Origin of the sequence: Carnobacterium sp. FSL W8-0810, from assembly GCF_038007125.1 — a bacterium.
Lineage (GTDB): Bacteria > Bacillota > Bacilli > Lactobacillales > Carnobacteriaceae > Carnobacterium_B > Carnobacterium_B inhibens.
Window position 1 is genome coordinate 1 of the sequence record NZ_JBBOWO010000005.1, and the last position, 47,181, is coordinate 47,181.

General features: G+C 34.0%; 41 protein-coding genes and 1 pseudogene. 5 read left to right on the forward strand and 37 right to left on the reverse strand.

Going from position 1 to position 47,181, the window contains the following annotated elements; translation table 11 throughout:
• The 5 genes and pseudogenes from NST49_RS12320 to pepA form a co-directional block, all read right to left on the reverse strand.
• Positions 1 to 1,405, reverse strand: a pseudogene (locus tag NST49_RS12320) (DNA translocase FtsK); the annotation flags it as partial.
• A 204-nt stretch (positions 1,406 to 1,609) separates the two neighbouring features.
• The gene (ytpR, locus tag NST49_RS12325; RefSeq protein WP_341049055.1) at positions 1,610 to 2,221 is read right to left on the reverse strand and encodes a YtpR family tRNA-binding protein; all 612 of its coding nucleotides are present in this window, start codon (positions 2,219 to 2,221) and stop codon (positions 1,610 to 1,612) included.
• A complete protein-coding gene (locus NST49_RS12330; protein WP_023177273.1) occupies positions 2,214 to 2,708 on the reverse strand; it encodes a universal stress protein in 495 nt (164 codons plus the stop codon). The genes ytpR and NST49_RS12330 overlap by 8 nt, the downstream gene beginning before the upstream one ends.
• Before the next feature lie 33 nt (positions 2,709 to 2,741).
• A complete protein-coding gene (locus tag NST49_RS12335; RefSeq protein ID WP_023177272.1) occupies positions 2,742 to 3,059 on the reverse strand; it encodes a thioredoxin family protein in 318 nt (105 codons plus the stop codon).
• A 23-nt stretch (positions 3,060 to 3,082) separates the two neighbouring features.
• Positions 3,083 to 4,162 carry a glutamyl aminopeptidase gene (pepA, locus tag NST49_RS12340; protein WP_341049064.1) on the reverse strand — a complete coding sequence of 360 codons (1,080 nt, stop codon included), beginning with the start codon at positions 4,160 to 4,162 and terminating at the stop codon, positions 3,083 to 3,085.
• Positions 4,163 to 4,334: 172 nt separating this feature from the next.
• Between pepA and NST49_RS12345 the strand changes: the two genes are divergently transcribed.
• Entirely contained in the window at positions 4,335 to 4,679 is a 345-nt protein-coding gene (locus NST49_RS12345; RefSeq protein ID WP_023177269.1) for a PepSY domain-containing protein, read from the forward strand.
• Between the two features lie 67 nt (positions 4,680 to 4,746).
• Here NST49_RS12345 and trmB read toward each other — a convergent pair whose 3' ends face one another.
• From trmB to NST49_RS12370, 5 genes are all read right to left on the reverse strand, one after another.
• Positions 4,747 to 5,397, reverse strand: coding sequence for a tRNA (guanosine(46)-N7)-methyltransferase TrmB (gene trmB / locus NST49_RS12350; protein ID WP_034538488.1), 651 nt, complete (start codon positions 5,395 to 5,397; stop codon positions 4,747 to 4,749).
• A 119-nt stretch (positions 5,398 to 5,516) separates the two neighbouring features.
• Positions 5,517 to 6,317, reverse strand: a complete 801-nt coding sequence (locus NST49_RS12355) for a phosphotransferase family protein (protein WP_023177265.1) — start codon at positions 6,315 to 6,317, stop codon at positions 5,517 to 5,519.
• Positions 6,318 to 6,769: 452 nt separating this feature from the next.
• Positions 6,770 to 7,630: a D-amino-acid transaminase gene (gene dat / locus NST49_RS12360; protein ID WP_023177264.1), complete on the reverse strand. Its 861-nt coding sequence runs from the start codon at positions 7,628 to 7,630 to the stop codon at positions 6,770 to 6,772.
• Between the two features lie 105 nt (positions 7,631 to 7,735).
• Positions 7,736 to 8,962 carry an ABC transporter permease gene (locus NST49_RS12365; RefSeq protein ID WP_341049069.1) on the reverse strand — a complete coding sequence of 409 codons (1,227 nt, stop codon included), beginning with the start codon at positions 8,960 to 8,962 and terminating at the stop codon, positions 7,736 to 7,738.
• Positions 8,959 to 9,696 carry an ABC transporter ATP-binding protein gene (locus NST49_RS12370; protein ID WP_023177260.1) on the reverse strand — a complete coding sequence of 246 codons (738 nt, stop codon included), beginning with the start codon at positions 9,694 to 9,696 and terminating at the stop codon, positions 8,959 to 8,961. Before NST49_RS12370 ends, NST49_RS12365 begins: the two co-directional genes overlap by 4 nt.
• A 200-nt stretch (positions 9,697 to 9,896) precedes the next feature.
• Here NST49_RS12370 and NST49_RS12375 point away from each other — a divergent pair, with 200 nt between their 5' ends.
• The 3 genes from NST49_RS12375 (at position 9,897) to NST49_RS12385 (ending at position 11,981) form a co-directional block, all read left to right on the forward strand.
• Positions 9,897 to 10,328 (forward strand): HIT family protein, encoded by a 432-nt coding sequence (locus NST49_RS12375; RefSeq protein WP_023177259.1) that lies wholly within the window; start codon positions 9,897 to 9,899, stop codon positions 10,326 to 10,328.
• Complete coding sequence (locus NST49_RS12380) at positions 10,328 to 10,675, forward strand: YtxH domain-containing protein (protein WP_023177257.1); 348 nt, start codon at positions 10,328 to 10,330, stop codon at positions 10,673 to 10,675. Before NST49_RS12375 ends, NST49_RS12380 begins: the two co-directional genes overlap by 1 nt.
• Before the next feature lie 292 nt (positions 10,676 to 10,967).
• On the forward strand, positions 10,968 to 11,981 hold the full coding sequence (locus NST49_RS12385) for a peptidylprolyl isomerase (RefSeq protein ID WP_341049073.1): 1,014 nt from the start codon (positions 10,968 to 10,970) through the stop codon (positions 11,979 to 11,981).
• Between the two features lie 55 nt (positions 11,982 to 12,036).
• On the opposite strand, the gene NST49_RS12390 is transcribed toward NST49_RS12385, so the two are convergent.
• From NST49_RS12390 to NST49_RS12410, 5 genes are all read right to left on the reverse strand, one after another.
• Positions 12,037 to 13,008 (reverse strand): 3'-5' exoribonuclease YhaM family protein, encoded by a 972-nt coding sequence (locus tag NST49_RS12390; RefSeq protein ID WP_023177254.1) that lies wholly within the window; start codon positions 13,006 to 13,008, stop codon positions 12,037 to 12,039.
• 34 nt (positions 13,009 to 13,042) lie between these two features.
• Positions 13,043 to 15,889 (reverse strand): ATP-binding protein, encoded by a 2,847-nt coding sequence (locus NST49_RS12395; RefSeq protein WP_236620735.1) that lies wholly within the window; start codon positions 15,887 to 15,889, stop codon positions 13,043 to 13,045.
• Positions 15,870 to 17,114: a metallophosphoesterase family protein gene (locus NST49_RS12400; protein WP_023177250.1), complete on the reverse strand. Its 1,245-nt coding sequence runs from the start codon at positions 17,112 to 17,114 to the stop codon at positions 15,870 to 15,872. The genes NST49_RS12395 and NST49_RS12400 overlap by 20 nt, the downstream gene beginning before the upstream one ends.
• Before the next feature lie 118 nt (positions 17,115 to 17,232).
• On the reverse strand, positions 17,233 to 17,577 hold the full coding sequence (locus NST49_RS12405) for a YlbF family regulator (protein WP_023177249.1): 345 nt from the start codon (positions 17,575 to 17,577) through the stop codon (positions 17,233 to 17,235).
• A gap of 113 nt (positions 17,578 to 17,690) precedes the next feature.
• Positions 17,691 to 19,823, reverse strand: a complete 2,133-nt coding sequence (locus NST49_RS12410; RefSeq protein WP_023177247.1) for a PBP1A family penicillin-binding protein — start codon at positions 19,821 to 19,823, stop codon at positions 17,691 to 17,693.
• Positions 19,824 to 20,308: 485 nt separating this feature from the next.
• Here NST49_RS12410 and NST49_RS12415 point away from each other — a divergent pair, with 485 nt between their 5' ends.
• Positions 20,309 to 21,646, forward strand: a complete 1,338-nt coding sequence (locus NST49_RS12415) for a hemolysin family protein (RefSeq protein WP_023177245.1) — start codon at positions 20,309 to 20,311, stop codon at positions 21,644 to 21,646.
• 58 nt (positions 21,647 to 21,704) lie between these two features.
• Here the strand turns inward: NST49_RS12415 and NST49_RS12420 are convergent, their stop codons facing one another.
• The 22 genes from NST49_RS12420 to rny form a co-directional block, all read right to left on the reverse strand.
• Positions 21,705 to 22,649: a DHH family phosphoesterase gene (locus tag NST49_RS12420; RefSeq protein ID WP_187948705.1), complete on the reverse strand. Its 945-nt coding sequence runs from the start codon at positions 22,647 to 22,649 to the stop codon at positions 21,705 to 21,707.
• A gap of 18 nt (positions 22,650 to 22,667) precedes the next feature.
• The gene (locus tag NST49_RS12425; RefSeq protein ID WP_341049081.1) at positions 22,668 to 24,002 is read right to left on the reverse strand and encodes a DRTGG domain-containing protein; all 1,335 of its coding nucleotides are present in this window, start codon (positions 24,000 to 24,002) and stop codon (positions 22,668 to 22,670) included.
• Between the two features lie 15 nt (positions 24,003 to 24,017).
• Positions 24,018 to 24,707: a metal-dependent hydrolase gene (locus NST49_RS12430; RefSeq protein WP_023177239.1), complete on the reverse strand. Its 690-nt coding sequence runs from the start codon at positions 24,705 to 24,707 to the stop codon at positions 24,018 to 24,020.
• Between the two features lie 103 nt (positions 24,708 to 24,810).
• Positions 24,811 to 25,944: a DNA polymerase IV gene (gene dinB / locus NST49_RS12435; RefSeq protein ID WP_341049084.1), complete on the reverse strand. Its 1,134-nt coding sequence runs from the start codon at positions 25,942 to 25,944 to the stop codon at positions 24,811 to 24,813.
• A 106-nt stretch (positions 25,945 to 26,050) separates the two neighbouring features.
• Entirely contained in the window at positions 26,051 to 26,962 is a 912-nt protein-coding gene (locus NST49_RS12440) for a metal ABC transporter permease (protein WP_023177236.1), read from the reverse strand.
• Between the two features lie 2 nt (positions 26,963 to 26,964).
• Entirely contained in the window at positions 26,965 to 27,876 is a 912-nt protein-coding gene (locus NST49_RS12445; RefSeq protein WP_023177234.1) for a metal ABC transporter permease, read from the reverse strand.
• Positions 27,877 to 28,647 carry a metal ABC transporter ATP-binding protein gene (locus tag NST49_RS12450; protein WP_023177232.1) on the reverse strand — a complete coding sequence of 257 codons (771 nt, stop codon included), beginning with the start codon at positions 28,645 to 28,647 and terminating at the stop codon, positions 27,877 to 27,879. It lies immediately after the preceding gene.
• A 26-nt stretch (positions 28,648 to 28,673) separates the two neighbouring features.
• A complete protein-coding gene (locus NST49_RS12455; RefSeq protein WP_034538479.1) occupies positions 28,674 to 29,606 on the reverse strand; it encodes a metal ABC transporter solute-binding protein, Zn/Mn family in 933 nt (310 codons plus the stop codon).
• 20 nt (positions 29,607 to 29,626) lie between these two features.
• Positions 29,627 to 30,268, reverse strand: a complete 642-nt coding sequence (locus NST49_RS12460) for a metal-dependent transcriptional regulator (protein WP_023177229.1) — start codon at positions 30,266 to 30,268, stop codon at positions 29,627 to 29,629.
• Positions 30,269 to 30,398: 130 nt separating this feature from the next.
• Positions 30,399 to 33,026, reverse strand: a complete 2,628-nt coding sequence (adhE, locus tag NST49_RS12465) for a bifunctional acetaldehyde-CoA/alcohol dehydrogenase (RefSeq protein WP_043945576.1) — start codon at positions 33,024 to 33,026, stop codon at positions 30,399 to 30,401.
• A 247-nt stretch (positions 33,027 to 33,273) separates the two neighbouring features.
• Positions 33,274 to 33,555: a post-transcriptional regulator gene (locus tag NST49_RS12470; RefSeq protein ID WP_023177225.1), complete on the reverse strand. Its 282-nt coding sequence runs from the start codon at positions 33,553 to 33,555 to the stop codon at positions 33,274 to 33,276.
• Between the two features lie 169 nt (positions 33,556 to 33,724).
• The gene (gene yajC / locus NST49_RS12475) at positions 33,725 to 34,066 is read right to left on the reverse strand and encodes a preprotein translocase subunit YajC (protein ID WP_023177224.1); all 342 of its coding nucleotides are present in this window, start codon (positions 34,064 to 34,066) and stop codon (positions 33,725 to 33,727) included.
• 101 nt (positions 34,067 to 34,167) lie between these two features.
• Positions 34,168 to 35,313, reverse strand: a complete 1,146-nt coding sequence (tgt, locus tag NST49_RS12480) for a tRNA guanosine(34) transglycosylase Tgt (RefSeq protein ID WP_023177222.1) — start codon at positions 35,311 to 35,313, stop codon at positions 34,168 to 34,170.
• Positions 35,314 to 35,382: 69 nt separating this feature from the next.
• The gene (locus tag NST49_RS12485; protein WP_023177220.1) at positions 35,383 to 35,979 is read right to left on the reverse strand and encodes a TetR/AcrR family transcriptional regulator; all 597 of its coding nucleotides are present in this window, start codon (positions 35,977 to 35,979) and stop codon (positions 35,383 to 35,385) included.
• A gap of 458 nt (positions 35,980 to 36,437) precedes the next feature.
• Entirely contained in the window at positions 36,438 to 37,469 is a 1,032-nt protein-coding gene (gene queA / locus NST49_RS12490) for a tRNA preQ1(34) S-adenosylmethionine ribosyltransferase-isomerase QueA (RefSeq protein ID WP_034538474.1), read from the reverse strand.
• A gap of 10 nt (positions 37,470 to 37,479) precedes the next feature.
• Positions 37,480 to 38,493: a Holliday junction branch migration DNA helicase RuvB gene (gene ruvB, locus NST49_RS12495; protein WP_023177218.1), complete on the reverse strand. Its 1,014-nt coding sequence runs from the start codon at positions 38,491 to 38,493 to the stop codon at positions 37,480 to 37,482.
• 33 nt (positions 38,494 to 38,526) lie between these two features.
• Positions 38,527 to 39,141, reverse strand: coding sequence for a Holliday junction branch migration protein RuvA (gene ruvA, locus NST49_RS12500; RefSeq protein ID WP_023177217.1), 615 nt, complete (start codon positions 39,139 to 39,141; stop codon positions 38,527 to 38,529).
• 188 nt (positions 39,142 to 39,329) lie between these two features.
• Entirely contained in the window at positions 39,330 to 39,767 is a 438-nt protein-coding gene (gene msrB, locus NST49_RS12505; RefSeq protein ID WP_023177215.1) for a peptide-methionine (R)-S-oxide reductase MsrB, read from the reverse strand.
• Positions 39,768 to 39,847: 80 nt separating this feature from the next.
• Positions 39,848 to 41,821, reverse strand: a complete 1,974-nt coding sequence (gene mutL / locus NST49_RS12510) for a DNA mismatch repair endonuclease MutL (RefSeq protein WP_341049092.1) — start codon at positions 41,819 to 41,821, stop codon at positions 39,848 to 39,850.
• 28 nt (positions 41,822 to 41,849) lie between these two features.
• Entirely contained in the window at positions 41,850 to 44,447 is a 2,598-nt protein-coding gene (gene mutS, locus NST49_RS12515; RefSeq protein ID WP_341049093.1) for a DNA mismatch repair protein MutS, read from the reverse strand.
• Between the two features lie 44 nt (positions 44,448 to 44,491).
• Positions 44,492 to 45,298: a TIGR00282 family metallophosphoesterase gene (locus tag NST49_RS12520; RefSeq protein ID WP_023177210.1), complete on the reverse strand. Its 807-nt coding sequence runs from the start codon at positions 45,296 to 45,298 to the stop codon at positions 44,492 to 44,494.
• A gap of 183 nt (positions 45,299 to 45,481) precedes the next feature.
• Positions 45,482 to 47,041 carry a ribonuclease Y gene (rny, locus tag NST49_RS12525; RefSeq protein WP_023177208.1) on the reverse strand — a complete coding sequence of 520 codons (1,560 nt, stop codon included), beginning with the start codon at positions 47,039 to 47,041 and terminating at the stop codon, positions 45,482 to 45,484.
• Positions 47,042 to 47,181: the final 140 nt, after the last annotated feature.

Consider the following 47,181-nt stretch of genomic DNA (forward strand, 5'->3'; position numbering starts at 1 on the left):
TTTCTGGTGTTTCTGGTGTTTCTGGTGTTTCTGGTGGAAATGCTTGTTTATCTAAGTAATTCATTCTACTTAGCGCAGCAAGCATTTCCATATTTTCTATTTCTTCTGAAGTTTGTATGTTAGGCTTATTAGTCACTCTTGATTGATGAATAGGATGGCTAGTTTTTTTAGGTGCTATTTTTCCTTCGCCAAAATATCTCGCGACATCCTTCCCACGATTAAGTCGAACGTTTTGTTCATCTTCAATCATACCTACTAAGGAACGAGAAAGGCTACGTCTTTTTTTATTTATATGTCTCGAATCATTTATTTTTTTCTCTTTTAAATTAGGGTCTATAACTGGTTCTTCTTTAGCTTTTTGTACTATTTCTGGTTCTTGTATAAACTCTTCTTCAGATTCTTGTACTATTTCTAATTCTTCTACTGCTTCTAACTCTTCTACTGCTTCTAACTCTTCTACTGATTCTATTTCTTCTACTGATTCTATTTCTTCTACTGATTCTAACTCTTTTATTGATTCCAATTCTTCTACTGATTCTAATTCTTTTACTGATTCCAATTCTTCTACTGCTTCTATTTCTTTTACTGCTTCTAATTCTTTTACTGCTTCTAATTCTTTTATTGATTCCAATTCTTCTACTGATTCTAATTCTTCTACTGATTCTATTTCTTTTACTGCTTCTAATTCTTTTACTGCTTCTAATTCTTTTACTGATTCTAATTCTTTTACTGATTCTAATTCTTTTACTGATTCCAATTTTTCTACTGCTTCTAATTCTTTTACTGATTCTAATTCTTCAACTGATTCCAATTCTTCTACTGCTTCTATTTCTTTTATCTTATCTTCAAGAGGCAACTCTATTTTATTTAATAAATATTCCTCAAATAATAAAAATTGTTCTGGTTTCTTTTCTAAGGCTAAAGTGATTTTTAAATAGTCAATAGCATTGTTTTTACCCTTTGAAGTTGCTCTATCTTGGAATCCATAATAGGGAGATGGGATTTTTTGAACTTTAAATGGTGTCGAACTTCTTCCTTCTTGGAATGGCGTGGCCGCATGTTTTAAAGATTCTTTTGAATAATTCGTTTGTTTGATTCTTTTTTCAACTTGTTTCTTTTGCTTTTTTATTTCACTTTGTTTCATTTGTTCTTCTTTACCAATGGTTGAAAGATAATTTCTAACAGAAGTATTATCTTTTTGAAACGCTGTAAAATCAAATCCATGTTTTTTTTCGTTCGTTTTTATGTTTTGATTAACTGATTGACTGTCTTCATTTTCTAAAGCTGAAGTTTTTAAAGAACCTTCCTTATTCGTCACGTTTTGTGCATCGCGATAGAAAGGGAATTTAAATTTCTTTTGACGATCTTGATCCTTTTGATAACTAGGTCCATCATATTTTGGCATGATGACCCTCCTTTCCTACCTTACTACGAATCTTAGTTTACCATAAAAATTGGCTGGACTATAGGTGAATTCTTTAAGAAACACGCGATATTCTTTCAAAAAAAGCCCGCAAAAAAAGGCTTTACCAAAAACTGCCTTTCAAAAAATAGATTACTTATCTTTGAAAGGTACCTTTTGAAGCCTTTTTATACAATCTAACTTAAATCAATTGATTGGAAAACGTTCACCTGTAACAGCAGAATCTGGTAAAACTAAGATACCTTTTTTTTCTGGAGCATTAGGTACATTCAATTCTCGAGCCGAACAAATCATTCCATGACTTGGTTCACCTCTTAATTCACCATCCCATATTGCCATACCATTTGGCATCAAGGCACCAACTTTTGCGACAACAACCTTTTGGCCCTGAGCGATGTTAGGTGCTCCACAAACAATTTGAATAACTTCTCCATTATCTACTTCGGTTTGTGTGATGGATAAATGATCTGAATCAGGGTGAGCAGCACATTCTTTGACTTCCCCTACAACAAATTTTGGCGAAGCATCTGCTACTAATGTATCAGAAAATCCTGCTGACGTAATTTTTTCATTTAAAGCGTTTATTTGCTCTTCATTCAAATAAACTTGCCCAGTTTCTTCAATGTCTATAAGACTAGAAGCATTGAAAAAATTGTATCCAACAGTTTGTTTCGTCTTCTCTTTAAAAATTCTAATAACTTCATTGCTTTTTTCAAAATTTTGTTCTGTAGATTCACTGGCGCCAAGCATGACGATAAGTGTATCTCCTATACCTACTTTATTATATATGCTAATCATTTTCAACTTCCTTATCTTGTTTTTTATTTCGTACAACTAGAACATCACAAGGAGCATTGCGAATAATATACTCACTCACACTCCCCATCATCCATCGTTCAACAGCATTCATACCCGTTTGTCCCACCACGATTAAATCAACCTGATAGTCTTTAGGGATACCTTCTGCTAAAGTTATTTTTGGTGTTCCTTGTGCCATGATTGCTTGGACTTTTTCAATACCATGTTCTTTAGCTTTTAATTTATATTCTTCTAAAAGTTTTTTCATTCTTTCCTTATCAACATCAATTCCAGTAGCATCCAAAGTGTTTATTCCCGCAGTATCAATCATTCCTAAAGCATAAGAGTTTACATCAAAGACATGAGCAATAATCAATTCAGCGTGATTTCTTTCTGCAATTTTAATAGCCTTATTAAGCGCATTTTCTGAAGATTCACTTCCATCTATTGCAATAAGTATACCTTGATATTGTTGTGTATCTAGCATTATAACATCTCCTCTTACTCATTTAGTTTTGATTTAAATGGTTGATATAAACTGTTCTATTTCTTCTTTTGTTTTACGGTCTTTGCTTACAAACCGTCCAGTTTCTTCTCCGTTTTCGAATGCCACAAAACTAGGGATTCCAAAAATAGATAATTCACCGCATAGATCAATGTATTTATCTCGATCTACTTCCACAAAATCAATTTCAGGATGATTTTCAATAATTTCAGGCATAACTGGTTTGATAAATTGACAATCTCCACACCAATCAGCTGTAAAGAAAAAGACCGTTTTTCGTTTACTTTCTTTCACCATTATATAAAATTCTTCTACTGTATTTAATAACTCCATTTTCTTTCTCCTCCCTATTTCAACTAATTATTTTTCATAATGGTTTCAAAAGTACTGCGGTCTAACGTACGCGCAATTTGTAAAACCATTTCTTTTGCTGCAGCATAGTCGTCAATATGAAATACGGTTTGATGTGTATGGATATAACGAGCACAAACGCCAATAACCGCACTTGGTACACCATTATTCATTTGATGAGCTGCACCAGCATCTGTTCCACCTTTAGAAACAAAGTATTGATATGGGATATTATGAGTTTCAGCTGTATCTAATAAAAACTCACGCATTCCTTTTAATGTAATCATACCCGGATCTTGGATTCTCAATAAGAATCCTTCGCCCAAGTGACCAAACTTACTTTTATCACCAGTTAAATCATCAGCCGGTGAACAATCTACTGCAAAAAATAAATCTGGTTTGAATTGATGAACAGCACCTTTTGCTCCACGTAAACCAACTTCTTCTTGAACGTTAGCTCCAGCAATCAGTGTATTTGGCAATTCTTCGCCTTGTAATTCTTTTAAAGCTTCAAGAACAACTGTCGTACCATAACGATTATCCCAAGCTTTGCTTAAGATTTTCTTGCCATTTGCCATTTTTATTGTTTCCACTAATGGAACAATGGCGTCTCCTGGACGAACACCAAATGCTTCAGCTTCTTCTTTAGAATCAAAACCAGCATCAAATAAAATATCTGCAATATCTAATTTACTGCCATTACCGTCTTTGCCTCTTAATAAATGAGGTGGAACCGATGAAGACACACACGGATAGTCTCCTTTAGCTGTTTGAAGCGTAAAGCGTTGTGCAGATACAACATATGGATTCCATCCGCCTAAGGGAACTACTCTAAATAACCCTTGTTTCGAAATGCTTGCTACCATAAAACCAACTTCATCCATGTGAGCTGCAACCATAATTTTTGGTGCATTTTCAGCTTTGCTTTTTCGAATCCCAAAAATTCCGCCAAGACCGTCTTGTTGAACTTCATCTACTAAAGGTGTCATTTCTTTACGCATAATTTCACGTATACGATGCTCAAATCCACTTGTTCCTTGAGCTTCAGTTAATTTTTTTATTAATTCAAATGTTTTTTCTTCCATCACTGTTTTCACATAAGTTTTTCTTTACAACTATGTGATCTATCCCCCTTATTAACTTTATTAATCTATTATACCTTAAATTAAGCTGATTTTAAGAAGAATGCTTTAATTTCATTTATTTTTAAAAATGGTATACTAGAAAAAAACAATATTAGAATGGGGCGTTTATTACATGGTAGGTAAAGGTAAAACTAAAGATACAACACCATATATCTTAGCTGGTGGCTTACTTCTCGGTGCTGGATTAACTTGCGGCTATTTTCTACACAAACTGATAGCTGAAAAAAAAGCTATTCAAGGAGACACCATTTTAAAACACGTCAAAAAAGTATTTTTAAAAGAAGGTTCTATAGAAGGCTCTTGGATTGAATTACAAAAAGTTCCTTTACAAAAATTTGCTCTTAAAACAGATGTCTATTACGGAGGAATTTCAAGAATCGAAGAAAATCAATTGGTTCAGTATGAATTTATAGCAGATGCTTATACTGGAAGTATCTTAGATTTGTATCGTCTCTAATTCTCCAACAAGTTTTTCAGATGAAAAAAGCTTTAAAACAAGACAACATCTTGTTTTAAAGCTTTTTTTATTTTTTTCGTTTTGGAAATTTAGCAACTACTCGATAAATGCGACTACCACGTGAAGAAAATTTCTCTTCATACTCTGTCATTACATTCCCTTCAAAATCACTTTCATGTAAATTTAGCCAAACTTGTTCAAGTGTCATTCCGTATTTTGAAAAACTTGATAATGAATATTCGAACAATCCTTGGTTATCTGTTTTAAAATGAATTTCTCCTTCAGGGACAAGCACTTTCTCATAACTTTCTAAAAAGCTCTTATAAGTCAATCGTCTTTTTTCGTGACGTTTTTTTGGCCATGGATCAGAGAAATTCAAGTATACTTGATCAACTTCTCCTTCTGCAAAATATTGCGTAATTGATCCTCCATTAACATGAAGTAATTGTAGATTAGGTAAATTTTCTTCTATCAACCTATCTAAAGCTACAACAATAACGCTCATTTGAAGTTCAATGCCAATATAATTGATTTCCGGATGTAATTTTGCCATTTCAGTAATAAAACGACCTTTACCTGTACCCACCTCAATCTGAATTGGATGATCATTGCCAAATCTTTCTTGCCATTTCCCAACCCAGTTATCAGGTTGTTCTGGTATATAATGAGGATATTCAGCAATTTTTTGTGGTGCATTTGGTTTATTTCTTAAACGCATATTATGATTCTCCATTCTATTTGTTTGTCTAATATCTTTCATGGGTTTACATAGAAAAATCCTCTTCAAAAACAGGAAGAGGATTTTTCTATTTGTTAACACTTAATAACTAAATTTAATCATTTATTAGAAAAATAATTTTGACCTTGGTAAAGACTTTGTAATATAAGTATGTCTTTATTCATTTCATGGAAGCGAGTTTCTTTATGGTGTTGCTTTGTTTGAATTAAATAATTCATTAAAGCATACCACATGATCCGACTTTTTAATTCTTCCGTTAGTTCTGCATCATAATGTTCTAACCAATCCACCCAGTTTTCTTTCGAAACATATTGGCATAACAACATGCTCAGATCCATCGCTGGATCACATAGCATTGCAGAATCCCAATCCACTAGATAAAGACGGTTTTCGTCTGATAAAAGCCAATTTTTTCGATAAATATCTCCATGGCAAACTTTTGTATCAACTTTGCTCATTACTGCTGATTCAGTTTTTAGTGTTTTTATTATAAGTGATAGTAAAGGATGATTTTGTAAATCCAAAGACAACTTTTCTTCGTATTTTTGAATCAACTGATCCGGTGTAACAACTTCACCGCCAACACGAGCAAGCATGCTTCTTAAGGTTGCTGAATTGTGTATACGACTAATGAGTTTTGCTACTTTAGGCGAGGACATTTCTTCTTTCGTTAGTACTCTTCCATTTAACCACTCTTGAGCAGTCAGTACATCTCCATTACCAATACGCTTTGTCCACATCAGTCTTGGAGTGATTCCTTCAACAGATAGTGCAGCTAAAAAAGGTGAAGAATTTCGCTTCAAAAAAAGCTTTTCTTCTGCCCTTGTACCCATATACGCTTGACCAGTGTCACCACCAACGGGATGCAATTTCCATCCAGAATCTATTTCAAAATCCATACCCAATCATTCCTTGCTTTATATTCTGAAACATTTCCACACAGATACGAAAAGCAAAACGGGATCGTAAAGTCTTATTCGAAAAGCGACAAAGTTTAAACCCGTTAAACCAATAGCACTAAAACCTTTTTTTAGCTTACCCGCAAAGCCAGACAAAAAAAGGACAGATATCACAAAAGACATCTATCTTTCTGTTCCTTTTCTATTTTAGATAGAATTTCTTTCTACGTCAAGCGTATATACGTTCTTTTTCTACAAATCCGCTTACTTTATTTCTTCTCTCAAGTACTTCATTCATCTACAATTAATTAACTATCCTATATACATTGAAAATTTCTTTAAAAGTTATCCAACTAACCTCACTCGTACCACAACTATTTGCGAACAAGGCTTTATTGATCGTATAAAAAAAGATTAGCCACATAAAAAACGGACTAATCTTCTGAATTTTCTTATCTAACTTTTCCACACTCGTTTTCTACAGCATCTACATATAATTGTTGAAGTTTTTTAACTACTGGGCCCCGCTGACCTGTTCCTACAGGATTTCCATCTATAGATGTTATCGGCATAGCTTCCATAGTTGTACTTGATGCGAATACTTCATCTGATTTTTTTAAATCTTCTAATGTAAAAGCTTCTTCTTTAACTGATAATCCTGCATTTTGAGCAACTCTTAATAAAACTAATTTAGTAATACCCGGTAAAACAAGATTGCCATCTGGATGAGTATAGATCGTATCGTTTTTTATCATCCATACGTTTGAAGATGAGCATTCCGTAACTATACCCTCTCGATGAAGAATTGCTTCATCTGCACCTTTTTTATGAGCCTCATGCTTAGCCATAATGTTACCAAGCAAACTAATAGATTTGATGTCGCATCTTAGCCAACGTAAATCAGGAACAATTAAAGCTGACATTCCTCGGTCCATTTTTTCCTGATCACGCGCAACAATAGTAGTGGTAGCTGTAAAAACTGGTGATACTTCTTCTGGATCAGGATATGGGTGATTTCTTGGTATCCCAATGCCTCTTGTTACTTGCATATAGACATTTCCAGTATCAATATTATTTATTTTAATCAATTCACTTAACATTTCTTTTAGTTTCTCTTTAGTAAAAGGTAAACGCAATTCAATTTTTTCAGCACTAGAAAATAAACGATCTACGTGTTCATTTAAAGTAAAAAACTTACCATTATAAGCCCGGACAACATCATAAATCCCATCTGCAAACTGGTATCCTCTATCTTCCATATCAATTTTAACTTCACTGCGTTCAACGATTTCATCATTCCAAATTACTTTCATTTTCCCAACCTCTTTCTTGTAACGATAAGAATCAAATTTTTTCTATCATATCAAAAAAATACAACTTCTGCATTCTTAAATGACAACTATCTAAATTTTTTTCAATTATCGACGTATTTTAAGCATTTTATTTATTCGACTAGGCAAATACAATGAACAAAAACTTAAATCAAATACCCCAACAATCATGATCAACATACCAATCTCCATTAAAGACAAGTGTCTAATAGACACTAAAATAATCAATAAACCTTCAATAGCCATTAGTTTAAATAGAAGTCTCTTTAATGCCTGAACCTTATTTATCTGTTTTACAGGATACAATAGATTTAATGATAAATTATCAAAATGAAAATATAGCGGCAATAATTGAAAACCCGTTAAATACAAAAACACTATTATTAGGAAGATACTTAAAATAAAGGAATTTCCTAGACCACTAAGCAGCATGGCTATAATCGTTAAACGTACATATAATCCACTGTACTCTGTTCCTCTTAAAAATGCTCGGGCAAATAGGTAATAAAATACATTGTTCGTCTCTTTCTTAATGCTTTTCAAGAAAATATCTAAGTAAGCTCTTCTTTTGACTGCACCTTTTAAAGCTGGTATATCTGTAAATAAGTTAATAAATTTATATATAGTCTTCATTCGATTTGTCTCGTTATCAATCATTTTTTCCCATTGATAAGTTAACGAATCGTCTTTTCGACTCAACCAATTTTTATGGCAAATAGTTAGAATGACAGCTCCTAATAGTCCAATTATTGGGTTAACAAAAAGAGCAAGACTATTAATTAGTAGAAAAAAAATGAAGGAAAAAGCCTTTATTTTTCTCCATTCCTTTGCTTCTTTTATTTTCAAATTTGATACCTGATTAGTAAGTTCTAGTTCTTTTAGAATGACTAACGTAATAATAAAATAAAGGGTATCAGAAAAAGCAAAACCAGCTGAAGCAACGAGCAACGGCATCAATACTCCCACTGTTAATACAATAATAAAGACTGGCAATCCTAAACTGCGTCGTTTTGCTTGTTTAAAATAACCTTCCATTGCTTTTTCTTTTGGCAGCATAAATACAGCGTCAGCAGGTTGGATAAGCGTAGCTAGTTTTCCTATATTTAATACAACTGTAAAAACCACTACCCCTATCAACTTACTTTTCAAGTCATATCCAGCTATTGTTTTAAGATAATTTGAATATGCATACCCCATTGCTCCAACTAAAAACAAACAAACAATGACAAAATGATCATTAAAAATATACTTTAGGTACTTCATCATTCTTTTTTGATGGTGTCTAACTCGCTGCTTCCAAATTTCTGTCATCATTTACTATCCTCTTCTTTTGTTAGTTGAATATACATCTCATCTAAAGTTGCATTCGGCATATTGAATGTTGTACGTAAATCTTCCAATGTTCCTTCAGCTTTTACTGTACCTTCATGCAATAAAATAAATCCATCACATTGTCTTTCAGCAGTAGCTAATATATGAGTAGACATTAAAATAGAAGCACCTTGTTTTTTCATTTCTCCCATTAATTCTAATAAAGCATTAATGGCTAATGGATCTAAACCTAAAAAAGGTTCATCTATTATATATAAACTTGGCTCTACTAAGAATGCACAAAGAATCATAACTTTTTGTTTCATTCCTTTTGAAAAATTAGCTGGAAACCATTCTAATTTATTTTCAAGTCTGAACCTTTTTAATAATTTATCTGCACGTTCAAAAGCAATGTCTATGGGTATATCGTAAGCCATTGCTGTAATTTCAATATGTTCTTTTAAAGTAAGTTCTTCATATAAAACAGGCGTTTCAGGGATAAAGCCAAATTTTTTACGATACTGTTCTTTATCTTTCTTTAAAGTCAGACCATCTATACTGATTTCACCTTTTTGAGATTGCAACAGGCCGATGATATGCTTTATTGTGGTACTCTTTCCGGCACCATTTAAGCCGATCAAACCAATTAATTTTCCATCTCCTACTTCAAAGGATACATCTTTTAACACAGGGATTTGGCTATAGCCTCCTGTTACATGTGATACCGTTAAACTCATAATTATTTAGTCCCTTCTATACAAGCTAATGTAGTTATTGTACCATAAGAAAGCAAGAGAATCTTTTCCTTTTACATGTGTTACCGTTTCACTTTCTCGGTCTTTTATGATACATTTAGTAAATAAGAGAACCTATTTCTATATTCATTGCAACTTATATAGATATATAAAAATTTTGTTGTAGAAAGAAGGATACTAAAATGACAGACTGTATTTTTTGCAAAATAATCAATGATGAAATACCAAGTAGAAAAGTCTATGAAGATGATGATGTAGTGGCTTTTTTAGATCTTACTCAAGTCACACCTGGACATACTTTAGTCGTTCCTAAAACACATGTGGCAGATATTTTTGAATTAGATGAAACTTTAGCAGCTACTATTGGCAGTAAAATCCCAAAAATTGCACATGCCATCAAAAAATCAAATCCTGCAATCAAAGGAATGAACATTATAAATAATAACGGGACAATTGCTTATCAGTCTGTTTTTCATTCTCATATACATATCTTGCCACGTTATGATGAGCAAGATGATTTTTCTATTTATTTCGGCGATCATTCTGAAAGTTTTACGCCCGAAGAATTGGATAGCATAGCTTTAACAATAAAAAGTAAAATGGAGGAATACTAATGTCTAAACACTTTATGAATGGCCTAGCTTTAGGTGCTGTTGCTGGAGGAATCTATGGTTTACTTAAATCTCCACGTACGGGTAAAGAAAATAGAACTGTATTAAAAACTTATGTTGATGACACAACAGTTCTTGTTAATGATGTTTCAAAAAGTGTCAATGACTTAAAAGCTGCAATTTCACAGTTGACTAATGAGGGGAAAACATTAGCTGAAGAATTCACACAAGATGTGAAAGAATCGGTAGATGATTTTTCATATGAAGCTGAACCTCGCATGCGCCGTATTCAAGAACATACTGAAAAATTAACGACGGATATCGAAGGTGTAACAAAAAGTATGAAATAAATTAATTCGGTTGGATAATCAAAAAATAGGATTGGAACTTTAGGGTTTCAATCCTATTTTATTTGCCTAATAGAAAAATTGTAATGTTTAAAGAAATTGAAAAATGAACGATCTTACCTTTATACTTTTTTCGCAAATAGTTTAGTTTATGTTTTTTCTGTGATTTTTAATTGACTTTAACCTAAATATTGGGATTTTAGTTTTTTTTATCTAAATGAGTATGGTATATTTATATCTGTGATTACGAACTACTTATTTACAGCAAAATACAAGAAATGGATGTGTTAATGAAATGAAAAAATTATTACTAGCGACAGCGACTATCTTAGCAGGATTAACAATTGCGGGTTGCTCTGACAGTACTGTAGCCTCTTCAACCGCAGGAAAGATTACGGAAGATGAGTTTTATGAAGCAATGAAAGAAACTGTAGGAACAAGTATGCTTCAACAGTTGATCATTGAAGATGTTTTAACTGATTTGTATGGCGATAAAGTTACAGATGAAGTAGTAGACAAACAATATTCTACTGAAGAAGAAAACTACGGCGGAGCTGAAGCTTTTGAATACATCATGCTACAACAAGGTTATACAGCTGATAGCTATAAAGATACTATCCGTTTAAATCTTTTAATTGAAGCAGCTGTAAAAGATAAAACTGATTTTACTGATGAAGAAATTCAAGCAGCTTATGACGAATATGTTCCTGAAGTTACAGCAGCTCATATTCTTGTAGAAGATGAAGAAACGGCTAAAGATATTATTAATCAATTAAATGATGGTGCTGATTTTGCAGAACTTGCTAAAGAGTACTCAACAGACACTGCTACTGCTGAAAATGGCGGAGAAGTGACTTTCTCATCTGGTGAAATGGTCCCTGAATTTGAAGAAGCAGCATATGCTTTGAAAGACGGCGAAACGACTACTGAACCAGTTGCTACAGATTATGGTTTCCATGTTATTAAAATGATTGAAAAACCTGAAAAAGGTACTTTAGAAGAAGAAACTGATACAATTAAAGATCAATTAATCACAACTAAGTTAGCTGATAGTGCTTCTATTCAAGCAGTTATCTCAGGTATTATGAAAGATGCTAATATCATTATTGATGATAAAGACTTATCTACTGCAATGGATGCTTACCTAGGTACTGAAGAATCTACTACCGAAGAATCTACTACCGAAGAATCTGCTGTTGAAGAGTCTGCTGTTGATGAATCTGCTACTGACGAATCTGCTGTTGACGAATCTGCTGTTGACGAATCAGCTGTTGACGAATCAGCTGTTGAAGAATCTGCTGCTGAATAATTTCTTTAAACAAAAAAAAGGGTTGAGACGTTAATTTGTCTCAACTCTTTTTTTTCTACTTAATTTCATTTATTTTTTCTGAGGATTCACTAGGTTTGTAGAATGTTCGATTATCTAATCCAAAAATCCTTTCAGAGAACGTCCCAGGTTCAGTTCTGCTTAATGTAGTGTTTAGCATGTTGATTGTAGCATCAAAATTATCGATCATATACAATATTTCAGCTTCTCTTAGTTTTGGTCTAACAGGAGATCCATACTCAAGCTGCCCGTGGTGGGCCAACACCATATGTTTCAAAAGTAGAACGTCTTCACTTTTTTCATCTATTTTAAGAGAGATACAGGCTTTTGTAATTTCCTCATCTACTAAAACAATATGCCCCAAAAGATTTCCTTCTAAAGTATACTCTGTAGAGATCGAACCAGAAAGCTCAATAACTTTGCCTAAGTCATGCAAAATAACTCCAGAATAAAGTAAGGGCTTATTGATATCATCGTATTGATTTGCGATCGTTTTTGCAATTCTCAACATAGATATCGTATGAAAAGCTAGACCACCAGTAAAGGCATGATGAAATCGTTTTGCTGCTGGGTGTTGGAAAAATGGTTTTTGATAATGATTCAATAAATATCGTACAATACGGTTCATATTAGCATTTGTTATTTCAAATAGTGTATCGTTTATTTCTTCCATCATATCTTCTTTTTTTAGGGGCGCTCTTTCAACATATAAATCCGGATTATCTGGATCACCTAATTTTGTGACAGCAATTTTAAATAATTTGATTTGAGGATTTCCTTGATAAAGTTCTCTTTTCCCAGAAACTTTAACTACTTTCCCAGCAGTAAAAGCAGCAATATCTTCCTCTGAAGCATCCCAATACTTACCATCCATTTGACCACTTGTATCTTGAAATGTAAAAGCAATGAATTTTTTCCCATTCTTAGCCACACGAATATCTGCAGATTTAATCAGTAAATAAATTTCGAAGGTATCATCGTTACTGTACTCAAATAATTTCTTTTCCATTTGACTCCCTCTTTCTATTCAAAACTTTTCTTTATTATAACATTTCTATCTGCTCTTTTCTAAAAACCTCTGTTACAGATTCATCAAAAGTAAAATAGAATATTTGGATATCTTCACTAATTTGCTTCAATAGATGATACATCTCTTTTTTTCGCTGTTGATCAAAATTAACAAACCCATCATCTATTAGTAATGGTAGTTGAATTAGATCGTTAGCATTTTTTACAAATGAAAAACGTAAAGCTACATATAATTGTTCAGCAGTCGCTTGGGAAAGCTCTGAAGCTTCAAATAAAGTACCATCTTTGCGTTGAACAGTTATCGTCCCCTCTTTCAAAAAGACTTTTTGATAATTTTCTTTTGTTAAGATGCTAAAATAATGTGTTGTGTCTCGAATGGTAGCTGGGAATCGATCTTTTCGAGCTTCAGTCAATGTACGCTCAATAAGCTCAGCAGCGAGCTTATAAGTGGCCCACTCATCTACTAAAGTCTGCGTTTCACTTTTTAAGTTGGCATACTCTTGTAGTAATTCTGAGTACTCACCACCAACTTCTAGATTTTTCAAAGCTACTTCAATTTTTATTTTTTTATTTAACAAACTTTCAATTGTTTCTTTTAATTTTTGTAGTTTCGTCTTTATTCCTTGAATACTTTCTAGTAAAGCTGTTTTATCACGATACGTTTCAAGCATCTCACTGTATTCTCCAACTTGTTGTTCTAATAAGTTCAAACGAGCTTTTTTCGTAGATAATTCTTCGTCTAAAATATATTTTTTACGAAAATCTTCTTCCGATTTAACTTTAATCGAATGTAGTAGACGAATACGCTTTTGTTCAAATTCTTTTTGTTGCATAATCAATTGTTCAATGACTTGATGTGCTTCTTCTTGTTGTTTTATCAAGTCTTTTAATTTATCTTCATCAGCTGTGGCTTCCTTGTAGAACTGTTTGATCCCTTCAACTAGTTGTTCATTGTTACTCCAATCAACAAAAATAACCGGCTGTAAATATTTAGTGTCATTTTTCCATACTAAAATCTCGTTTTCTTTAATACTTAACGCTTCTTGCTTTTTATACATAGTAATTTCTTTTTCTCTTATTCCTTCAAAAATATCAGTCTCTTTTAACAAATCTTCTATCATATAATGTGATGGGTATCCATATTCTTGTTTTATTAACTGAAATTCTTGTTCAATATGGGCTTGTTGTAAATTAGCTTGTTCACTTTGATCATGTTTTTCGTTTAATTCAAAAATAACTTGATCAATTTCAGCAAGTTTCTCTCTCCACTGTTTTCGAATTTCAGTTTGTTGAATATACTCCTCAAATGAATAAGCTGGCTCTTCATATTCCTCTATTCTTCTCTTAGAGTCGCTTTTTTTAACCATTCTCCAACCACTATAAGCAATAAATCCTAAACCAGCAATAATAAAAAATAGACCTATTGTATTAGATAAGGAGAAACCGAGGATGAGTAGAATGAGAGAAACGATTATCTTAAAGACCATTCCTATTTTTGTTGAATTTGCCGTTTTATTTTCTACTTTAGTATACGCACGTTGACTTTCTTTGCTTTTTTCTAATTGATCTTCTACTTCTTGAAAAGTTTGATTATCCCACAGTCTTTTTTCTAACTTATCAAGTTGTTCACCTAAAGATTCTTGTTGAAAGTTTAAAAACGCTAAACGTTCATTTAGTTGTTGTACTTGTTGATCATTTTGTTTTTTCTGATCTTGCAGATCACTTAATTTTTTAAGAAGTTCCTCAGTCATAACTGATGGGATAGCTTGCTCATCATTAAGCCCTATTTTTTGTTTTTCACGTAAAAATTGATCGTGTATCGTTGAAAGTGCTTCTTTAATAAATACTGTCTCTTGGATTATAGCTTGGATATCGTCTAGATTTTCCATCAATTGATTGATTTCAGATCTATACTCAACAAAAACTTTTAATATTCTTGTTTCTTCTGATTTGTCGCTAAGGTAATTCAATTTTTCTTTTTGTTGTGTGATCGTTAATTTTAGTTGATTGATTTCTTGATTGTAATGATTTAGTTGGTACAATCCATCTTTTGGCAATTCAACTAGCTGCTCTTTTTTTAGCTGGTTTTGAATATCTTGCATTTCACTAAATAGTGCCCAATTAGCTTCTAATTGATTTAACTTGATCAGCTTATCTTCGTGATGCGTTCTTTGTTCTCGTAAACTCACTAATTCTTTTTCTAACTTTTCTTTCTCAATCTGCCAATCCATATACTGAGTGTTTTTTTCTTTTGCTAATTTCACTTGTTTTCTTTTATTTTCAACTTCAGCTATTTTTTTATTGATGACAGTCACTCGTCCATTTGGCTTAAACATTTTACTTGCTTCTGCTTGAAACTTGTCAGCAACTTTTAGTAACTGTTCATTTCCAATTGTTCCAACACTTAAAAAGTAACGATTTAACTTTTCGCGATTTAATTGTTGCACTTTTTGGAGACCTTCCAGGTCAAATGAAAATAAAGCTTGATAAGTGGCTTTATCAAGCCCTGATAAGATATTTTCAAGCCATTCTTCGCCGCCAGTATCTCCATTTTCTAATGTAACGGTTACTTTTCCATTCGCTTTTCCTCTTACACGTTCAATTTGAATATCTCCATACTGAGTTCCAGTTAAAAATAATCTTCCACCATATTGACTGCTACTTTTAGGTTCATATCTTAACTCTGAACTTATTTTAGAAGGAAATCCAAAGAGGATACTATGAATAAAAGACATAAGAGTTGTTTTTCCAGCTTCATTTTTACCATAAAATAACTGTAAATTAGTTATTTTATCTATTTTATGATCTATCCATTTGCCATAACCATATATTTCTATAGATTCAATTTTCAAATTTATCACTTCTTTCAAATCCAAGTTGGTTACGAACTAATTCTTTCGCATTTGTCATTATTTTTTTCCGATATCTTTCTTCGCGTGTTTCAATAATCTCTTCCATTCCAGGAAAATCAAAAAGAGGATTTGTTGTTTCATTAAATAAGAACTCTTTTTCTAATTCATTTTTTACTTTGATCCATTCATCCGGGAAAAGTTTTTGAATAGCTGGAACATGATTCTCAACAACTGATTCTAATTCTATTTTATGAACCCAAACAAAAGGATCTGCTTTTGGGATTTGTTGTAAGGCTTCTACTAACTCACCTTGTTTAATTTTTTTTATGACACCTTCAAGTAAACTTTCACTATCCGTTAAGCGAATAGAAAGAAACAGACTATAAGAATCATTTTTTTGTTCTGCAACGCTCTCTTTCACTGCTTTGTAAACCTCATCCAAATTCTTTTTATCTTTAACAGATAATTCAATTGTTTTCCATTGAATCGTCGCAGAAGGACAAAATTCAGAGACTATCCCAGATTCTGACATTTTTACCAATTCAAATCCTTTTTCTCCACTTTCTTTACTACTTCTTCCCTGAGTATTTCCAGGATAAACAATGGGAGGATTTGTCGCTAATTGCTGTCTTTTATGAATATGACCTAATGCCCAATAATCATATTTCTTACTTTTTAATTCTACTAATGAGAAAGGAGCATACTTTCCATGTTCTGAATCGATTCCCTCTGAAAATCCGTGTAATAAACCTAACTGATAGGTTGCGCGAGGATTTTTTTCAGGATAATCTACAATTTTTCTTTCCAATACCCATCTTTTATCATAACTAAATCCCGTAATTGCGATTTGTTCTCCTTCTTTTGTTGTAAGCCATTTTGTTTCTACCGTTTCATTAAACAAAAAAACATTTTGGGGCATATCAAGATGCAAGCCAGTATTCTCTATGTAGTCATGATTACCATGTAGTAGATAAACTGGTATATTCATACTATTTAAGCGCTCCATTTCATTTCGCAAATAAGCTTGAGCTTTGACACTACGTTCATCAGTATCATAGATATCGCCAACCAAACAAATAAAATCTACTTGATTAGTTATAGCACTATCGACAATCTTTGTTAAAGCGGAAAACGTCGATAAATAAATGGCATTCCAAATAAATTCTGGCAAAGATTTTAAGCCTATAAATGGGCTATCTAAATGTAAATCAGCTGCATGTATAAATTTAACCATTATAGTTCATTTGTCTCCTTCCTTCATATCTTTTAAGGGCACATACGTTCCTATAGTCTCAGAAAAAAAGAACTCACTACTCTTTTGCAATAGTGAGTTCTTTTTAGTACTCTATCTTTTATGCTTGATAAACATCTTGAACAGGTTTCATGATAATACGGTTTAAATCCTCAATCAATGTGCTTAAACGTTGTTCAGCTTCCATTAATCCTTTAATAACGTCATTTTCACCTGAAGTTTGAGCTAAGTTTTGAGCTTCAGCAATTTCTTCTTCAGTAATTTGTTCCCCAGACATTTGTTTTTGTTGTAATTTAATTTGAACTTCTTGGAAGTCATAGTACATTTTGCTAGCTGCTTCATCTTTTTTCACTTCATTAAAAGCTGCTACTAATGTAGTGTATTCTTCACTGTCTCTTAATTCTTTTTCTAAAGTATTAGCTGTATCATAGATATTCGTACTCATAATAAACTTCACTCTCCAATTTGAATTATGTTTTCATCCTAATAACTATACCATTTCACATTTTTATTTTCCATTATTCTCATCTAAATCACTTAAAAAATTTATTGGATTACTCAATTGGTAAATTTATCAAGGAGATTTCCAAATTTATCTTTCAAAATATCTGATCCTTCTTTTACTTTTCCACCTATCGAATCAATTGTATCCTTGACATCTTGCTTCCAGTCATTCGATCCATCTTCGTTTTCTGCTTCTTCAGCTACGATTTTTTCAGCACTTTGTGTATTAAAAGCTGTAAGTTCAGTATAAGGTAAAATATTTTCCATTTGTTGTTTAAATAATGGTCCGACACCAGTAGAACTTCCCGTCGTCATATAGTGATTTTCATCAGTAGGGTCAAATCCCATCCAAGTTGCAATAACAATATCCGGCGTGTATCCGACTGTCCATTGGTCTGTAGTACCGCCCGAATCATTAAACGTTACTTCAGTACTCCCTGTCTTACCAGCTATTGTATACCCTGATGGATTATTATTCTGTGCTGTTCCATTAGTAAATACTCCCATCAGCATACTGGTCATCTGGTCCGCTACTTCTGGAGTTGTAATTTTAGTTTTTTTAGAATTAGTATTGTCAACAATAACCGCACCTGTAGCATCAACGATTTTAGTAATAAAGTGTCCTTCACTCATGACTCCTTCATTCGCAAAAGTTGTATAAGCACTTGCCATTTGGAGAGGAGAAACGCCTTTACTTAAGCCTCCTAATGCCAGTCCTAGATATTCGTCTCCTTCAGTACCCTCCACTAACGGAATACCAAATTCTTCAACTTTTTTAAATCCTTTATTTAAGCCAATTTCGTTTAACAACCATACTGCAGGAGCATTTTTACTTTCTGCTAATGCTTGGTACATAGGAACTTCACCTTCATATTGGTCGTCAACATTTTCAGGTGTGTATTTATCTTTACCATATGGCAAGGGTTCATCAACGAGCATGGAATCAATAGAGTAACCTTGTTCAAGAGCTGCTGTGTAGACAGCTAGGGGTTTTATAATAGAACCTGGTTGTCTAACCATTTGCGTCGCATAATTAAATCCTCTAAATGTATGTTCTTTTCGACCACCATAAATAGCAAATACGCCACCGGTCTCTGGATCTAAAGCTACCGATCCACTTTCCAAAAGAGTTCCATCTGCTGCATTTTGGAACAAATAATCATTTTCGTAAGTCACATCCATGGCACGTTGATAGTCTTGATTCAAAGAAGTATAAATTTTATAGCCTTTATTTAAAACAGCTTCTTCACTTAAATCATAGGTATACATGGCTTCATTTATTACAGCATCAAAATATGATGGGTATTGATAGCCCTCTTTTTCTGAATAAGCATCTACTAATGTTAATTCTTGAGCCTTTAGTTCATCCACTTCTTCTTGAGTAACTAGTTCATTTGTTGCCATTAGATCTAATACTACATTTCTTCGAGAGATAGCATTATCGTAATTATCAATCGGATTGTAATTACTTGGAGCTTTTAGCATACCTGCTATTGTAGCTGCCTCTGATAAAGTAACATCTGCTGCAGATTTCCCAAAATATTTTTGAGACGCATCCTCTACTCCCCATACACCATTTCCAAAATAAGAATTATTAAGATACATCTCAATAATCTCATCTTTTGTATACACTTTTTCAATCTCAATAGCTAAAAACAGTTCTTTTAGTTTTCGAATTACAGTTTGATCAAGCGTTAGATAGGCATTTTTGGCTAACTGTTGAGTAATGGTGCTCCCACCTCCAACAATATTCCCTCCATTAAGGATATATCCTACAGCAGCTCTTGCAATTCCAATAGGATCAAATCCTGAGTGTTTATAAAAACGTTTATCTTCAGTTGAAATAACAGCTTGTTCTATAGAATCTGATACTTCATCGATTGAGACAAATGTTCCTTTTTGAGAATACAATGTTCCTGCTTCTTCATTGTTGACATCATATATCGTTGTTGTTTGTTCTAAACCTGCTTTCAAGGTAGAGACATTTGCTGTTTTTGCTAAATACAATAAATAAACACTTGCTGCTAAAGCAATGGTTAAAACAGTCAAAAGAATAATTTTATTTATCTGGTATCTTTTCCAAACTCGTTGTCTTTTTTTATGAAACTTTATCAAATAGGGTTTTATCCACTCCCAAAAAATAAGCAGAGCTTTTTTTACCTTATCAAAAAAAGGAGATTCATTCATTTGCATTCATTCCTTAATCGTTTATTCTAAATCGAAGCTTATCATAATGAGTGTAGCAAAAAAATAACGAAGACACATCCTACTTAAGGAGGACATGTCAAAAAGATCAGTCATTTAAATGATACGTTTTACTTAGTTTTGTGTATTTTTTCTTTATCATTTTACCATATTGATGTAAAGTAAAGTTAAAGACTTTATTAAATAAGAAAGCTTATTTAATGTCTAATACGAATTTTTTTAAAAAAAGGATGAGGTGATACCTTGGGACAGAAAACAGAATATGGATATTAAACAATCAAAAAAATAGTTTCGTTCATACATCTATTTTTTTGATCATTGTTCATCTTGTATTTTATCCTTAATCTAAGGAATTTACTATTGATCATTGAGATACTCTTTATATGATAAACTATTATTTAATCGAATGACTATACATTATACCCCAAGGAGGTGAAGTCTACGTTAATTTAAACGTAGACAACCATTTGTCAATTACAACAGGAATCATTGCATTCTTTATTATCCTATTTATCGCAGCTTTATTCGTAATGTCTGAATTTGTACTAGTCCGTATTCGGCCATCAAGATTAGAGTACTTAATAGAAAACGGTGACAAACGAGCAATTCTTTTAAAAGAAATGACAAAAAAATTAGATACCTATCTATCTGCTACACAGTTAGGTGTGACGATTACTTCATTAGCCATTGGTTGGTTGGGCGATCCAACTTTTGGGCGTTTGTTTAATTTGCTGTTTTCATCTATTGCTATTCCATCTTCTGTTTCAACGATTGCTTCTATCATTTTGTCTTTTGTTATTTTAACCTCTCTTCAAGTAATCATTGGAGAACTGGTTCCTAAAAATATTGCAATCAATAAAACAGAACAAATTGGATTATTTATAGCGAAACCTCTTCAGATTTGGTTTCGAATAATGTATCCTTTAGTATTTGTACTGAATAGTGTAGCAAATGGGATATCACGTCGAATCGGTTTGAAAAATATCAGCGAACCCGAAGAAGGTGTATCAGAGGAAGAACTTCGTATTATCATGGGTGAAAGCTTAAAAAGTGGTGAGATCAATCGTGACGAATATCAATTTGTAGAAAATGTCTTTGCATTTGACGATCGAATGAGTCGTGAAATTATGGTACCTCGTACGGAAATGGTAACTGTCTCAACATCAATGACCTTAAGAGAGATTGCTCAATTGGTCAGTAAAGAACGCTATACCCGTTACCCTGTCATCAAAGATGGCGACAAAGATATTGTATTAGGAATTATCAATACAAAAGAAATTTTCGCTGTGTATGTCGATGCCGTTGAAGCAAAGTTATCTGAAACTTTCAGCTTTGCTGAGTACATTAGACCGATTATTTCTGTTATTGAAACCATTCCAATTAAAGAATTATTAGTTAAAATGCAAAAGGAACGTAACCAAATAGCTGTTCTTGTTGATGAATATGGTGGAACAAGCGGTATTATTTCAATGGAAGATATCGTAGAAGAAATTGTTGGGGATATTAGTGACGATTACGAAGTTGTCGGTGAACCTGAAATCAAAAAAATAGGCGATCATCATTATCGTTTGAGCGCTAGAATGCTGATTGACGATGTAAATGATATATTTGGACTCTCTATTGAAGAAGAAGACGTCGATACTATTGGTGGTTGGATGATGAACCAAAAGTACGATATTTCACTTGGTGAAGAGATCATCTTTAACAATCATACTTTTAAAGTTATTAAAACAGGCAATGGCACACTTGAAGTGATTGATATTATCAAGAAAACTCCACAAGTTGCAATAAATGATATAGACTAATACACAATTTTCAAGTTAATGAAAGCCCAGAGTTTGTAAATCAACTCTGGGCTTCTTTTTAGTTTTGTTCAGCTACTTGAATCAATTGATGGATAATCTGCTCTACTTCATTTAAATCTTTTGCATTGGCTCCACTAGCTAGCGGATGGCCACCACCATGATGTTGTTTAGCTACTTCATTAATAACTGGTCCTTTAGATCTCAAGCGACAACGAAAATGGCCCTCTGGTTGTTCCACGAAAATTCCCCACAATACTACTTCTTCAAGTGCACTAGGCAAAGACACAACTGCTGAAGTTTCAGCATCACTTACATCAAACTGATCTAAAATAGATTTAGTTAATAGAACTTTGCCTACACCTGATGGATGAATTTCTATATTTTGTAAAACATATCCTGATAACTGCGCTACTTTTCTAGACATTGCCGTCATTTTGCGATTGATTTCATCAGATTTAATAGGATGTTCCATTAAATCGGCTACGATACGCATCGTTTTTGGAGTTGTTGCTGGATACAAGAAACGCCCGGTATCTCCTACAATTCCTGCATATAATAATCTAGCAGCATTATCGGTCATGTCTAATACTTCTTTGTGATAAAAACAGAAATCAGCAATGATTTCACTCGAACTGCTTGCTTTTGTATCTACTAAGACAATGTCACCATAAACATCATCATTAGGGTGATGGTCTATTTTAATTAAGAACTTTCCTTGATTATAACGCTCGTCACTAATACGTGGTGTATTAGCAGTGTCTGTTACGATAACCAAAGCTTCTTTATAGTCTTCGTCTGAAACATCATCCATGTCCGTTAAATAATTTAAGTCTCCTACCGGGCCACCAGCTTTTAAAACTTTTTTCGTTGGGAAACTAGTTTTTATGATTTCCACTAATCCTCCTTGAGAACCAAGTGCATCTGGATCTGGATTCTTATGTCTGTGAACAATAATAGTTTTCGATTCTTTAATTGCTTCAAGTATTTGATCATATAAGTTTATAGCCATTCTATTTCTCCTTTAGTTTCTTTGCATCAATTGACAAACCACTGTTGCTTTCGCTACCAACACAGTATCTGTGTAAACTTCTATGTCCAATTTAGCCGTTCGTCTGCCTATCTCAAAGACACGCGGTCTAATTTCTATTTCACTTCCTAATTGAACCAATTTTAAATAATACAAATTCATTTGTTCAACTATGGCATTCTTTTTTTGATAAATGACCAGCGTATTTTTCGTTACAGTAGTAATTACTTCACTTAATAATCCAAACGACAGACTTCCTATATTATCTGTCATTTGAGGTGTCACTTTAAATTTGTAAGACGGGATTTCTGATGCCCATTCTGTTGAAGGAGCAAGAGTTAAAATTTCAATATTTTCATTTATTTGGTCAGACAGCGTATCCCCCATTTGTGGTTGACGCTGAGAGGATTGCATGGCTTTCATAACGTCTTGTCTTGAAACAATGCCCATAAGCGTTAAATCATCCTCAACGATTGGCATTACTTCCAAACCATCCCAAATCATTAAATGTCCAACACTTGCTACGCTCATATGAGTTTTTGCAAAGGTAGGATTTTTGGTCATGACTCGTTCAATATTGATATGATCTTGTTTTCCGATAATATCTTTGGCGGTTACCATTCCAATCAGTCGGCCTTTTCTATTGACTACTGGAAAACGAGTATGTTGACTTTGCTCATTTAGTTTTCGATAATCTAAAACAGATTGGTCAATCGTAAGATAAAGTGTTTTGTCTTCTTTAGTGTAAATGTCATCTACAAGCATAATTTCTTTTTTAATCAATTGATCAGTAATAGCTCTATTGATTAAGGTTGCTACAGTAAAAGAGTCATAAGTGGTCGTCAAAACAGGCAGCTTCAATTTATTTGCTAGTAAAATAATATCATTGTTTGTATTAAAACCACCAGTGATCAATACGGCTGCTCCGTTTTCAAGAGCTAGTCTTTGAGCATTCTCACGATTCCCTACAATCATTAAAGATCCTGGTGTGATATACCGCACCATTGCTTTTTCTGTCATAGCACCAATGATAAACTTGCTCAAATCTTTACCTAGCCCTTCTTCTCCACCCAAAATGTCGCCATCTATGATTTTTACAACTTCACCATAAGTCAACGTTTCAAAAGTCTCTTTCATTTTACGCTCAATTCGAATCGTTCCCACACGTTGAATAGTGGAAACTAACCCATTATTCTGTGCATCTTTTATTGCTCGATAAGCTGTTCCTTCACTTACATTCAAATTTTTCGCAATGGATCGAACAGAGATTTTTTCTCCAACAGGCAATGTTTCAATATAAGTAATGATTTGATCGTGTTTCGTAGTCATTAACTGGCCTCCAACCTACATATAAGATAAATCAATTTCCTCTCCTATTTTTAATACGAGACCTTGATCTTCAGGTAAGCTTGTACAAAAAGCACTAGCATCCTGTTCAATTAATGGAAATGTGTCGTAATGAATAGGTACAATTTTTTTTGCTTGGATATAACTTGCAGCAATAGCCGCATCTTCAGGTCCCATAGTAAAATTATCTCCAATAGGTAAAAAGGCAACATCAATTGTTTTATACGCGCCAATCAATTTCATGTCTGTAAACAACGCAGTATCTCCAGCGTGATAGATCGTTTGACCATCCACAGTAAAAGTAATCCCAGCAGCAAGCCCTAAGGTTATTGCTTCTCCATCTACTTCATATGAAGATCCATGAATGGCCGGAGTCATTTTGATTTCGCCAAAATCAAATTGGTGCTTACCACCCATCTGCATACCGTGAGTAGTAAATCCTTTTTTCGCAAAGAAATCAGCAATTTCAACGTTTGCAACTATTATTGCACCTGTTCTTGTTGCTATCGGTTCAGTATCTCCAATATGGTCGTTATGAGCATGTGTCAAAATGATCGCATCAGCTTTAACAGTCTGAGGATCTAAATCACTTTTAGCATTACCGGTAATGAAAGGATCTATCAAAATAGTAAAGCCCGAATTCGTTTGAATTTGTACACAAGACTGTCCATGCCAAGAAATTTTCATAGTAGTGCTCCCCTTTCAACTCTAAAGACTAGATAAGGATAGAATAATTGTATTATACCGTTGTCAAATTTTGATTGCAATTAGTCTTGTTGTATAACAAGTCTCAATAGTCAGTTTCTTTATCCCATAAAGGCAATACAATGTTTTCATAAGATAATGGATCTAAGTTTGTAATCGTAATCCCTAATAATCGTACTCCTCGACCGATTATTCCAATTTCATCCCAAATATTTTGAGCATGAAAAAATATTTCTTCTCCATCTCTTAGATAATTAGGTAAAGTGATTCGTTTAGTTGCTGTTTCAAAATTTGAATACCGGACTTTTAAAACAACTGTTTTCCCATGCTTTTGGTTTTTCTGAAGTGAGGCTTGTACTTTAGTTGCTATATGCCTTAATTCACTCACAACTTCTTGCTCTGTTATTAAATTTTTTCCATAGGTCAATTCTCTTCCAACGGACTTTCTTTCACGACTTATACGAACAGGTGAATTGTCAATTCCTCTCACTTTTCGATATAGAGAATACCCCATTCTTCCGAATCGTTGGATCAGTTCCATTTCATCTTTTTGAAATAAATCTTTTCCAGTATAGATTGATAACTCATGCATTTTTTCAACGGTCTTTTTTCCCACACCATAAAATTTTTCAATAGGCAATTCTTGTAAAAAATCTAATGCTTTTTCAGGTGGGATAACGGTTATCCCAGCGGGTTTATAATAATCAGAAGCTAATTTAGCAATAAATTTATTGTAGGATACTCCAGCAGAACTAGTCAAATGAACTTCTAGCCAAATATCTCTTTGAATTAGTTTAGCTATCTTAGTTGCACTGGCCAAATTCAGTTTATTTTCAGTTACATCTAGATAGGCTTCATCTAAAGAAAGAGGTTCAATGATATCTGTATATCTTTCAAATATAGCTCGAACTTCAGCTGAAATTTCCCTATACAAATCATAGTGTCCCGATATAAAATTTCCATGTGGACATAACTCAAATGCTTTTTGAGCACTCATAGCAGAATGGACGCCAAATTTACGTGCTTCATAATTTGCGGTGGCCACTACTCCCTTGCCTCCAGTTTCTTTGGGGTGCCGAGCAATAATAACTGGTTTTCCTTTTAAATCTGGATTCTCACGTTCTTCTACTGAGGCAAAAAAGGCATCCATATCAATGTGTATGATCTTCCTCGTCGTATCTCTTTTCGGTTCATCAAATCTTAATACACCAATATTCATCCTTTTCCACCTCCTTCAACTCTATTATAAGGGAACGTACATTCTTTATCAAGATTCCTTGATGGCGAAAAAAAAGACTCCCTCTAATGAGTTCGTCTTTAAAATGCTAATTTAATTGGTTTTCCAGGGCTTTTTTCAAACTTTTTTGCTGTTTCTTTCTACGTTGCAACATATGAATCAATCCTTTTTTAGGTGAGAATACAAAAACAACTAAAAAAGTCAATCCTGTTACAACTGCAATCATACCGGCTATTGATGCATCAAAATACATAGACAATTGAAAACCAATAATACTGTTCAGCGCACCCAAACCAGCACTGATTCCTAACATGTAACTTAAGCGATTAGTTAATAGGTAAGCTGAAACGGGCGGACCTACCATAAACGCTACCACCAATATCGAACCAACTGCCTCAAATGCTCCAACTGCTGTAACCGATACTAATGACATCAATGCATAGTGCAGCAAGACAGGAGAAAAACCTAGTGAGGCAGCAAGCATGGCATCAAATGAAGTCAATTTCAGTTCTTTGTAAAATAGACCAATAAAGAGTAAGAGAACAACTAAAATAATCGACATGGAATACATAGCTTGTGTACCGATATCGTGTCCGAATAAAATGACCCGATCAAAAGGCGCAAATGCTAATTCTCCTAATAATACTGAATCTGTATCTAAATGAACATCTCCAGCATAACGAGTAATTAAAATAATTGCGATGCTAAATAATAATGGAAAAATAATTCCGATAGAAGCATCTTTATCTAACAACTTTGTTTGATGAACTAATTCAGTCAGCCAGACTGTAAGAATACCTACCAAAGCAGCACCTAAAATTAATAGAGGCGAATTTAGATCTTGGGTAACAAAGAAAGCTAATACAATTCCCAATAAAATCGTATGTGTGATAGCATCTGTCATCATAGCCATTCCTCGAATCACAAGAAAGACCCCTGGTAAGGCACAAGCAACAGACACTAAAACGGCAATAAGTTGTATTTCAATAACTGGATTCATAATTACCTGCCTTTCTTCAATTGAGTTGCAAAATGATTCTTTTGCTGTTTATTTTTAATTAGTTTCCAAACGATTCCTCTATGTGGAGAGAACAAGATACTAATCAATACAATCAAACTGATAACCAATACAATCGTTGGTCCTGTAGGAATCTGTTGGCCCAATGAGCTGATAACTGTTCCAATTATTCCAGCCAAACAACCAAAAAATGCAGCTAAACCTACCATGATCGATAAATGATTAGTCCACTGTCTCGCCGCCACAGCAGGTCCGATCAAAAGAGAACTCATTAGAATAACACCTACTGATTGTAATCCTAATACGATAACAATCACTGTTAATGTTGCTAATAAACTATTCATCCAATAAACAGGTAATCCAATACTACTTGCAAATGATTGGTCAAATGCTAATAACTTAAATTCTTTCCAAAATATACTAACGATTAGCAATAATATAATTCCAGTAATAAACATAATTCGAACATCACGTACCAGCAAAGTGGATGATTGTCCAAAAATAAAACTTTCCAAACCAGCTTGGTTAGAATTAGGCTTCTTTTGAATAAAAGTCATTAGAACTAAACCAAAACCAAAGAAAACAGCTGTTGTCAGGGCCAATGCACTATCAAACTTAACTTTGGAATGTTTTACAATCACCGTAATCAACCATGTCGCTAGTAAACCGGAAATAAGTGCTCCAAGTAAAAGAATTTCCATTTGTTTACTAGACGTAAGAATAAATGCTAGACAAATTCCAGGCAACGCTGCATGACTAACGGCATCTCCTAATAGGCTTTGTTTTCTTAGCACAGCAAAACTACCAATTACACCACTTAATAAGCCTAATATACTAGAACCAAAAACAACTACTTGAAATGTATAATCAAAGAAAAGAGCACTTATTCCACTCATTTACTCTTCCTCCCAAGGTTTAGCTTGATTTTGACGATAAGTTTTAGCAATTAATTCCTTAGTAAAGGTTGTCTCGATTGGACCATTTCCAATCAACTCACGATTGATTAACACAACTTCATCAAAATATTCTGGAACGGTTTGAAGATCATGATGGACTACAACAATCGTTTTTCCTTCAGACTTTAATTCTTTCAATAATTGAATAATAATTTTTTCGGTTTGAGCATCAACACCTTGGAACGGTTCATCCATTAAGTAAATTTCTGCTTCTTGAACTAATGCTCGAGCTAAAAACACGCGTTGCCTTTGTCCACCAGATAATTGACTGATTTGTCTATCTTTGAAATCAGCCATACCTACTTTAGCCAGCATTTCATTTGCCAATGATTTATCCTTCTTTTTAGGTCTCTTAAACCAACCTATGTGACCATATCTTCCCATTACCACAACATCTAATACAGTGGTAGGAAAATCCCAATCCACACTTCCATTTTGCGGTACATATGCTACTAAATTTTTATTTTTTCTATAGTCCTCTTCTGTTGATTGATCAAAAGTGAATTCTACTTCTCCAGCAATGGGTTTGATCAAATTAATTAACGATTTAATCAGAGTAGATTTACCAGCGCCATTTGGTCCAACAACAGCGGTTAAGGTTCCTTTAGGGATACTAAAAGAAATATCCCACAAAACCGGTTGTGCTTCATAAGCTACAGTTAATTGGTTTAAACGTATGGCTGTAGCTTTTTCACTTATTTCGTTTTCCATAATTGATGCACTCCAGTCTTTTCAATTTATTTCAATGCGTCTACAATTGTATCCACATTAGATTTCACTGTTTTTATATACGTTTCTGTATTTGCTTCACTGTCTCCAAGAGAATCGGAATACAATTCTCCACCGATTTCAACTTCAAAACCCTTTGCTTTTGTAGCTGCTTGTAGAGACTCAATCGTTCTAGTTGGAACGGATGATTCAATAAAAATAGCTTTTATCTTGTTCTCAATAATATAATCAGCTAATTGACTGATATCTCCTGTACCGGCTTCAGCATTTGTATTTAATCCTTGAAGTCCGATGACATTTACTCCATAGCCTTCTCCAAAATAACTAAAAGCATCATGTGCTGTCACTAACATACGATCTTTTTCTGGGATTTCATTTACTCGATCAATAACATATTGATCCAACTCTTCTAGTTCAAGCAGATACAGCTCTAAATTTTCTTGGTAGCTTACTTCATTATCAGGATCTGCCAAAGTAAGTCCTTTGGCTACTTCAACAGCCGCTTTTTGCCACAACTCTACATCAAACCAAATATGCGGGTCCATCGATGTACTGCTATCTTCGCTATAAAGAATATCTTCTTCATCTAAACCATTTTCTAAAGAAATCACTATTTTTTCTTGATTTTCTAATCCTTGAAAAATTTCACCCATTTTTCCTTCTAAATGCAATCCATTATAAGCTACTACATCAGAAGATTGCATAAAAATAACATCTCTTGCACTTGCTTTATATAAATGTGGATCTACCCCGGCAGACATAAGGCCCGTCACTTGGACATGATCGCCACCAATTTCTTTCATTAAATCTGTTAGCATAGTAGTTGTGGTCACTACTTTTAATTTATCAGCGTCTTGACCTGCATTAAAATCATAACACCCTGTCAAAAAAATAAGTGCTGTAACGATTAATCCAAAAAGAGAGTACTTAACTTTTTTCATTTTTCTCCTACTTTCTATGCCTATTCAATAAAAATACTAGTTGCAGCTTTGTAACTTAGAGCTACTTGTTTCCCTTCTGCCTCGAGCGTTATTGGCCCTTCATAAGCACCGATATCTATTATTTTATACACATCACCTATAGCTAGCTCTAGTGAAGCTAAGTAATCTAGTAATTCTTTTTCATCTACTACTCTTTTTATTTTGATCACATCATACACTTGCTTATCCACTAAAGTTGGCAATACCTTTTCATTAATGACGCCAGTCTCAGTAGGTATCATTCCTCCATGAGGACAGACTTTGGGGAAATCAAGATATTTATCTAAACGCCTAGCTAGTTCAATGGAGGTTACATGCTCTAATACTTCAGCTTCTTCATGAACTTCATTCCATGCATAACCTAGATAATTTACTAAAAAAACTTCCCATAAACGATGTTTTCGTACCAAAGCACTTGCTTTTTGAAGACCAGCTTGCGTTAATTGGATGCCTTGGTAAGGAACGTGTTCAACGAATCCTTCTTTTAATAACTTCGTAACCATCTCACTTACCGAAGCAGCAGAAACCATAAGTCGTGTAACAAGTTGTTTGTTGCTTACTTTTTTATTGTTTCCACCAAGTTCATAAATCATTTTTAAATAATCTTCTTTATTTGGTGTCATAAAATACCCCTATCTTATTTTTTAGGCAAACCTAACTTCCAATAAAAGTATACCTTGATTTTTTTAATTTGCAAGCCTAAAATGCAAAAAAAGAAGCTAAGATAATCAACTTAGCTTCTTTTTTTGTATTTTATTTTAATTCTTCAAAAGCATCAATAATGATTTGTTTCAATTCACTGATTAAAGGTTGTTTTGGATTAGCCGTCGTACATTGATCTTGAAATGCTAACTCTGCCAATTCATCAACTGTATCATGTAACCATACAGTCGTTACTCCTTGACCTCTCAAACTCATTTCAATACCGACATCTTTACCTAATTTATTGATTTCTTGGACCAAAGATTCCACTAACTCTTCTGTAGTATTTCCCTTGAATCCCATAAAGCGAGCAATTTCCGCATAATCTTCATGTGCATGGAAATATTCATATTTTGGAAATAAAGCATGCTTTGCAGGATCTTTTGCATTGTAACGTATAACATGAGGCATCAAAATTGCATTAGTACGTCCGTGAGGAATATCATAGGCTGCCCCAATTTTATGAGCGATAGAATGATTGATCCCTAAAAATGCATTTGCAAATGCCATTCCAGCCATGGTTGAAGCATTATGCATTTTTTCTCGTGCTTCTTCTGTCGCATATTCGTAGGAATTACGCAAATTTTCAAACACTAGTTTGATTGCTTGAAGACTTAGCCCTTTGGTATAATCACTGGCCATTACAGAAACATAAGATTCGATAGCATGTGTCAACACATCCATCCCTGTATCAGCTGTAACAGATTTAGGAACACTCATTACAAATTGCGGATCTATAATCGCTACGTCTGGAGTTAGAGCATAGTCAGCTAACGGATACTTCACATGTGTTTCGCTATCCGTTATTACTGCAAAAGGTGTTACTTCTGAGCCTGTACCAGAAGTTGTCGGTATGCAGACAAACTGTGTCTTTGTTAAATCAGGAATTTTGTACGTTCTTTTTCGAATATCTAAAAACTTTTGCTTAGCTCCAAAGAAGATTGTTTCAGGTTTTTCATAAAACAACCACATTCCTTTTGCAGCATCCATTGCTGAGCCTCCGCCAATAGCAATGATTGTATCTGGTTGAAAATGGTTCATCGCTTCTGTTCCGGCTTTTACAGTATCAGTAGATGGATTGGGTTCCACATCTGAAAAAATTTCAATACTTACTTTATTTTTTCGTTGCATCAACATTTGCACTACTTTGTCAGCATAACCAAATTGCACCATTCCTGGATCACATACTAGAAAAACGCGTTCAATTCCTTCCATATCTTGTAGATAAGCAAGAGAATTTTTTTCAAAATAAACTTTTGATGGTAATTTAAACCATTGCATATTGTTTCTCCGTTTCGCTATTGTTTTAACATTCATTAAGTTAACTGCCGTAACATTTTTAGAGATTGAATTTTTTCCATAAGAACCGCAGCCTAATGTTAATGAAGGAATCATGTTATTGTATAAATCTCCAATTCCACCTTGAGCTGTTGGTGAATTCACTAATATACGACAAGCTTTCATTGCTTCGCCAAATTTTTCAGCAAGAGAATCATTTTGAGTATGGATAGCTGCTGAATGACCTAGTCCTCCTAATTCTAACATTTGTTGAGAAAGTTCAAAGGCATGGTCCGTTGTTTCAGCTTTCACCATTGCAAGTACTGGAGATAACTTTTCACGAGATAATGGGTAATCTTTACCTACTCCATTTAGTTCTACAACAATCAATTTGGTTTCTTTGGGTATGCTAACACCTGCTAATTCAGCAATCGTGTACGGAGCTTGTCCAACAATATCGGGATTAACTGCCACTTTTGCCTCATTCATCACGGATTTTTCAAATTTTTCTACTTCGTTTGGTTTTGCAAAATAAACTGAGTGTTTTTGGAATTCATTTTTTACTTCTTGATAGACTTCTTTGTCTACAATAATAGCTTGTTCTGAAGCACATATCATGCCATTATCAAATGTTTTCGAAGCAATGACATCATTAACTGCACGTTTGATTTTTGCAGATTTTTCAATATAACTTGGAACATTTCCTGGCCCAACTCCTAAAGCAGGTTTACCAGTTGAATAGGCTGCTTTCACCATGCCAGCTCCACCAGTTGCTAATACGATAGCAACACCTGGATGTTGCATTAAGCTATTTGTAGCTTCTAACGAAGGTTTTTCGATCCATTGAATACAATTTTCTGGTGCCCCTGCTTTTATAGCTGCCTCTTTCAAAACAGTAGCTGCAGCTACTGAACATTTTTGAGCACTAGGATGAAAAGAAAAAATAATAGGATTACGCGTTTTTAAAGAGATAAGTGCTTTAAACATTGTTGTTGAAGTAGGGTTAGTAACAGGAGTTACCCCACAGACTACTCCGACTGGTGTGGCTACTTCTATGAGCTCGGTTTGGCTGTCTTTACTAATGATTCCAACTGTTTTATTATCTTTTATTGAATTCCAGATTGATTCTGTTGCAAACATATTTTTAATACATTTATCTTCATAGATCCCTCTGCCTGTTTCTTCAACAGCCATTTTTGCTAAAGGCATGTGTTCATTTAAACCAGCCATTGCCATTTCGTGAACAATAAAATCTACTTTTTCTTGATCAAATGTTTCTAAAACCGCTAACGCTTTTCGACCTTGATCTACTAATTGATCAATATCCATTGCTACACTATCTGAGTTATTTAACTCACTTTTTTTATTTACTTTCGTTTTTTCTTTCGTATTAGCTTCCATCATTTTAAAACCTCCATGTATTGTTATCAATTTCACAATAATCATACTTTATTTCTTTTTATTTGTAAAGAAAATATTGGGATTTCTTTTTTCAATGAAAGAAATCCCTTTTAAAGCATCTATTTCAAAGCGTTTATCACAAAATATAATTATTATATATCCAACAAAATACATAAATCTATTAAATTAAAACATTCACAAATATATACGAATAAAAAGGAAATCAGCAAAAACATCCTGATTTCCTTTAAAATAAATCTTCTAAATCCATCTCATCAAGTGAAGTAACTTTGTAAACTTGAGCTTCTACAGCAGCATAATCTAAATAATGATTAGGAGTAATTTTCATGATATCATTGATTTGTTGATAGTAATGGGTTGGAATCTTTTTTTTCCAACAGAAGCTTGCAATATAATTCCATAAATCTTCTTCACTTATTTGATGATATCCTAATTGATTAAATTCCCGGATCTTTAACTTTAACCACGGCTCGTACTTTGTAGAGTAAGTAAAGAATTCATTGATCAATAGCATACACTCCTTTTTTAAACCATCTGTTCTTATTTTTTATGTATTCTCACTGTTAGACTTTAAATTAAAGTACCATATTTTTTTTTTAAATACAACTTTTGCATTAAAAAAGAGTGCCGTCAGTTTTTCCTGACAACACCCTTTCAACTTACTTTAGTGCTAAAGATTAAAGCTCTTCATCATTAGTTTCTTCTAATGTGTTTTGTGGTGTATTTGTACCAAGATCTTCTACTGAAGTAGTCGCTTCACTACTTGATACACGAGCAATAGCTTTCTTTTCGAATGTTAAGAATATACCATCACAGTCAAGAACTACAGTGTTATTCGTTGTATTTACTTCATCAATAACTCCATGTAATCCGCCTATTGTAACAGCTGAGTCACCTTTTTTCATAGCACTTAGCATATTTTGTGTTTTTGTAGCAGCTTTTTTTTGCGGACGAATCATCAAAAAATACATCAAACCCATAATCGCAATAAAAGGTACAAAATTAAGAATTAATTCCATTTTTTTCCCACTCCATTCTTCATTTCAACAACTTAACATACTATACTTTACCAAACATCTAGTCTTTTTACTATCACTTAACTAAGTTTCTTATAAAACCTTTAGAAATTTCTAGCGTTTGGTTTATTATAACCATATTCTTCAAAAAAGCTTTCTCTATATTCCAGTAGATTATCATCCATAATTGCTTGTCTAACGTCTTTCATTACATTTAATAAGAAATACAGATTGTGGTAACTAGTCAAACGTAATCCGAATGTTTCATCTGCTTTGATCAAATGACGAATATAAGCTCTTGTATAATTACGACAAGTATAGCAATCACATTTATCATCCAAAGGCCCAAAATCGCGTTCATATTGTGCATTTTTGATAACCACTCGACCTTTACTGGTCATACATGTCCCATTACGAGCAATACGAGTTGGCAACACGCAATCAAACATATCGACTCCCCTCATAACACCATCGATCAATGAATCGGCAGTTCCTACACCCATCAAGTAACGAGGTTTATCTTCAGGAATAAAAGGAGTAGTGTATTCTAATACTTTATTCATACTTTCTTTTGGTTCCCCAACAGAAAGTCCTCCTATTGAATATCCAGGAAAATCCATGGATACTAAGTCACGAGCACTCTGTTGACGAAGTTCTTTAAACCCAGCACCTTGGATAATACCAAATAAGCCTTGACTGTCTGGTTTTGCATGAGCTTTTAATCCTCGTTCAGCCCAACGACTTGTTCGTTCAACAGATTTTTTTACGTAATCAAAACTTTCGTCAAAAGGCGGACACTCATCAAAACTCATCATAATATCTGGTCCTAATTTATTTTGAATATTGATCGCTTTTTCAGGTGACAAAAACATTTTAGAACCATTTAAATGATTTCTAAAGTGAACACCTTCTTCTTCAATTCTTCGCAGATCACTTAATGAAAATACTTGGAATCCGCCTGAATCGGTCAAAATACCTTTGTCCCAATTCATAAACTTATGCAGTCCACCGGCTTCTTCTACGATATCTTCACCTGGGCGTAACCATAAATGATACGTATTGCTTAAAATAATGCTGGCTCCCATTGACTCTAGTTCTTCAGGTGCAAGACTTTTAACACTTGCTAGTGTTCCAACTGGCATAAACATTGGTGTTGGAAATGTTCCGTGCGGTGTAATAATTTCTCCAAGTCTTGCTCCTGTATGTTTTTCTTTTTTTATTAATCGGTATTTAATTGCTGGCTCTGGCATGTTTCTATTCCTACTTTCATTTTTCTGAAAAATTTTAGTTATTTATCTGTTAAACATTAGAAGTACGATCTATCTTAATGTTTTTAAGATCAACTCAATGACGTCATCTAAGTGGACGGTCATTTCTTGTTCATCATCAGAATATTCTTGTCTAGCTTTATCAACTAACAGACTCATAATGGCACTATTGAAAATATAAATTACCGTTTCATATTGTTGATTCGTTAATAAATGTTCATGTGAAAATTCTTTTAATTTAATGCATAATAATTGTTGAATATATTCTTGCTTATAATTAAAGATTGTTTTTGTTTGTTCATTTCCCACTTCTTTAATGGCACCAATGACGATTTGCCTATGTTTATCAAATATATCCGCAATAAAACGTCCTGATTGTTTCATTAAATCAGTTGTATCCTTAAAACTTTGACAAAAAAACTCATCTACTTCTTTAGTAATTTGCTTAGTATGTTGCTTAAATGCTGTATCTAACAAAACTTGTTTCGATTGAAAATTTTTAAATATAGTGGTTTCATTAACTCCAGCTTTTTGTGCAATCATTTTTGTAGTGGTACTTTTGTATCCTACATGTGAAACTAAATCTAATGCTGCATCAATAATACGTTGCTGAGTATTTGTTAATGCTTCTGCGTTTACATTTACCAATTGACCTTGACCTCCAAATTCAACATACTTTTTAAATCAAGTATGTACTCACTCAATATACTAGTCTATCACATTAGTTTTAGAAAATAAACAATTTTTAAACTTCGAGCCACTTGATTGGTAACCGCTTTCTATTTGTGGTATATTATAAATAGATAGAGAGATGAACATATGAGTGGATCAATTAAATTTCTTTAGTGTTTAGAAGTACAAGAAACAATTAGAATCAACATTCCGTTTTGAGTTACCAGATTCACTGTCCCATACAATTGAATAGAGTTATACCATTTAGTAAGATGTATACCCTAAAAAAGCTAGGCAGTTAAACAAAGTAGTATAGAAACTGTATGTCGTTTTGAAAAGAAGTTCAGTTTAACCAATTACGGGTTCACTCATATCCTCTCTAAAAACCAATAGAAGTTGGCATAAAAGCCGACTTCTATTTTTTTAGTTTTTATTTATTTGACAAACATGGCATCTCCAAAGCTAAAGAATCGATATCTTTCATCCACGGCATGCTGATAAGCTGCTAAAACATTTTCTCTTCCTGCAAAAGCGCTGACTAACATCACCAATGTTGATTTTGGCAAATGAAAATTAGTTGAAAAAGCATCGACAACTTTAAATGTATAACCTGGAGAAATGAAAATATCTGTCCAGCCACTATCGGCTTTTAATTCACCATTAAATTTTGTACCGATTGTTTCTAAAGTACGAATAGAGGTTGTTCCTACAGCAACAATTCTGCCGCCATTTTTTCGAACAGTCGTTAATTCTGCGGCAGATTCTTCTGTTAAACGATAAAATTCTGAATGCATTTCATGATCTTCAATCGAATCAACACTAACGGGTCTGAAAGTACCCAAGCCTACATGCAATGTCAAAAAGACGAGCTGTACGCCCTTTGCTTTAATCTGTTCTAATAGTTCTTGCGTGAAGTGTAGCCCTGCTGTTGGGGCTGCTGCAGAACCATTTTCTTTTGCATAGACAGTTTGGTAGCGCTCGCTATCTTCCAATCTTTCTTTGATATAAGGAGGAAGCGGCATTTCGCCTAAAGATTCTAAAACTTCTAAGAAGATACCATCGTAAGAAAAGTCAATGATTCTTCCTCCATGGTTTAGTTCTTCTATTACAGTCGCAGTCAGTCTTCCATCTCCAAAAGAAATGACATCACCTACTCTAGCTTTCTTAGCTGGTTTAACAAGCGTTTCCCATTGATCTTTTTCTGTGTTTTTTAATAATAATATTTCAAGATGTGCGCCTGTTGCTGGTTTTATTCCATATAACCGTGCAGGCAATACACGTGTATCATTCATTACTAATGCATCACCTTCATGCAATTCATCAAGAATATCGGTGAAGTGCTTGTCTTCTACTTTACCGGTTTCTTTGTCCAAAATTAATAATTTTGAACTTGAACGGTTTTCTAAAGGTGTTTGAGCAATCAATTCTTCTGGTAAATCAAAATCAAAATCTTTCGTTGTTAACATATTCATACTCCTAATCTGTATAAGTAATAGGGTAACCTAAATGAGTATAGCCCAAATGAGTTACGATTCTTCCACGAGGGGTCCGTTGAAGGAAGCCAGCTTGCAGCAAATAAGGCTCAACCATATCTTCAATTGTTTCAATTTCTTCGCCAATGTTAGCTGCAATCGTAGACAATCCGACCGGACCACCATGATAATTTTCAATCATCGTTTTTAATAATTTTTGATCAACAAAATCTAACCCTTCTTTGTCGATCCGCAACATAGCTAATGCCTCATCTGCTATTTCTTTTTTGATCACGCCATTAGATTGTACTTGTGCATAGTCTCTTACACGTTTTAATAAGCGATTGGCTACACGAGGAGTTCCTCTTGAACGCCTAGCAATTTCGACTGCACCTGATTCGATTATTTCAGTATTAAAGATATCAGCAGAACGCAAAACAATATCGCTCAACTCTTCTACTGTATAATATTCCATGTGTGACACGATACCAAAACGGTCACGCAATGGTGCAGATAAAAGCCCTGCTCTTGTAGTTGCACCCACAAGGGTAAATGGCGGCAAAGGAAAATGAACCGGATGCGCTGTTGGCCCTTGTCCTACAATGATATCTACAAAATAATCTTCCATAGCCGAATACAACATCTCTTCAACTAGCCTTGGCATCCGGTGGATCTCATCAATAAAAAGGACATCTCCAGCTTCTAATTCATTCAAAAGAGCGACTAGATCTCCTGCTTTCTCGATTGCAGGTCCACTAGTCGTTCGTATAGCTACATCCATTTCATTTGAAATGACCATTGCCATAGTTGTTTTCCCTAGCCCAGGAGGACCATAAAGTAAAACGTGATCTAACGCTTCTTCACGATTTTTCGCTGCTTCTATATAAATAGATAATTCTCTTTTTACTTTTTCTTGGCCAATATATTCTTCTAGATAATGTGGCCGTAATGATTTTTCTAACGAAATTTCTTCTGTCGTACTGCTATCGCCTGAAATGATTCGTTCTTCTGGATTCAATTTTTTTCACCACTTTTCTCATTTGCTTATCGCTTATTTCTTCATCAATAGTCGTAAAGCTTCTCGTAAATAAGCATCTGTCGATTCTTTATTTAATTTGCGAATTTGTGGTTCAATTTTTTTGATTTCTTTCGCACTGTATCCTAATGCCTCTAACGCTTCAACGGCTTCAGTAACATGGTTATAATTAGTTGTCAAAACTAATTCCTGCTGATAGTCAGCCGTATTTTCTGCTTGAGTAAGGGTCAAATCAGCTAACTTACCTTTTAAATCTAATACAATTTGTGAAGCAGTCTTTTTTCCTACTCCAGGAAATTTAGTTAAATACGCTGCATCTTCATTTTCAATTGCTTGTACTAGACCTTGGTGATCATCATTTGCTAAAATAGCTAATCCACTTTTTGGACCTATTCCTGAAACACTAAGCAATTTTAAATACAATTGTTTTTCAGTATAATCCTTGAAACCATATAAAGTAATAGCATCTTCTCGAACTGCTTGATGAACATAAATTGTTGCTTCCTCGTTTAATTTACTTGAGAAACGAAACGGGTTAGCAATAAATAGTTGGTATCCTATTCCATTCGTTTCAAGGACAATATAAGCAGGGTTAACAAACGTTATAGTACCTTTAATGTATTCATACATATTATTTCTCCATTCACTCATTCTATCATTTTTCTAGATGTAAAAAGGCACACCTGTTCGCTATTTATTTTACCACATTTGCTTCCATAAAAGGAGCTGCTGCCAAAAAAAGCCTTTGTAAAAAAACATAAGCACCCTCTAAACTGTTGAAACAGTCAGAGAGTGCTTCTTAAATTTTACAGAATTGATTAAGCAAATAATTTACGGTAACTGCTGTATCCTTCTTCATCTAACTTATCAACAGGTACAAATCTTAAAGCTGCTGAATTGATACAGTAACGTAATCCGCCTTTGTCTTGAGGACCATCTGTAAAAATATGGCCTAGGTGAGAGTTTGCTTCTGAACTTCTTACTTCAGTACGACGCATGCCAAATTTTGTATCCATTTTTTCAATAACTTCTTTTTCTTCTATCGGTTTTGTGAAAGATGGCCAACCGCATCCAGCATCGTATTTATCATTTGAAGAAAATAACGGTTTTCCACTTACAACGTCTACAAAAATACCATCTTCATAAAAATCATCATACTCTCCAGTAAATGGACGTTCAGTAGCTTCATTTTGAGTTACTTCAAATTGAATATCTGTAAGTTTATCTTTCAATTCATTTTTATCATAGCTATTCATGAAAATCCTCCTTTTTGTTTCTATTTTTATTTTACACTTTTTAGGGACTTGCTACAATTTATTGAATTTGATTAAGTGATTCAATGAGGATCTTGAATCCGTTTGAACATTTTTTCCATATCTTTATTGGTAAAATGGATCAACACTGGTCTTCCGTGTGGGCAATTATAAGGATTTTCAGTTACCTTTAAATCTCTCAGCAAAGCTCTAGCTTCAGCATCACTTAAATAATGATTAGCTTTAATTGAACCTTTACAACTCATCATTATAGCTGTTGCTTCTCTAAATTTAGCAACACTTATGCTTCCTTGTTCCAAAAGTAAATCAATCAATTCCTTTACGATTGATTCTTCTTCACCATGATTAAACCATACAGGATGACTTCTCAATAAAAAACTATTTTGACCAAAAGGTTCTAAAAAGATACCAATTGTTTTTAAAGCTTCAATATTCTCTTTGATCTTTATTGCATCACTGTTTGGATAGTCCAACATAATAGGCACTAATAAATCTTGTAAATCATTGCTGACTTCGCCAATTTTTTTTCTGAAATATTCGTATTTGATTCTTTCTTGAGCAGCATGTTGATCTAAAATATACAGTCCTTTTTCATTTTGTGCAAATAAATAAGTTCCGTGCATTTGACCAACATATTCAAGTGTAGGGAATTGATTAAGAGAATCAGCCGTTTGTATTTTTTTCTCCATTAATTTTTCAGCTGTTTTTAAAGGAGATTCTTGATGGAAATCCATCAATTCACTTACTATTTCTGTAGATGATTCATTGTTTTTATTTTCTTCTGGTATTTCATTCAAAATTGGATCGTAATCTTTCTCATTTAGAGAGAATTGACCAGTTTCAGTATCTTGGTCTCTTTCTTCTTCAAATGGTCCAGCTTGCTGTTCTGAAAAATAAGAAGATAATGATTGTTTTTGTTCATACACTTGTTTTTCATTATTTCTGCTTAGTCTTTCTTGACTAAACTCAAAAGCTATTTGTTCATTCTTTTCTACTGGAACATTGTTTTTATTTTTAAAAGACAAGTTTCCTATAGCATCTGGAATCAACTGTTCTTTGCTTAAAGTCTCATAAATAGCTGATTCAATCAGCTTCATTAACTCATTTTCTTTACTGATACGAACTTCTTGTTTGGTAGGATGGACATTTACATCCACTAATAAAGGATCCATTTCAATTTCAATAGCTACAATTGGGTAACGTCCAACCATTAGTTTCGAACGATAACCCGAGATAATAGCTTTATTTAATAAATAATTTTTAATATATCGTCCATTAATGATAATAGACATATAGTTCCGACTGGCTCTTGTAAGTTCTGGTAAAGAAACGTATCCCGACAGTCTAAAATCCAAATCTTCTTTTTTTATTTCTCTCATTTTCTTAGCTGTAGCTACTCCATATATGCCTGCCAATGTTTGTTTTAGATCTCCATTGCCAGCTGTCCTTAACAATTGATTTCCATCATGGACTAAACGAAAAGCAATATTTGGATGACTGATAGCCAAGCGATTCACGATATCTGTTACATTAGATAATTCGGTTTGCAAACTTTTTACATACTTTAACCGTGCAGGTGTATTGAAAAAAAGGTTCTCAACAGTGATTTTACTTCCTTTTCTTGCTTCGTTTGATCTTTCCTCAATAATTTTTCCACCTTTTAAAGAAAGATATGTTCCTCGTTCTATACCCGTCGATGTTTCCAATGTCACTTCTGAAACTGAAGCGATACTTGGCAAAGCTTCTCCACGAAAACCTAACGTTCTAATCCGAAAAAGATCATCTCTTGAGTAAATTTTACTAGTGGCATGCCGCTTAAATGCATTTTCAACTTCTTCTGGTTCAATACCTATTCCATTATCGATAACTTGTATTTTTTTTAATCCAGCTTCTTCAATAAGAATGTCAATTTGGCTACTACCTGCATCCATTGCATTTTCAACAAGTTCTTTTACTACCGAAGCAGGTCGTTCAATTACTTCACCAGCGGCAATTTGATTAGCCAACACATCTGAAAGTTCTTGTATTTTTGCCATCTCCAACATTCCTTTCCACTAACTAAAATCAATTCAATTTTTGTTGCCATTCACTAATACAATTTAAGGCTTCCAAAGGAGTCATTGTAAGTAAATTTGTTTTTCTAACCGCTCTAACAATTTCAGCCTCAGACCCCTCAAGCATGCCAAATAAAGACAGTTGTCCATCATCTGTAAGTTCTTTTGTATTTTCTAATGTAGGTATCTCAGAAGTTACTGAATGATTCATAACTACTGCTTCTTTTTGTTCCAATTGTTCTAAAATGACTGTTGCACGTGAAAGCAATGCATCAGGCAGCCCTGCAAGTTTAGCTACTTGGATACCATAACTTTTATCTGCTGGCCCAGGAAGCATCTTGTGTAAGAAGACCAATTCTCCTTCTTCTTCAACTGCTCCAACATGGATATTTTTTAATCCTGACAACCGCTCATCTAAAACTGTTAACTCATGATAATGAGTTGAGAATAACGTTTTAGCATGGACTTCTTCATGAATATATTCAATGATGGCTTCAGCTAAAGCCATACCATCATAAGTTGCTGTCCCACGACCAATTTCATCAAATAAAATCAAGCTATTTTTAGAAGCATATCGCAACGCCTCATTGGCTTCCATCATTTCGACCATAAATGTACTTTGCCCTGCAATTAAATCATCTGCTGCACCAATACGTGTGAATATTTGATCGAATATAGGCATTGTTGCTTTGTCTGCAGGTACGAAGCATCCCATTTGTGCCATGATTACTGTCAAAGCTAATTGCCTCATATAGGTACTCTTACCTGACATATTTGGTCCAGTGATGAGTAAAATCTCATTATCTTGAGTCATTTCGACACTGTTAGGTACATAGGTCTGTTGTCCCAATACTTTTTCTACAACTGGATGGCGGCCTTCTATCAAATGGATTTCTTGGCTATTCGCTACCATTAAAGGACGAGTATAATGATATTTTTCGCTTACTGTTGCAAAACTTTGTAAAACATCAATAGCTGCTACTGTTTTTGCCAACTTTTGCAGTCTTTCAATGTACTGTTTGATTGTTTCTCTCACTTCAGTAAATAAGTTGTATTCTAATGTCATTGATTTTTCTTCAGCTTCTAAAATCAGCGTTTCTTTTTCTTTTAATGCAGGAGTTATAAATCGTTCTGCATTAGCTAATGTTTGTTTCCGCTCGTACCGGCCTTCTGGCAAAATAGCAAGATTCGCTTTAGTGATTTCAATATAATAGCCAAAAATACGGTTGTACCCAATTTTCAGATTTTTGATCCCAGTAGCTGCTTTTTCTTCAGCTTCCAACTGTGTGATCCACTTTTTCCCATTTCGCATGGCATCACGGTAAGTATCCAATTGTTCATTGAAGCCATCTTTAATAATCCCACCTTCCTTTATGGAAAGAGGAGTATCATCATGAATGGCTTGGTCGATCAATTCTACTACTTCAGGAACTTGGTCTAATTCAGTAAGGAGTTGATCCCACTCACCCTTATTCATTAATTGAATAATGTCAATTAGTTGTGGAATTTGAAGCAAAGAGGTTTTCAACTGAATCAGGTCTCGACCATTAACATTGCCAAAAGCTACTCTTCCAGCTAACCTTTCTAAATCATACACTCTCGTCAATGCTTCATTTAAGTCTGTTCGTTCAAAGAAATGATTAATTAAACTCTCAACTATATTTTGTCTTATTATAATGGCTTGTTCTTTGATCAACGGTTTATCGATCCATTGCTTTAACAGTCTTCCACCCATGGCAGTTTTGGTTTCATCCAATAGCCACAATAACGTTCCTTTTTTCTGTCCCGTACGAATTGAAGAAACCAATTCCAAATTATGTTTAGAATAATGGTCCATTTTTAAATAATTAGTAGGCAAGTATACTTCTACTTTCTGTAAATGCCCCAGATTTCTTTTTTGAGTAACATATAAATAAGATAATAATAATTTTACAACACCAATCAAATCTTTATTGCCGATATCATCCGTTAAGTAAGAAAATTCTGCACTTTCAATACTATCATTTTGTGTTGAAACCATTATACCTAATGTTGTTTTTAATTTTTCTTGAATTTCTAAGTCCATCGCTTCTTTGAAGACAACTTCTTTTGTTTTCAAGCTCATTAATTCATTCATCACTTCTTCTAATGAAGTTAATTCTGTTGTTTTCAGTTCTCCAGTACTTAGATCAACATAGGCTAAATGAAATTGATTGGTCGGTGTAGTCATTAAAGCAGCTAAGTAATTATTTGTCTTAGCATCGATTGATTTACTGTCCATAGCTGTTCCGGGTGTAATCAGCTGAACAACTTCTCTTTTGACCATACCTACTGCTTTTTTCGGATCCTCTACTTGCTCACAGATAGCTACTTTATATCCTTTTTCAATCAATGTATCGATATATCCTTTAGCGGCATGATAAGGTACGCCACACATTGGGATAGGCTCATCTGCATTACGATTTCGACTAGTTAATGTTACTTCTAAAAGCTGAGATGCTTTGATTGCATCATCATTAAATAATTCATAAAAATCTCCCAAGCGATAAAACAAAAAAGCATCTGGGTAATTTGCCTTTATTCCTAGATACTGTTCCATCATAGGCGTTTGTTTTGTTTTTTGTGGCACTTTTCCCGCCTCCTTGTGATTAATCTGTCGTTCACTAGTGATATTTATTCAAAACCGCCATTGAACGGTCGGTCATCATTGATGACAATATTTTCAATAGTTTTAGCTTCCCCTGTATTATCATCGATATCAATAAAACAACCTGAAAGAATCTTACGTCCTTCTTTTGGTACTTCAAAACGTGTCGGCATTTGCGTTAAGAATTTTCTTAAAACTGCATCACGATCCATGCCTAACGCACCATCATAAGGACCAGTCATTCCAGCGTCTGTTAAATAAGCTGTTCCATTTGGCAATATGCGTGCGTCGTTTGTTTGCACATGAGTGTGTGTGCCTACTACTGCTGATACTCTACCATCTAAATACCATCCCATTGATTGTTTTTCACTGGTTGTTTCGGCGTGAAAATCTACAAAGATTAACGGTGTTCGTTTTAACGCTTCTTCTACTAGTTCATCTGCTTTTCTAAAAGGATCATCGACATCCGTCATGAAAACACGTCCATGTAAATTGATGACAGCTAATTCAAGCTGATTGACTTTTATATATGAAATACCTTTGCCTGGTGTTCCTTCAGGGTAGTTAGCGGGACGAATCATTTTTTTTGCATCATCAATAAATTCAAATATATCACGATTGTCCCATGTATGGTTTCCCATTGTGACAATATCTACACCATCTTGTAAAAAGCCTTTATAAATTTTCTCTGTAATACCACGCCCTGCTGCTGCATTTTCTCCATTTAAGATAGTGACTTGCGGTTTATACATCTTTTTCAATTTCGGTAAGTAATCATGAACCATTTCGCGACCCATCGAACCTACAACATCTCCAATAAATAATAATTTCATTCAATTATTCCTCTTCTCTTTATCATCTTTTATATTTTAACAATAAACGACCTGAAATAAAAGCTGGCCTTTTCATTTTATTTACCCACTCACTTGTTTAACGTCAATTTTTAGTGGCTTGCAACAGAAAAACCGATACAAGTCAGATTTATCATCGACTCATATCGGCTACTACACTACTATTTATTTAGCGTATTCTATTGTTCTTGTTTCGCGAATAACCGTGATTTTAATATGTCCTGGATAATCCAGTTCGCTTTCAATACGGTTTCTAACGTCACGAGCTAGTTTACTTGCTTCTAGATCATCAAGTTTTTCAGGTTTGACCATAATGCGAATTTCACGACCAGCTTGTATTGCAAAACTTTGTTCCACTCCCTCGAAATCATTAGAAATACTTTCTAATTTTTCAAGTCGGTGAATATAATTTTCAAGCGATTCGCTTCTTGCACCTGGACGAGCCGCAGATATTGCGTCAGCTGAAGCAACTAAAACAGAAATGACAGATGTCGCTTCAACATCACCATGATGTGAGGCAATTGCATTAACGACTGTTTCATTCTCTTTATACTTCATCCCAATTTCTGCACCGATTTCAACATGTGATCCTTCAACTTCATGATCTAGTGCTTTACCAATATCGTGAAGTAGACCTGCTCGCTTAGCTAATGTAACGTCTTCTCCTAGTTCGGCAGCCATCACACCAGCTAATTTAGCCACTTCAATAGAGTGACTTAAAACATTTTGACCATAACTTGTTCTAAATTTCAGACGTCCTAAAATTTTGATCAAATCTGGGTGTAAGGAATGTACTCCTACATCAAAAGTAGCTTGTTCTCCAATTTCTCTGATTCTTTCATCCATTTCCTTACGTGATTTTTCTACCATCTCTTCAATACGAGCTGGATGAATCCGTCCATCTTGGATCAATTTTTCAAGAGTCATTCGAGCAATTTCACGGCGTATTGGATCGAAGCCACTAAGTACTACTGCTTCTGGTGTATCATCTATAATTAGATCCATACCAGTCAGGGTCTCTAGTGCTCTGATGTTGCGTCCTTCACGACCAATAATACGACCTTTCATTTCATCGTTAGGCAATGTTACAACGGATACTGTCGTTTCTGAAACTTGATCAGCTGCAGAACGTTGAATGGCTAACGCAATTAAATTCTTAGCTTTCCGATCTGCTTCTTCTTTTGCTTTTTGTTCAGAATCTTTTACCATTACAGCTAATTCATGAGACAATTCATTTTCTGTTTCTTTTAAAATTAATTGTCTTGCTTCTTCGCGTGATAAAGCCGCAACTCGTTCCAATTCATTTTCTTGTTGTTCAACCAACTCAATGGCTTTCTTCTCTAAATCGTTAACATGTAGTTGTCTAGAACTTAATTTCTCTTCATTCGCCTCGAGTGTGTGTTCACGCTTTTCTAAGCTGTCGTTTTTGCGATCAATATTATCTTCGCGTTGCAACAAACGATTTTCTTGTCTTAGAACTTCATTTCTTCTCTCTTTCAGCTCTGCTTCAATTTCAGTTCGATATTTGTGGCTTTCATCCTTCGCTTCTAACATCGCTTCCTTTTTCATGGTTTCTGCTTCTCTTTTTGCTTCTTCCAATATTCCAGTTGCAGTGTTTCTAGCACCAGCTAGCTCTTTTTCATGGGTTGCTTTGCGGACGAGATATCCAACAAAAAGACCGACAACTAAAGTAACGATAGCGAAGGCAACACTTGTAAAATCCATTCTTCCACCTCCGTATCATTTATTTAATTTGTCATTTATTATTTATCCATTATTTGGTAGAACATGAATAGTTTTATACCAATAAAACCTACCCTATATCTAATTATAAATTAATAGATAACTTAATTTTAATTGTAGTG

What these genes read in the sequence shown, in the direction of transcription:
- ytpR (WP_341049055.1), bottom strand. Translation starts at nt 2,221, where the DNA reads ATGATTAGCATATATAATAAAGTAGGTATAGGAGATACACTTATCGTC.
- NST49_RS12330 (WP_023177273.1), bottom strand. Translation starts at nt 2,708, where the DNA reads ATGCTAGATACACAACAATATCAAGGTATACTTATTGCAATAGATGGA.
- NST49_RS12335 (WP_023177272.1), bottom strand. Translation starts at nt 3,059, where the DNA reads ATGGAGTTATTAAATACAGTAGAAGAATTTTATATAATGGTGAAAGAA.
- pepA (WP_341049064.1), bottom strand. Translation starts at nt 4,162, where the DNA reads ATGGAAGAAAAAACATTTGAATTAATAAAAAAATTAACTGAAGCTCAA.
- NST49_RS12345 (WP_023177269.1), top strand. Translation starts at nt 4,335, where the DNA reads ATGGTAGGTAAAGGTAAAACTAAAGATACAACACCATATATCTTAGCT.
- trmB (WP_034538488.1), bottom strand. Translation starts at nt 5,397, where the DNA reads ATGCGTTTAAGAAATAAACCAAATGCACCACAAAAAATTGCTGAATAT.
- NST49_RS12355 (WP_023177265.1), bottom strand. Translation starts at nt 6,317, where the DNA reads ATGGATTTTGAAATAGATTCTGGATGGAAATTGCATCCCGTTGGTGGT.
- dat (WP_023177264.1), bottom strand. Translation starts at nt 7,630, where the DNA reads ATGAAAGTAATTTGGAATGATGAAATCGTTGAACGCAGTGAAGTTAAA.
- NST49_RS12365 (WP_341049069.1), bottom strand. Translation starts at nt 8,962, where the DNA reads ATGATGACAGAAATTTGGAAGCAGCGAGTTAGACACCATCAAAAAAGA.
- NST49_RS12370 (WP_023177260.1), bottom strand. Translation starts at nt 9,696, where the DNA reads ATGAGTTTAACGGTATCACATGTAACAGGAGGCTATAGCCAAATCCCT.
- NST49_RS12375 (WP_023177259.1), top strand. Translation starts at nt 9,897, where the DNA reads ATGACAGACTGTATTTTTTGCAAAATAATCAATGATGAAATACCAAGT.
- NST49_RS12380 (WP_023177257.1), top strand. Translation starts at nt 10,328, where the DNA reads ATGTCTAAACACTTTATGAATGGCCTAGCTTTAGGTGCTGTTGCTGGA.
- NST49_RS12385 (WP_341049073.1), top strand. Translation starts at nt 10,968, where the DNA reads ATGAAAAAATTATTACTAGCGACAGCGACTATCTTAGCAGGATTAACA.
- NST49_RS12390 (WP_023177254.1), bottom strand. Translation starts at nt 13,008, where the DNA reads ATGGAAAAGAAATTATTTGAGTACAGTAACGATGATACCTTCGAAATT.
- NST49_RS12400 (WP_023177250.1), bottom strand. Translation starts at nt 17,114, where the DNA reads ATGGTTAAATTTATACATGCAGCTGATTTACATTTAGATAGCCCATTT.
- NST49_RS12405 (WP_023177249.1), bottom strand. Translation starts at nt 17,577, where the DNA reads ATGAGTACGAATATCTATGATACAGCTAATACTTTAGAAAAAGAATTA.
- NST49_RS12410 (WP_023177247.1), bottom strand. Translation starts at nt 19,823, where the DNA reads ATGAATGAATCTCCTTTTTTTGATAAGGTAAAAAAAGCTCTGCTTATT.
- NST49_RS12425 (WP_341049081.1), bottom strand. Translation starts at nt 24,002, where the DNA reads ATGACTACGAAACACGATCAAATCATTACTTATATTGAAACATTGCCT.
- NST49_RS12430 (WP_023177239.1), bottom strand. Translation starts at nt 24,707, where the DNA reads ATGAAAATTTCTTGGCATGGACAGTCTTGTGTACAAATTCAAACGAAT.
- dinB (WP_341049084.1), bottom strand. Translation starts at nt 25,944, where the DNA reads ATGAATATTGGTGTATTAAGATTTGATGAACCGAAAAGAGATACGACG.
- NST49_RS12440 (WP_023177236.1), bottom strand. Translation starts at nt 26,962, where the DNA reads ATGAATCCAGTTATTGAAATACAACTTATTGCCGTTTTAGTGTCTGTT.
- NST49_RS12445 (WP_023177234.1), bottom strand. Translation starts at nt 27,876, where the DNA reads ATGAGTGGAATAAGTGCTCTTTTCTTTGATTATACATTTCAAGTAGTT.
- NST49_RS12450 (WP_023177232.1), bottom strand. Translation starts at nt 28,647, where the DNA reads ATGGAAAACGAAATAAGTGAAAAAGCTACAGCCATACGTTTAAACCAA.
- NST49_RS12455 (WP_034538479.1), bottom strand. Translation starts at nt 29,606, where the DNA reads ATGAAAAAAGTTAAGTACTCTCTTTTTGGATTAATCGTTACAGCACTT.
- NST49_RS12460 (WP_023177229.1), bottom strand. Translation starts at nt 30,268, where the DNA reads ATGACACCAAATAAAGAAGATTATTTAAAAATGATTTATGAACTTGGT.
- adhE (WP_043945576.1), bottom strand. Translation starts at nt 33,026, where the DNA reads ATGGAAGCTAATACGAAAGAAAAAACGAAAGTAAATAAAAAAAGTGAG.
- yajC (WP_023177224.1), bottom strand. Translation starts at nt 34,066, where the DNA reads ATGGAATTAATTCTTAATTTTGTACCTTTTATTGCGATTATGGGTTTG.
- tgt (WP_023177222.1), bottom strand. Translation starts at nt 35,313, where the DNA reads ATGCCAGAGCCAGCAATTAAATACCGATTAATAAAAAAAGAAAAACAT.
- queA (WP_034538474.1), bottom strand. Translation starts at nt 37,469, where the DNA reads ATGTTAACAACGAAAGATTTTGATTTTGATTTACCAGAAGAATTGATT.
- ruvA (WP_023177217.1), bottom strand. Translation starts at nt 39,141, where the DNA reads ATGTATGAATACATTAAAGGTACTATAACGTTTGTTAACCCTGCTTAT.
- msrB (WP_023177215.1), bottom strand. Translation starts at nt 39,767, where the DNA reads ATGAATAGCTATGATAAAAATGAATTGAAAGATAAACTTACAGATATT.
- mutL (WP_341049092.1), bottom strand. Translation starts at nt 41,821, where the DNA reads ATGGCAAAAATACAAGAACTTTCAGATGTGTTGGCTAATCAAATTGCC.
- NST49_RS12520 (WP_023177210.1), bottom strand. Translation starts at nt 45,298, where the DNA reads ATGAAATTATTATTTATTGGAGATGTTGTAGGTTCGATGGGTCGCGAA.
- rny (WP_023177208.1), bottom strand. Translation starts at nt 47,041, where the DNA reads ATGGATTTTACAAGTGTTGCCTTCGCTATCGTTACTTTAGTTGTCGGT.